Source organism: Candidatus Vagococcus giribetii, from assembly GCF_017316185.1.
GTDB lineage: Bacteria > Bacillota > Bacilli > Lactobacillales > Vagococcaceae > Vagococcus > Vagococcus giribetii.
The window spans coordinates 56,766-114,436 of sequence record NZ_JAFLVX010000015.1 but is presented as its reverse complement, the minus strand read 5'-3'; the positions used below and the strand labels follow the sequence as shown (position 1 = coordinate 114,436).

Annotated in this window: 47 protein-coding genes (1 of these 47 only partly in view); 36 read left to right on the top strand and 11 right to left on the bottom strand. The window is 34.6% G+C overall.

Going from position 1 to position 57,671, the window contains the following annotated elements; translation table 11 throughout:
• Nucleotides 1-446 carry the 5' portion of a chloride channel protein gene (locus DOK76_RS05440; RefSeq protein ID WP_206965551.1) on the bottom strand. 763 nt of this gene lie to the left of the window's left edge, so the window shows 446 of its 1,209 coding nt (coding positions 1-446); its start codon is at nt 444-446; its stop codon lies off the left edge, out of view.
• 27 nt (nt 447-473) lie between these two features.
• Nucleotides 474-785 (bottom strand): ArsR/SmtB family transcription factor, encoded by a 312-nt coding sequence (locus tag DOK76_RS05435; protein WP_206965549.1) that lies wholly within the window; start codon nt 783-785, stop codon nt 474-476.
• Between the two features lie 237 nt (nt 786-1,022).
• Here DOK76_RS05435 and DOK76_RS05430 point away from each other — a divergent pair, with 237 nt between their 5' ends.
• The 7 genes from DOK76_RS05430 (at nt 1,023) to DOK76_RS05400 (ending at nt 10,884) form a co-directional block, all read left to right on the top strand.
• A complete protein-coding gene (locus DOK76_RS05430) occupies nt 1,023-3,242 on the top strand; it encodes a RelA/SpoT family protein (RefSeq protein WP_206965547.1) in 2,220 nt (739 codons plus the stop codon).
• Between the two features lie 14 nt (nt 3,243-3,256).
• The gene (gene dtd, locus DOK76_RS05425) at nt 3,257-3,703 is read left to right on the top strand and encodes a D-aminoacyl-tRNA deacylase (RefSeq protein WP_206965545.1); all 447 of its coding nucleotides are present in this window, start codon (nt 3,257-3,259) and stop codon (nt 3,701-3,703) included.
• 73 nt (nt 3,704-3,776) lie between these two features.
• Nucleotides 3,777-5,078 (top strand): NAD(P)/FAD-dependent oxidoreductase, encoded by a 1,302-nt coding sequence (locus DOK76_RS05420; RefSeq protein WP_206965544.1) that lies wholly within the window; start codon nt 3,777-3,779, stop codon nt 5,076-5,078.
• Nucleotides 5,079-5,082: 4 nt separating this feature from the next.
• Entirely contained in the window at nt 5,083-6,570 is a 1,488-nt protein-coding gene (locus DOK76_RS05415) for an AcpB/EbpR/MafR family transcriptional regulator (RefSeq protein WP_206965542.1), read from the top strand.
• A 236-nt stretch (nt 6,571-6,806) separates the two neighbouring features.
• The gene (glpK, locus tag DOK76_RS05410) at nt 6,807-8,318 is read left to right on the top strand and encodes a glycerol kinase GlpK (RefSeq protein WP_206965540.1); all 1,512 of its coding nucleotides are present in this window, start codon (nt 6,807-6,809) and stop codon (nt 8,316-8,318) included.
• Between the two features lie 25 nt (nt 8,319-8,343).
• The gene (gene glpO, locus DOK76_RS05405; protein WP_206965538.1) at nt 8,344-10,164 is read left to right on the top strand and encodes a type 1 glycerol-3-phosphate oxidase; all 1,821 of its coding nucleotides are present in this window, start codon (nt 8,344-8,346) and stop codon (nt 10,162-10,164) included.
• A 3-nt stretch (nt 10,165-10,167) separates the two neighbouring features.
• Nucleotides 10,168-10,884 carry an MIP/aquaporin family protein gene (locus DOK76_RS05400; protein WP_206965536.1) on the top strand — a complete coding sequence of 239 codons (717 nt, stop codon included), beginning with the start codon at nt 10,168-10,170 and terminating at the stop codon, nt 10,882-10,884.
• 60 nt (nt 10,885-10,944) lie between these two features.
• Here the strand turns inward: DOK76_RS05400 and DOK76_RS05395 are convergent, their stop codons facing one another.
• A complete protein-coding gene (locus DOK76_RS05395) occupies nt 10,945-12,372 on the bottom strand; it encodes an IS1182 family transposase (protein WP_441006653.1) in 1,428 nt (475 codons plus the stop codon).
• Nucleotides 12,373-12,543: 171 nt separating this feature from the next.
• On the bottom strand, nt 12,544-13,848 hold the full coding sequence (locus DOK76_RS05390; protein ID WP_206965534.1) for an N-acetylmuramoyl-L-alanine amidase: 1,305 nt from the start codon (nt 13,846-13,848) through the stop codon (nt 12,544-12,546).
• A gap of 391 nt (nt 13,849-14,239) precedes the next feature.
• Here DOK76_RS05390 and aspS point away from each other — a divergent pair, with 391 nt between their 5' ends.
• Together aspS and DOK76_RS05380 are read left to right on the top strand one after the other, a co-directional pair.
• The gene (aspS, locus tag DOK76_RS05385) at nt 14,240-16,003 is read left to right on the top strand and encodes an aspartate--tRNA ligase (RefSeq protein ID WP_206965532.1); all 1,764 of its coding nucleotides are present in this window, start codon (nt 14,240-14,242) and stop codon (nt 16,001-16,003) included.
• Between the two features lie 56 nt (nt 16,004-16,059).
• On the top strand, nt 16,060-16,938 hold the full coding sequence (locus DOK76_RS05380) for a YitT family protein (protein WP_370590098.1): 879 nt from the start codon (nt 16,060-16,062) through the stop codon (nt 16,936-16,938).
• Between the two features lie 29 nt (nt 16,939-16,967).
• Here the strand turns inward: DOK76_RS05380 and DOK76_RS05375 are convergent, their stop codons facing one another.
• Nucleotides 16,968-17,246: a GIY-YIG nuclease family protein gene (locus DOK76_RS05375; protein ID WP_206965530.1), complete on the bottom strand. Its 279-nt coding sequence runs from the start codon at nt 17,244-17,246 to the stop codon at nt 16,968-16,970.
• Nucleotides 17,233-17,979: a tRNA1(Val) (adenine(37)-N6)-methyltransferase gene (locus DOK76_RS05370; protein ID WP_206965528.1), complete on the bottom strand. Its 747-nt coding sequence runs from the start codon at nt 17,977-17,979 to the stop codon at nt 17,233-17,235. The genes DOK76_RS05375 and DOK76_RS05370 overlap by 14 nt, the downstream gene beginning before the upstream one ends.
• A gap of 130 nt (nt 17,980-18,109) precedes the next feature.
• Between DOK76_RS05370 and DOK76_RS05365 the strand changes: the two genes are divergently transcribed.
• From DOK76_RS05365 to DOK76_RS05320, 10 genes are all read left to right on the top strand, one after another.
• Nucleotides 18,110-18,739 carry a lysophospholipid acyltransferase family protein gene (locus DOK76_RS05365; RefSeq protein ID WP_242542212.1) on the top strand — a complete coding sequence of 210 codons (630 nt, stop codon included), beginning with the start codon at nt 18,110-18,112 and terminating at the stop codon, nt 18,737-18,739.
• Between the two features lie 223 nt (nt 18,740-18,962).
• Nucleotides 18,963-20,399, top strand: coding sequence for a catalase (locus tag DOK76_RS05360; protein ID WP_206965526.1), 1,437 nt, complete (start codon nt 18,963-18,965; stop codon nt 20,397-20,399).
• A 136-nt stretch (nt 20,400-20,535) separates the two neighbouring features.
• Nucleotides 20,536-21,411 (top strand): ABC transporter ATP-binding protein, encoded by an 876-nt coding sequence (locus DOK76_RS05355; RefSeq protein WP_370590096.1) that lies wholly within the window; start codon nt 20,536-20,538, stop codon nt 21,409-21,411.
• Nucleotides 21,412-21,423: 12 nt separating this feature from the next.
• Nucleotides 21,424-22,233 (top strand): ABC transporter permease subunit, encoded by an 810-nt coding sequence (locus DOK76_RS05350; protein WP_206965522.1) that lies wholly within the window; start codon nt 21,424-21,426, stop codon nt 22,231-22,233.
• Nucleotides 22,234-22,851 carry a TetR/AcrR family transcriptional regulator gene (locus tag DOK76_RS05345; RefSeq protein WP_206965520.1) on the top strand — a complete coding sequence of 206 codons (618 nt, stop codon included), beginning with the start codon at nt 22,234-22,236 and terminating at the stop codon, nt 22,849-22,851.
• Nucleotides 22,852-23,146: 295 nt separating this feature from the next.
• Nucleotides 23,147-26,335, top strand: a complete 3,189-nt coding sequence (locus DOK76_RS05340; protein WP_206965518.1) for a hypothetical protein — start codon at nt 23,147-23,149, stop codon at nt 26,333-26,335.
• A gap of 115 nt (nt 26,336-26,450) precedes the next feature.
• Complete coding sequence (locus DOK76_RS05335) at nt 26,451-27,584, top strand: exonuclease SbcCD subunit D (RefSeq protein ID WP_206965516.1); 1,134 nt, start codon at nt 26,451-26,453, stop codon at nt 27,582-27,584.
• A gap of 10 nt (nt 27,585-27,594) precedes the next feature.
• Nucleotides 27,595-30,777, top strand: coding sequence for an AAA family ATPase (locus tag DOK76_RS05330; protein WP_206965514.1), 3,183 nt, complete (start codon nt 27,595-27,597; stop codon nt 30,775-30,777).
• A gap of 629 nt (nt 30,778-31,406) precedes the next feature.
• A complete protein-coding gene (locus DOK76_RS05325) occupies nt 31,407-31,925 on the top strand; it encodes a hypothetical protein (protein WP_206965511.1) in 519 nt (172 codons plus the stop codon).
• Between the two features lie 144 nt (nt 31,926-32,069).
• Nucleotides 32,070-35,282, top strand: coding sequence for a DEAD/DEAH box helicase (locus DOK76_RS05320; protein WP_206965509.1), 3,213 nt, complete (start codon nt 32,070-32,072; stop codon nt 35,280-35,282).
• A gap of 37 nt (nt 35,283-35,319) precedes the next feature.
• Here DOK76_RS05320 and DOK76_RS05315 read toward each other — a convergent pair whose 3' ends face one another.
• On the bottom strand, nt 35,320-36,471 hold the full coding sequence (locus tag DOK76_RS05315; RefSeq protein ID WP_206965507.1) for a WxLIP family cell surface protein: 1,152 nt from the start codon (nt 36,469-36,471) through the stop codon (nt 35,320-35,322).
• A 224-nt stretch (nt 36,472-36,695) separates the two neighbouring features.
• On the opposite strand from DOK76_RS05315, the gene DOK76_RS05310 reads away from it, so the two are divergent.
• The 14 genes from DOK76_RS05310 to DOK76_RS05245 all read left to right on the top strand — a co-directional run bounded on the left by DOK76_RS05310 (nt 36,696) and on the right by DOK76_RS05245 (nt 51,301).
• A complete protein-coding gene (locus DOK76_RS05310; RefSeq protein WP_206965504.1) occupies nt 36,696-37,322 on the top strand; it encodes a WxL domain-containing protein in 627 nt (208 codons plus the stop codon).
• A gap of 349 nt (nt 37,323-37,671) precedes the next feature.
• Nucleotides 37,672-38,334 (top strand): hypothetical protein, encoded by a 663-nt coding sequence (locus DOK76_RS05305; RefSeq protein WP_206965502.1) that lies wholly within the window; start codon nt 37,672-37,674, stop codon nt 38,332-38,334.
• Nucleotides 38,321-39,406 carry a WxL protein host-binding domain-containing protein gene (locus tag DOK76_RS05300; protein WP_206965499.1) on the top strand — a complete coding sequence of 362 codons (1,086 nt, stop codon included), beginning with the start codon at nt 38,321-38,323 and terminating at the stop codon, nt 39,404-39,406. Before DOK76_RS05305 ends, DOK76_RS05300 begins: the two co-directional genes overlap by 14 nt.
• A gap of 10 nt (nt 39,407-39,416) precedes the next feature.
• Nucleotides 39,417-39,752, top strand: a complete 336-nt coding sequence (locus DOK76_RS05295) for a hypothetical protein (protein WP_206965497.1) — start codon at nt 39,417-39,419, stop codon at nt 39,750-39,752.
• Nucleotides 39,753-39,755: 3 nt separating this feature from the next.
• Nucleotides 39,756-39,995 (top strand): hypothetical protein, encoded by a 240-nt coding sequence (locus DOK76_RS05290; protein ID WP_206965496.1) that lies wholly within the window; start codon nt 39,756-39,758, stop codon nt 39,993-39,995.
• Nucleotides 39,996-40,269: 274 nt separating this feature from the next.
• A complete protein-coding gene (locus DOK76_RS05285; protein ID WP_206965495.1) occupies nt 40,270-41,025 on the top strand; it encodes a WxL domain-containing protein in 756 nt (251 codons plus the stop codon).
• A gap of 182 nt (nt 41,026-41,207) precedes the next feature.
• On the top strand, nt 41,208-42,923 hold the full coding sequence (locus DOK76_RS05280; protein ID WP_206965494.1) for an ABC transporter ATP-binding protein: 1,716 nt from the start codon (nt 41,208-41,210) through the stop codon (nt 42,921-42,923).
• A 195-nt stretch (nt 42,924-43,118) separates the two neighbouring features.
• Nucleotides 43,119-43,607: an ECF transporter S component gene (locus DOK76_RS05275; RefSeq protein ID WP_206965493.1), complete on the top strand. Its 489-nt coding sequence runs from the start codon at nt 43,119-43,121 to the stop codon at nt 43,605-43,607.
• 102 nt (nt 43,608-43,709) lie between these two features.
• Entirely contained in the window at nt 43,710-44,777 is a 1,068-nt protein-coding gene (locus tag DOK76_RS05270; protein ID WP_206965492.1) for an aspartate-semialdehyde dehydrogenase, read from the top strand.
• On the top strand, nt 44,774-45,661 hold the full coding sequence (dapA, locus tag DOK76_RS05265; protein WP_206965491.1) for a 4-hydroxy-tetrahydrodipicolinate synthase: 888 nt from the start codon (nt 44,774-44,776) through the stop codon (nt 45,659-45,661). The genes DOK76_RS05270 and dapA overlap by 4 nt, the downstream gene beginning before the upstream one ends.
• Before the next feature lie 17 nt (nt 45,662-45,678).
• Nucleotides 45,679-47,352 carry a ribonuclease J gene (locus tag DOK76_RS05260; protein ID WP_206965490.1) on the top strand — a complete coding sequence of 558 codons (1,674 nt, stop codon included), beginning with the start codon at nt 45,679-45,681 and terminating at the stop codon, nt 47,350-47,352.
• Between the two features lie 68 nt (nt 47,353-47,420).
• Nucleotides 47,421-48,848, top strand: coding sequence for an MFS transporter (locus DOK76_RS05255; protein ID WP_206965489.1), 1,428 nt, complete (start codon nt 47,421-47,423; stop codon nt 48,846-48,848).
• 159 nt (nt 48,849-49,007) lie between these two features.
• Entirely contained in the window at nt 49,008-50,333 is a 1,326-nt protein-coding gene (locus DOK76_RS05250; protein WP_206965487.1) for a DRTGG domain-containing protein, read from the top strand.
• A 14-nt stretch (nt 50,334-50,347) separates the two neighbouring features.
• A complete protein-coding gene (locus tag DOK76_RS05245) occupies nt 50,348-51,301 on the top strand; it encodes a DHH family phosphoesterase (RefSeq protein ID WP_206965485.1) in 954 nt (317 codons plus the stop codon).
• Between the two features lie 22 nt (nt 51,302-51,323).
• Here the strand turns inward: DOK76_RS05245 and DOK76_RS05240 are convergent, their stop codons facing one another.
• From DOK76_RS05240 to adhE, 4 genes are all read right to left on the bottom strand, one after another.
• The gene (locus DOK76_RS05240; protein WP_206965483.1) at nt 51,324-52,256 is read right to left on the bottom strand and encodes a hypothetical protein; all 933 of its coding nucleotides are present in this window, start codon (nt 52,254-52,256) and stop codon (nt 51,324-51,326) included.
• Between the two features lie 105 nt (nt 52,257-52,361).
• Nucleotides 52,362-52,784 carry a GNAT family N-acetyltransferase gene (locus DOK76_RS05235; RefSeq protein WP_206965481.1) on the bottom strand — a complete coding sequence of 141 codons (423 nt, stop codon included), beginning with the start codon at nt 52,782-52,784 and terminating at the stop codon, nt 52,362-52,364.
• A 16-nt stretch (nt 52,785-52,800) separates the two neighbouring features.
• Nucleotides 52,801-53,226, bottom strand: coding sequence for a GNAT family N-acetyltransferase (locus DOK76_RS05230; RefSeq protein ID WP_206965479.1), 426 nt, complete (start codon nt 53,224-53,226; stop codon nt 52,801-52,803).
• A gap of 100 nt (nt 53,227-53,326) precedes the next feature.
• The gene (gene adhE / locus DOK76_RS05225; protein WP_370590095.1) at nt 53,327-55,912 is read right to left on the bottom strand and encodes a bifunctional acetaldehyde-CoA/alcohol dehydrogenase; all 2,586 of its coding nucleotides are present in this window, start codon (nt 55,910-55,912) and stop codon (nt 53,327-53,329) included.
• A 226-nt stretch (nt 55,913-56,138) separates the two neighbouring features.
• On the opposite strand from adhE, the gene DOK76_RS05220 reads away from it, so the two are divergent.
• From DOK76_RS05220 to DOK76_RS05210, 3 genes are all read left to right on the top strand, one after another.
• Nucleotides 56,139-56,909, top strand: coding sequence for a helix-turn-helix transcriptional regulator (locus tag DOK76_RS05220; RefSeq protein WP_206965477.1), 771 nt, complete (start codon nt 56,139-56,141; stop codon nt 56,907-56,909).
• 63 nt (nt 56,910-56,972) lie between these two features.
• Entirely contained in the window at nt 56,973-57,221 is a 249-nt protein-coding gene (locus tag DOK76_RS05215) for a hypothetical protein (protein ID WP_206965476.1), read from the top strand.
• Nucleotides 57,208-57,651: an NUDIX hydrolase gene (locus DOK76_RS05210; protein WP_206965475.1), complete on the top strand. Its 444-nt coding sequence runs from the start codon at nt 57,208-57,210 to the stop codon at nt 57,649-57,651. Before DOK76_RS05215 ends, DOK76_RS05210 begins: the two co-directional genes overlap by 14 nt.
• Nucleotides 57,652-57,671: the final 20 nt, after the last annotated feature.

The following is a 57,671-nucleotide window of genomic DNA, read 5'->3' as shown; positions in this document are numbered from 1 at the left end:
CTATCTATGGGTGATAGTGAAAAGAATTCTTCTTGGTTTCCGTATAGATAACGTAGCTTGTCTGCTTGCCAAACTGAAAGCATGACAATTGAGCTAAGTAGAGCAGCTTCTGGACCAACGCCAGCTCCAAAAATTAAAATAAAGAGAGCTACTGTCAAGTTGTTGAAAACATGTCTGTAATCAACAGTTTGTGTTTCTTTCAACTCAGAAATAGTATGATGAGCCACTTGAGGGTAATCTCCCCATTTTTTTCTTAAAGAGCCCACAATAACACCTCCTAAAAGACAGATAGGTAAAATCAGCCAAGGATAAGGGAGAACGGCATCCCATAAATGATGTGAGAGGTTGCTCTCTAAAAAGATAAAGCCAAACGAAATAACACCAATCAAGGTACTAATAATAAATCCGTATAAAACTAACCGTAAGATAAGTTTGTTTTTTGTCATGTAAAAAATCCTTTCCCTTGTTAAAAATTAGAAATCAAAGCCTGCTTTCATTAAATGCAGTACTTTTGGATGGTGAATGGAATAAAATATTTGTTTTCCTTCACGAGTACTCTCTACTAACTCGTATTTTTTTAATAGTTGTAAGTGGTGAGAGGTGGTAGCGACACTTGCATTAATAAAGTCAGCTAATTCACTGACACACATTTTCTCTTGATGACTTAAAATATAGATTAACTTAAAGCGAATTTCTTCAGACATTAATTTGAAAAGAGTGCTGATATTTTCAGTATTTAGAGTGTTTAACTGATTGTGAATCTCTTCTTTACTAAGTTGCTTCATAACAAGTCTCCTCTTCCCAAAAACGTTGTAACGAGTGTATCATAACATAAAATAAAAGACATTCAAACGAAACTAAGAATGTTTTCAGACAAGATACTGAAACTCTTGTTGCAAATCATTGAAATACTAAAATAAAGTGAGTATAATTAGTTTAATCTTAAAGAGTAAGAATCAGTCAAAGAGGACAGTTTATTGAATCTGCCTCTTTTTTTAATAAGAATAATAAGGAGGGGTCATATGCCAAAAGAAAAGGTATTAACAGATAAAGAAGTCATTAAGATGGTTTCAAGTTATATGAGTCAAGAGCATGTTGATTTTGTGCAAAAAGCATGTGACTACGCGACAAAAGCTCATGCTGAACAGTTTAGACAATCAGGAGAACCCTATATTGTCCATCCCATTCAAGTAGCTGGGATTTTAGCGGAATTAAACATGGACCCACATACAGTAGCGACAGGTTTTTTACATGATGTAGTAGAAGACACTGATGTGACGCTACAGGATTTAGAGGAAGAGTTTGGACCTGACGTTGCTATGTTAGTGGATGGTGTGACTAAATTAGGTAAGATCAAATACAAATCACACGAAGAGCAATTAGCTGAGAATCACCGTAAAATGCTTTTAGCCATGTCTCAAGATTTACGCGTCATTATGGTAAAACTAGCAGACCGTGTGCATAACATGAGAACCTTAAATCATTTAAGAGAAGATAAGCAACGCAGAATTGCTAAAGAAACACTAGAGATTTATGCGCCTTTAGCACATCGCTTAGGGATTAGCTTAATCAAATGGGAATTAGAGGACCGTTCACTTCGCTACCTAAACCCAAGACAATATTACCGAATCGTTCACTTAATGAATTCAAAACGTGGTGAACGTGAGATGTATGTCGAACAAACTGTGGAAGAAATCAAAGAAGCCACAGAAGATTTAGGTATTGAAGCAGTTATTTATGGTCGACCAAAACATATTTATTCTATTTATCGTAAGATGAAAGATAAGAAAAAAGATTTTGGTGAAATCTATGATTTATTAGCTATTCGTGTATTGGTAGATTCAATCAAGGATTGTTACGCTGTTTTAGGGGCGATTCATACTAAATGGAAACCACTACCAGGTCGTTTTAAAGACTATATCGCTGTTCCAAAAAACAACATGTATCAGTCTCTTCATACGACTGTGATTGGACCAAGTGGCAACCCGATTGAAATCCAAATCAGAACCCATGAAATGCATGAAATTGCAGAATTTGGGGTAGCAGCTCACTGGGCTTATAAAGAAGGAAAAACAGAAAAACAAAACGACAAAAATGCTAATCAAATTAGTTTACTTCGTGAAATTATCGAACTTCAAGATGAAAATTATGATGCGTCTGAATTTATGGATAATGTAAAAGGTGAAATTTTTAGTGATAAAGTGTATGTTTTCACACCTAAAGGAGATGTTACAGAGTTACCTAAAGGCTCTGGACCTTTAGATTTTGCCTATAACATTCATACCGAAGTTGGGAATAAAACCACTGGTGCTAAAGTGAATGGTAAGATGGTGCCTCTTGATTACAAGCTTAAAAATGGAGACATTATTGAAATTTTGACTTCTGCGAATTCATTTGGTCCAAGTCGTGACTGGGTCAATTTAGTGGCAACTAGTCGTGCTAGAAACAAAATTAAACGTTTCTTCAAAGATAAAGACCGTGATGAAAACATTGAAAAAGGTCGTACTATGTTGGAGCGCTATTTATTAGATAATGACTTTGCTCCAAAAGACTTTTTAACAAAAGACAAATTAGCAGATGCTCTAGAGCGTTTTAATTATCATACAGCAGAAGATTTATTTGCTTCCATTGGTTTTGGTGAGATTACCACTCAAGTTGTGTTTAATCGCTTAACTGAAAAAGAGCGAAAAGAACTAGGCATTAAAAAGCAACAAGAAGAAGCCGATGAGTTAATGACGCAACCTGTTCAAAAGAAAGACCCAAATAAAATGAAGATCCGTCATGAAGGCGGTATTGTTATTCAGGGAGCAGATAACTTATTAGTTAGAATTAGTCGATGTTGTAACCCAGTACCAGGAGATGAGATTGTTGGCTATATTACTAAGGGGCGTGGGGTGTCTATTCACCGTAAAGATTGTCCAAATATGAATAACAACTCGGAAGAGGTGCAACAGCGTCAAATCGAAGTTGAGTGGGAAGATACAGCTGCAACAAGTAATCAAGATTACAATGCAGATTTAGAAATTTATGGATACAATCGCACAGGATTACTCAATGACATTTTATTAGTAGTTAACTCTCACACTAAGCGTTTAGTTGGTGTGGAAGCTAAACCAGCTAAAAATAAGATGGCTGTGATTCACTTAACCATTGGTATCCAAAACTTAACTCATTTAGAACAAATTGTGGACAAAATAAAAGCTATACCCGAAGTTTATAGTGTTCGACGAACAAAAGGCTAAAAAGGAGAGATACCATGAAAGTCGTTTTGCAAAAAGTGAGTCAAGCTAGTGTTTCAGTTGATTCAGAAGAGCTTGGCAGTATCAAACAAGGCTATGTGTTATTAGTAGGCGTTAAAGAAGGAGATACTGAAAAAGAAGCTGATTATTTAGTAAAAAAAATTAATGGCTTGCGAATTTTTGAGGATGAAGCGGGTAAAATGAATTTAGATATTCATCAAGTTGGAGGAAGCATCTTATCTATTTCCCAATTTACGTTACTAGCAGATACGAAAAAAGGAAATCGTCCAAGTTTTACCAAGTCAGCACATCCTGATGAGGCGTTAAGACTATATCGTTATTTCAATGAGTCTTTGAGAGATGAAGAGTTAGTGGTTAAAGAAGGAGAGTTTGGGGCACATATGGTTGTTGCCATTGAGAATGATGGACCTGTAACTATCGTCTTTGACACAGATAATAAATAAACAAATAAAGAGAGATGACTGAAGCAATTCGTTTTCTCTCTTTTACTTATGGAAAAATGAAAGGGGTTTTATGATGAAGGTTGTGATTATTGGTGCTTCGTTTGCGGGAGTTCATTGTGCGATTAGAACAAAAGAGCTACATCCTTATGATGAAGTCGTCTTGATTGAACAAGAAAAAGAATTAGGCTTTTTACCCAGTGGGCTAACTCTTTTGATGAACGGTGTGATTTCTTCTCTAGATGAAGCCACTTTTACGACAAAAGAGCACTTACTCAAAAAAGGTATTCACCTAGAATTAGGCGTTCGTGGGACAGACTTTGATTTTGTTAATCATTGTGTGGAAACAACTAAGGGGGCTGTCTACTATGACAAACTGGTTTTAGCTATGGGATCGTCTCAACATTCACAAAAATTGATTAGTGATCATCCAGGCTTTTTAACTTATAAAAAAAGAGAACAAGCTCAATTAGCTGTGGAGAGAATCAAATCCAGCCAAAAGGTAGCGATTATTGGGGCTGGTCAAACTGGAATGGAGTTAGCTAGTTCTTTAGTCAAACAACACAAGCACGTTAGCTTAATTGAAAGCATGAGCTATCCCTTGTATAAATCCTTTGACGAAGATTTCTTACAACCATTTTTAGAAAAGATAGCAGAAAATGATTATGTCACTACTTATTTTTCTCAGACAGTAAAAGATATACAAAGTGAAGGGCTAGAAGATAAGGTGACATTAGTGACTCAACAAGAAGAAATAAGGACAGACACCGCCTTTTTAGCTACTAATGTTAGACCGGATTTATCGATTTTTAAAGGAGAATTAGCTTTCCATGCCGATCAAACGATTAAGGTGGATGCATACTTTGAGACGTCTCAACCAGATGTTTTTGCGATTGGAGACTTGGTTCAAGTACCATCTTTACTCCTAGAGCAATCGATTTACCTACCTCTGATTAATAATGCGGTGAGATCAGCTCATGTGTGTGCTGAAAATCTAGAAACAAAAACTACCCCTTATCACGGGGCAATTCGAATCATTGGAACGTGTGTGTTTGATTATTATTTAGCCAGTTGTGGGTTAACAGAAGCAGATTCATTTTTATACCCAGGTTCAGTAGCCACATTGACGCTGAACTTTCCTTTATCCACAGTGGAAAAAGAACCTGTCAAAATTAAATTTACTTACAACAAAAATACTCAGGTACTTTTAGGGGTTCAGATGATAGCTAAAGTGAATATCCTCGAAAAGATTAATACCTATGCGCTAGCTATTGATTTAGAAATGAGCATTCAAGAGTTAGCCCAAAAAGATTACTTTTATCACCCCTTGTTTGCCAATCCAGTAGCCGATATGATCAAGTTAAGTCAAAGAGGATAAAGTCATGAAGTATGATAACTTATTAGAAAAAAAAGAAGCCACTCAACTAAATTTATTAAAGCATTTGATGTTGTCTAGCGGTAAAGGAAGTTTGTCGACACTTGCTAAAGAGCTAGGTGTTTCTAAATCGTCACTAGAATCTTACGTAGAAGACTTACAAATTACTCTAGAAGAATATGATGGTGAAATTACGTTAACCTTTGAAGGTAATTCTCTTGATTTGAGCATGACTAATTCTTTTTCAATGACTCAAGTGGAGACTGATTTCTACTTAGCAAGTATTAAATACAACATATTGCATTATATTTTCCAACATGGTGATTTTTCACCTGTGTTTTTATCTAATGAACTTAAGCTAAGTGAATCAACTCTATTTAGAAAAATCAAAGAAATTAATCAAGTCTTAGAAGAGTTTGACATAAGTATTTGGCAAGGCAAATTAGTAGGTGAAGAAAGTCAGATTCGTTATTTTTATTTTCAATTTTTTTGGTATTTAACAGAATCAAGGAAAGAAGAGATAAAAACCAGTGAGCAAGGTTATATTGCTATGATAGAAAAAGCCTTAGAACTTCATTTATCCGAGGAAAGCCAGAAAAAAGTAAGTCTATGGCTACGTATTACTAAAAAAAGAGTAGCTATGGCTAATCAAGATTTTAGGCAATTGAATCAAAAGGCGATTCTTTATGAGCGTGATCCTCTTTATTTAAAAATTAGAGAAATAACATTTAGGTTATTTGGTAATTATGCGTTTGAAGTTGCTGATGAGGAAAGTTTACTTCAGTTTGTCTTCTTAATTGCTATGGGAATTCTATCAGAAGAAGATTTTGATGATTATGCTTTAGTCAGATCTCGGTTTACGCCGACAGCTTTACTAGATACAGTCATCTTAGAGAGTTTATTGATGTACTATAAGCCCTTAGTTATGCCAAGAAAATTAGAAAAACATATTTATTTCTTGTTGGCTCAAATCCACCCTAAAATTTACTTTTTTAAAGGTGATATTGAAGTGTATGATTTAGATAATATTTGGTCAATGGAAGCATATTTGTCAGGTCATTCAATGAGAGTGTTAACCACGCACTTAACGAAAATCGCTAAAAAGCAACTAAAACTTTCAGAAGAGACACACCATCAATTACTCATTATGACTGAAATTAAGTATCTAAGTATTATGGCAATTTTAGACAATGTCATGAAACGTGATGTAACAGTAGGGATTGCTCTAGAGATGGATCCATTGTTTAAAGAAGCTACGAGCAACATGTGGATGCTACAGCTTAGTAGTATGAATGGCGTTATTTGTGAAGTTTATGAGCCAGGAAAAACTTATGATTTGATTTTAACTAATAAATACCAAGGGAAATGGGACTCAGACTATTATGTTTTCTCAGAGTTAGGAACAACCTATGACTTAAAACGCATTAGAAAAAACATTCGACGAATCTATGCGAGTAAGAATAATCCTAAACTAAACAGGAGTTTATTAGGATAAAATAACTTTTAAAAATACTATTAGAATTATTAATAGTATTTTTTTTGACGCTTAATCTTTGTGAAAAGGTATAGGTGACAAGCTTTCGTCTATTAATAGTATATTTATTTGTCAAACAGTCACTTTTTTTATAAAAATATTAAAAAAATGACTGTTTAAATGGCTCAAAAAACGTTATCATAGATGTACGGAAAAAAGAAAGCGTTATCTTTTTAACTATTGAAGGAGGAAACAAAATGACAGAACAAGAGTACATTATGGCGATCGATCAAGGAACGACAAGTTCAAGAGCAATTATCTTCGACAAAGCAGGTAACAATGTGGGAAGTTCACAAAAAGAGTTTACTCAGATTTTCCCAGAATCTGGTTGGGTTGAACATAATGCAAATGAAATTTGGAATTCTGTTCAATCTGTTATTGCAGGTGCATTGATTGAGTCTGGTGTTCGACCAACTAACATCAAAGGTATTGGTATTACTAACCAACGTGAAACGACTGTTATTTGGGATCGTAAAACTGGAAAACCAATCTACAATGCGATTGTTTGGCAATCACGTCAGTCTGCTCCGATTGCAGATCAGTTAAAAGAAGATGGACACGCTGACATGATTCACAAAAAAACAGGTTTAGTAGTCGATGCTTATTTCTCAGCAACAAAAGTTCGTTGGATTTTAGATAATGTTGAGGGTGCTCAAGAACGTGCTGAAAGAGGCGAATTAGCCTTTGGGACAATCGATACATGGTTATTATGGAAGTTAACAGATGGTAACGTTCATGTAACTGATTACTCAAACGCAGCTCGTACGATGATGTATAACATCATGGACTTAAAATGGGACGATGAAATTTTAGAATTATTAAACATTCCAAAATCTCTATTACCAGAAGTGAAAAGTAACTCAGAAGTTTACGGACATACACAGAGCTTCCACTTCTATGGTAGCGAAGTACCAATCTCTGGTATGGCTGGGGACCAACAAGCTGCATTATTTGGTCAATTAGCTTTTGAACCAGGTATGATTAAAAACACATATGGTACAGGTGCTTTCATCGTGATGAACACAGGTGAAAAACCACAAATTTCAAAAAACAACTTACTAACAACTATTGGTTATGGTATCAATGGAAAAGTTTATTACGCATTAGAAGGTAGTGTATTCGTTGCTGGTTCTGCGATTCAATGGTTACGTGATGGTTTACGTATGATTGATACAGCACCAGAATCAGAAGAAATTGCTAAAGCATCAACTGGTGATAACAGTGTATATGTGGTTCCTGCCTTTACAGGATTAGGAGCTCCTTACTGGGATTCAGATGCACGTGGGGCTATCTTTGGTTTAACTCGTGCAACAACAAAAGAAGACTTTGTTAAAGCGACACTACAATCACTTGCTTATCAATCTAAAGACGTAATCGATGCTATGAAAGAAGATGCAGGCATTGATATCCCACTTCTTAAAGTAGATGGTGGAGCGGCTAAAAATGATACATTAATGCAATTCCAAGCAGATATTTTAGATATTGACGTGACGCGTGCACCTAACTTAGAAACAACTGCTCTAGGCGCTGCATATTTAGCAGGACTTGCTGTTGGTTTCTGGAAAGATTTAGATGAATTAAAAGAGTTCCAAGGTGAAGGTGGTACGTTTACACCTGATATGGCTGCTGAAGAAAGAGACGATTTATATGCAGGCTGGAAAGAAGCAGTAGCAGCAACACAAACATTCAAACGCATTGGTAAAAAATAGTTAATAGAAATGAAGGATAATTGAGATGCATTTTTCCCTTAAAACTCGTGAGAAATCAAAAGAAGTGTTAAAAAAAGAAACAGTGGATTGCTTAATTATTGGTGGTGGGATAACAGGTGCAGGAGTTGCTGTTCAGACAGCAGCTTCTGGCATCACCACTGCGTTAGTAGACATGCAAGATTTTGCAGAAGGTACCTCTTCACGTTCGACTAAGTTGGTCCATGGTGGTATTCGTTATTTAAAAAATTTCGATGTGGAAGTTGTAGCAGATACGGTAAAAGAACGAGCAACAGTTCAACGAATCGCTCCGCATATTCCAAAGCCAAGTCCGATGTTACTACCTATTTATGATGAGCCTGGTTCAACGTTTTCCATGTTCTCAGTAAAAGTAGCTATGGATTTATACGATCAACTAGCTCAAGTAACTGATACAAGATATACCAATCAAGTGTTGAGTCGTGAAGAAGTTATCAAAAGAGTACCAAAAATCAATACGGATAGGCTATTAGGTGGAGGTTTGTACCTAGATTACACCAACAATGATGCGAGGTTAGTGATTGAAAACATCAAACAAGCAGCAAGTGATGGTGCTCATTTATTAAGTCGAACAAAAGTAATAGGCTTTATTTATGATGATATGGGACAAATTTCTGGTGTTAAAGTAGAAGACCAATTAATCAATGACGTTTATGAAATTCATGCCAAAGTAGTGATCAATACAACTGGTCCTTGGTCAGATACCATTCGTCAGCTTGATAAAGAGCAAGAGTTTAAAGCTGTGATGAGACCAACTAAAGGAGTTCACTTAGTAGTTGATCGTAGTAAACTAAGTGTTTCTCAACCTACTTATTTTGATACAGGTCGACATGATGGGCGTATGGTTTTCGTTATTCCAAGAGAAAATAAAACGTATTTTGGTACGACAGATACTGATTACACAGGTGATTTGAAACATCCGAGAGTAACGCAAGAAGATGTGACTTATCTCCTCCAAATTATTAATCATCAGTTTCCAGAAGCTCAGATTAAGCTAAGTGATATTGAAGCGAGTTGGGCTGGTTTACGTCCGTTGATCGCTGAAAATGGTGGATCTGATTACAATGGCGGAGTAACTCATGGTATGACTCAAGAAAGTTTTGATGACATTGTTGCCAGTGTTTCAGCTTACTTAGTTCATGATATGACAAAAGAGCAAGTAGAAAAAGTAATCAAATCAGCTAAAAGCACAGTCCCTGAAACAAGTAATTCATCTATTTCAAGAGGAAGTAGCTTAGAAGTAACGACGAGTGGTTTAATCACCTTAGCAGGTGGTAAGATTACGGATTATCGTTTGATGGCTGAAGGTGCAACTGCGTTAATTGCTCGTCTATTGACAGAAAAAGAAGGCAAACCATTTAGTTTGATTGACTCAAGTCACTATCCTGTTTCAGGTGGTCATTTTGATGGACAACAGGTTGAAGAAGAATTATCTCGATTTGCTCAATTAGGTGTTGAAAAAGGGTTAGACATGGAAGAAGCTCGATTTTTAGCTAATCTGTACGGTTCTAATATGCCTACAGTATTAACTTACGTTGGTGAGAGTATTCCAGGTTTAACGATAGGAGAGAGTGCTAGTTTGCTCTATTCTTTAAATCATGAAATGACATTAACACCTGTTGATTACCTACTAAGACGAACTAACTATTTATTATTTATTAGTGATCAACTGGATCGATTAAAAGAGCCAGTAATCAACACAATGGCAGGGTATTTTAGTTGGAGCGAGAGCGAGAAAAGAACTTATTTATTAGAATTAGAAGAAGTTATAAACGAATCAAAATTAATGAATTTAAAGAAGGAGAATTAAGTTATGAGTGGAGATACATTACAAATTTTTAGTGAGTTTTTAGGAACTCTTATTTTAGTCCTTTTAGGTAATGGTGTAGTAGCTGCTGTATCATTAAACAAAAGTAAAGCACAAGGCGCTGGTTGGGTTGTTATTACATTAGGTTGGGGTGCAGCAGTAACAATCGCTGTTTACTGTTCAAGTTTCATGGGACCAGCTCACTTAAACCCGGCAGTAACATTAGGTATGGCTGTTGCAGGTAACATTGGTTGGAACATGGTAGCACCGTTTATCATTGCTCAAATTTTAGGTGGTATTGTTGGAGCTGCTCTTGTTTGGGTAACTTACATGCCTCATTGGGAAGCGACAAAAGACGAAGCAACTATCCTAGGAACATTCTCAACAGGACCTGCTATTAGAAGTCCATTCTCAAACATGATTACTGAGTTAATCGGAACATTTGTATTAGTATTTGCTTTACTAGCATTTGGTCGTACAACATTTGCTGATGGTATGAATCCATTAATCGTTGGTGTATTGATTCTTTCATTAGGTTTATCTTTAGGTGGACCTACTGGTTACGCAATCAACCCTGCCCGTGACTTGGGACCTCGTATTGCTCATCAATTATTACCAATCGCTAACAAAGGTGACTCTGATTGGGGTTACGCTTGGGTACCAGTTGTTGGACCTATGTTAGGTGGTTTATTAGCAGCATTAGTATGGGGTATGATTCCATAAAAAAACAACAAAAATAGCTAACTCAAAAGAGTTAGCTATTTCAGATTGAAGACAAACTAGTTACTCAATAAGAGTAATTGGTTTGTTTTTTTGTATTCCATCATTAATTTTGAAAATAGGCAAAAAAATAGAGCCCTCCAGGTCTCTTAATTTAAGCATTTTTGCTAATTTTTTGATGTTGAGGCATGCGAAAGTAAGCCCAATTTTCATGTGCATTTTTTCTTTACCAACTAAATTAGTGTAACGTAGTCCATGAAATTCCTTCGCTGTTCCAAACAATCGTTCAATAGTTTGTTTTCGATTGTTGTATATTTCTTTCATTCCAAGAGAATGACGTATATCTTCACAGCGCTCCATGTCTTCTTCCCATAAATGTCGTTGAATTTGTTTTCTCTTTTCTTTTGATTCAGTGCAATCAGCGATTAAAGGGCAACGACTACAGTCAGCAGGGCTACTTTTATATTCCCGATAACCGTCTCTGTTGGTTGTTGTATATTTTAAAACTTTCATATTAGGACAAATATATTGATCAAAGTATTCATCATAAACATAATCATATTTTTTGAAAAAAACCTTTTTGGTCATTGGTCTTTTGTAAGGAAAGACGGGTGTTAAATTATTTTGAAATAATAAATGAGCAATCCCTGGTGTCTTGTATCCGGCATCCATTACTAATTTATATAAAGTAAAATGACTTTGTAGTTTCGTATAAATATCGATAAACGTGCGACTATCATGGTGATTTCCTGGATGAGTCGTGTATCCCAGAACCCAGCCATTTCTATCACATGCCACTTGTGTGGCATAAGCAAATACCTGTTTATGTTCTCCTTTATGAAACCAACCACTTTCGTCATCCGTTTTACTAATCTTTTTGAATTTTGTTTGATTCTCACTTTCCTTTCTTTTTTTTAAGGGCTTTTTTAATCTTTTTTCTCGATCAATTTCAACTTCCTTTTGAAGTGAACTTACATAAAAAAGAGTATCCTCAGTAACTTCTTTACTTTCATATTTCTTATTATTTGCATGTGCTTTGACGTGTGTTCCATCAATAAATACTTCTGTTGTATCGATTAAATGAGCTTCGATACATTGTGCCAAAATGCCATAAAAAATTTGTTCAAAGATATCTGCCCCTTTGAATCTTCTAGAGTAATTTTTTCCAAATGTTGAAAAATGAGGAACTGAATCTTTAATATCTAAACCAAGAAACCATCGATAAGCCATATTAACCTCGACCTCTTTAATGGTTTGTCTCATACTTTTTATTCCATAAAGATATTGAATCAACGGAAGTTTAATTAATAGAACTGGATCTATACTAGGTCGGCCATTTGATTCATCATACTTGTCTTGAACTAACTTATAAATAAAATCAAAATCTACGTATTTATCAATATCTCTTAATAGATGTTCCTTGGGAACCAAATCTTCTAGAGAATAAAAACCAATTTGATCACGTTTGTTCATATCTTGTTTTTTCAGCATTGAAATCAGCTCCTTTTCTCTATTTTACCAAGAAAAAAAGACAAAGTATCAAAAATCTGATACTTTGTCTACATTCTGAAATAGCTAACTCAAAAGAGTTAGCTATTTTTTTGTTCTGTGAATTTTCTTTATTAGTCAGGGTCAAAACTACTTTTGACTCACCCTATTTTTTTACTTTTCTTTTAAGCCATCGATATAAGTATTTAAGCCATTAGTAACAGCTTCTGCCACTTTTTGATGGTATTTTGGACTTTGAGCATAACTAGCATCAAGGTCATTGTTGATATAACCTAGTTCAAGTAAAATAGCTGGGCGCTCATTTTCACGTAAGACTTGATAATCTTGCATAGCGAAGCCTCTATTTTCTAAAGGTAAGATATCAGCGATTTGATCGTTAACTGCTTGTGCTAAAGGTCGTCCCGAATCATGACGGTAAAAACTTGTTGTCCCAGATCCTTCATTTGGGTTTCCAGAAGAATCATAGTGGAAACTGACAAAGGCATCTGCTTTACTTTCATTGCTTTTTTTAGCAATACGAGATAAGGTAACAAAGTCATCGCCTGAACGAGTCATTAAGACGTTGTAGCCGTTATTTTCTAACTCTTTTTTGACTGCTTGAGCTGTTTTTAAGGTTAAGTCTTTTTCTTTAACTTTGCCATCATTTGTCTCTGCACCAGGATCTTCACCACCATGCCCTGGATCAAGCATCACAGTGTATTCAGATTTTGGTTCACTTGGTCGTTTGTCTTTTTTACTTAAGGCATTTGTGGTGACTTCCCAACTGCGAACATAGCCTTTTTTACCATCTTTTGTTGTAACTTGGTACCAAAAGTCATGGTCAGATTCTGTGACAGTTACTTTATCTGCATAAGCAAGAGTTTCTTTAACGTCACTTGTTTCAGACATCGAACTATAAAGATGAGTGTTATCAAGAGTGACTTGCAAAGAGTCGCCTACGTCAAAGTTTGGCTGTTGGCTCTTTCTGATTTCAAGAGAGTCAGAAGGAACCCAACCGTAAGTATCTTCTGCATAAATTCGACTCCAACCATTTAACTCAAGAGTGACAAAGACTTTCTCTCGTTTTTTTAGGGTGGTTAAGGTTTTGCTAGACTCGTTGTGGTTTTCTTTTAATTCTGTTTTTCTTTGAGTAATCACAGCTGGTAAGTACGTATAGGGACTGGATTTCCCATCAAAAATCAACCAACTAGCAACCCAACCTTCAACTTTGTCTGAAGTTTGAATTTTGTACCAATCTTCTTTTTTTTCTTTAATAGTGACTTTGTCCTCTTTATGGACTTGAGTGATAACTGTTGAATTAGGGCTTGGTTTTTGATGTAGATTGATAGCTGTGGTTTGAACCGTTACGATTTGATTGGTTCCTCTCATAAAATAAAAACCAGCAATAACCATTCCGATGATTAATAAGTTGAAAAGAAATAGTCTAATCATATTTTTGCTTGTATTTGAATTTCTCACGATGTTAGCTCCGATAAATTTATTAGTTTTGTACAAACAATTATAGCAAAAAAATCGGAATAAAAGTAGTTAAGAGGATTTCCTTTAAAACCCTTGACAATTCAAGAGATATCTAGTAATTTTTAATTACAATGTCTATGAAAGAGAGAAAGCTTTTTAAGAAAAAGAGAGGACTAGCCTTGGTGAAATTAGTCCATAAAAAGTGAAGACACTCTGGAGATGAATGACTAAAATCATTCCGTTACGAGCGTTAATCGTTAGAGAAAAGAAATGCATTAGATTTCTTAAACATAGGTGGTACCACGTGTGAGTTAATCATTCGTCCTTGCTTTATTTAAGCAAGGGCTTTTTTTATTTTTTATCAGATAACTATTAAAGGAGACAAAGTACAATGGATAAAAGAACAACTTATTGTGGCCTGGTTGGCCTTGAAGAATTAGGACAAGAAGTAACTGTTAAAGGTTGGGTGCAAAAGCGTCGTGACTTAGGCGGCTTAATCTTTATTGATTTAAGAGATAGAGAAGGCATTGTACAGATCGTCTTCAACCCCGAAACATCAGAAGAAGCATTAGCTATTGCGGATAAATGTCGTAGTGAATTTGTTATTGGTGTCAAAGGAACAGTGGTTAAACGTGAAGGCGCCGTTAACCCAAACATGAAGACAGGTGAAATTGAAATCGTTGCTAGCGAAATCGTTATTTATAACGAATCTAAAACACCTCCTTTTGTGATTGGAGACGAAAATGTTAATGAAGATACTCGTATGAAATATCGTTTTATGGATATTCGTCGCCCTGAAATGTTTAACAATTTAAAATTGCGTCATGAAACAAGTATGGTGATTCGTAATTACTTAAATGACCACGGGTTTATTGATGTGGAAACACCTTATTTAAACAAATCAACGCCAGAGGGAGCTCGTGATTATTTGGTGCCTTCTCGTGTTCATGAAGGTCATTTTTACGCATTACCACAATCTCCTCAAACAACAAAACAATTATTAATGGGTGCAGGGGTTGATAAATACTATCAAATCGTGCGTTGTTTTAGAGATGAAGATTTACGTGGAGACCGTCAGCCAGAATTTACTCAAGTCGATATTGAAACAAGTTTCTTAACAGCAGAAGAAATCCAAACTTATACAGAAAACATGTTAGCTAAAGTGATGAAAGAAGTAATGGGACAAGAAATTACTTTGCCTTTCCCACGTATGACTTATGATGATGCTATGGCTCGTTTTGGTGTGGATAAGCCAGACACTCGTTTTGATATGGAATTAATTGACTTAAATGAAGCAGTTGCTAACGTTGAATTTAAAGTCTTCAAATCAGCTCTTGAGTCAGGTGGTGCAGTGAAAGCAATCAACGCTAAAGGTGCAGCGGCTAATTATTCAAGAAAAGACATGGATAAATTAGGTGAGTGGTTAGCTCAATTTGGTGCTAAAGGTCTTGCTTGGGTGAAAGTCGAAGAAGATGGCCTAAAAGGACCTATCGCTAAATTCTTAACAGAGCACTCAGATAGTATTATTGCTGCGACACAAGCTGAAGTGGGAGATTTATTGATGTTTGTTGCAGATAAAAAAGACGTTGTTGCAGCTTCCTTAGGAGCTTTAAGAAACCGTTTAGGAAAAGAATTAGACTTAATTGATGAAGATACATTTAATTTCCTATGGGTAGTAGACTGGCCATTATTAGAGTATGACGAAGAAGCAGGTCGCTACTCAGCAGCTCACCATCCATTCACGATGCCAAAAGCAAGTGACATTGAATTATTAAAAACAGCTCCTGAAAAAGTATATGCAGAAGCTTATGACGTGGTATTAAATGGATATGAATTAGGTGGAGGCTCACTTAGAATCTATCAAAGAGATGTTCAAGAGGATATGTTTAGTGCCTTAGGATTTACAAAAGAATCAGCACAAGAGCAATTTGGTTTCTTAATGGATGCTTTAGAGTATGGTTTCCCACCACATGGAGGAATTGCTTTAGGCTTAGATAGATTAATCATGTTATTAGCTAAAAAAGATAATATTCGTGAAGTAATTGCTTTTCCAAAAAATAATCGTGCCGTTGATTTAATGACAGATGCTCCTGGTACCGTGTCTAACGACCAATTAGAAGAATTACATTTAGCAGTTAAACTGGAAGAAAAATAGAAGTCACTGTTATCCGTTGTTTTGTATAAAGGAGTTAGAAAGAAAAAATGGAAAAGATAGAAGACCTCAGAGATAAGTTTTTCCATAGACAATACATGGAAAAAGTCTCGATGGCAATCATTAATGGGATACTACAAGCAGTAGCGTTGAATATGTTCTGGCGACCAGGACATATTTACGCCAGTGGTGTGACTGGTTTAGGTCAAATTGTTGTGACTTTAACTGAAAATATGACAGGGATTGAATTACCCATGTCTGTTGTGTTATACGCCTTAAATATTCCTTTATTTATATTAGCTTGGTACAAAATCAGTCGGAAATTTACGATATTCACCATGATTTCCGTTTTTATGACGTCACTATTCATTCAGATAATCCCTGTCACAGAGTTATCAAAAGACCCAATTATTTGTGCGATTTTTGGTGGGGCAGTTTGTGGATTAGGTGTCGGACTTGCTTTAAGAAGTGGGTTGTCATCTGGTGGACTAGATATTGTGAGTGTGACAATTCGCAAGATGACTGGTAAAAATGTCGGCTCACTAAACATCATCATTAATGCCTGTATCATCATGACATCAGGATTTTTATTTGGTTGGCCTTATGCATTCTACAGTGCTTTCTCAATTTTTGTGAATGGAAAAGTAGTGGATGTTGTTTTTACGAAACAGAAAAAAATGCAAATCATGATTGTTACAACAAAACCTGATGCAGTGATTGAGCAAGTTCAACGACGAATTCGTCGCGGGATTACTATTGTAAATGATGCAGAAGGTGCATTTAATCATAATAAGCAAACCATTTTAATTACGATTATTACTCGTGATCAGATTCCGTTACTTCAAATTGCTATGAGGGATTCAGATCCAAAAGCATTTGTTAGTATTTCAGAGAATGTCACAATTATGGGTAATTTCTATGAAGCTTTAGATGAGTAAACAAAAAGAACAGCTAGCCTTATGAAGGGTTAGCTGTTCTTTTTGTTGTAGTGGGCTAAGTAGTTGTCTTTTTGTTTTCTTGTCAGTTGTTTAAAGGCGTATTCAGCCTTCGTTGCTTCACTACGGGTTGAAAAAGATTCGTGATGAATCATTTTTAAAGGTCTGCGTTTTTCAAGTCGCGTGTATTTGGCACCTCGTCCACTATTGTGCTCTTCTAAGCGTCTGGCTAAATCTGTTGTGTAGCCAGCATAATAGGTATTGTCCTTACAATGAAGGACATAAAAATAGTGAGGTTTATGCTGTTCCATGTAGAATGTCCTTAATAGCAGGTAGGTAGGTATTATCACTACCATAGACATAAAGAGGTGGTAGTATTTTTAACCCGTCTGTCTTACCATCTTTGATACCTTCAATCAAAATGGTATTCGCTTCTTTTTCTTCTTTAGGATAAATAAATTGAATCCTTTTTGGTGCAATTCGATGAGCTCTCATACTATCAATAATGTCCATCAATCGATCTGGACGATGAACCATAGCGATTTTTCCATTCATTTTTAAAATTTTGGATGCTGAAGAAAAGACATCATCAAGTTGTAAATGGATTTCATGACGAGCAATAGCGTAATAAGGATTCGGGTTTTTTTTACTATTGGGTTGTTCCTTGAAATAAGGAGGGTTGCAAGTAATAAAATCAACTGAATCACTTTTAATTTCAGTTAATATGTCTTTGATATCTAATTGTTTCATGGTTAGCTGTTCTTCAAAATGATTTAACAGAATACTTCTTTTTCCCATATTAGCCAAACGTTCTTGAAGCTCAATACCAGTTATCTGAGCATTGGTTCTAGGAGCCATAAAAAGAGCGACGGCACCGTTTCCAGAGCAAAAGTCGACAATCTGTCCTCTCTTAGGAATAGAAGCAAAATGGGCCAGTAAAACGGCATCTAGTGAAAATGAAAAAACGTCAGGACTTTGGATAATTTGAACGCCTTGAGAGACTAATTGATCAATTCTCTCGCCTTCATGTAATAATTCGTTCATTGAAAACTTCCTTTCAAATCAGTGTGTTTATTATAGCATGATAGGTCATCATTTAAATAAGAAAAACTTGCAAGTTTGACAAAATTTCGGCATACTGTGAGAAGGAATTTAAAGGAGAGGACAAAAAATCATGTATCGATTTTTATTATATGTTGTGCGTTTTTTGACATTTTTTATCAATACAAATGCCCGTTATGTTGGTCGAGAGAATTTACCTAAGGAAGAAAATTATGTGTTAGTTGGTCCCCATAGAACATGGTATGAACCATTGTATTTTGCCATGGGAGCTTGGCCAAAAAAATTCTCGTTTATGGCTAAAAAAGAATTATTTGAAAATCCAATTTTAGGTTATATTTTGAAGAAATGTCACGTGTTTCCAGTAGATAGAGATAATCCGGGACCTAGTGCCATTAAAACACCTGTCAGAGCCTTAAAAAATACAGATTTAAGTGTGATGGTCTTTCCCAGTGGTAGTCGCTACTCAGATGATTTAAAAGGTGGAGCAGCTGTTATTGCTAAGATGGCTAAAGTGAAAATTGTTCCTGCAGTGTATCAAGGGCCAGTTAAATTTAGCTCGTTATGGACTAAGAAAAGAGTCACTCTAGCTTTTGGAGAACCTATTGATATTTCTGATATTAAGAAATTAGATAAAGCAGGTTTAGAAGAAGTTGAACGTAGAATGCAAGAAGCATTTGATCAATTAGACAACCAGATAAACCCAGATTTTGTCTATCACAAACCAGTTAAAAAAGAAAAATAGTTGTTGAGAATAATTCACTAAAAAAGGTTGAAACCGTTATTGATAATGGTTTTGACCTTTTTTTACTTTAAAAAACAAAGTAAAAATCTTATTTATAAATTACGTTCAGTTTACCTAGTTAAATAGATTAAATTTTGAAATATGAGCATAAGTTTTTTGTTTATAATTATTCTAATGTAGCATATAAGTGTACCAAAAATAAATTAAAGCGGAGGAATATTGAATGACAGATTATTTAACAACGAATCAAGGCTCACCTGTTAAAGATGATCAAAATTCATTAACAGCAGGAGTAAGAGGTCCAATCTTAATACAGGATACTCATCTATTAGAAAAGTTAGCTCACTTTAACCGTGAACGTGTCCCAGAACGAGTGGTTCACGCAAAAGGTGCTGGAGCTTACGGTGAATTTGTCGTGACGAATGATGTGTCAGATTATACGAAAGCAGCATTTTTATCAACTGTTGGTAAGAAGACAGAAATGTTTGCTAGATTCTCTACGGTAGCAGGTGAGTTAGGGTCAGCTGATACACTAAGAGATCCTCGAGGGTTTGCTCTTAAATTCTACACAGAAGAAGGTAATTTTGACTTCGTAGGAAATAATACACCCGTCTTTTTTGTAAGGGATCCATTAAAGTTCCCAGATTTTATTCACACACAAAAAAGAAACCCACAAACCCATTTAAAAGACCCAAATGCTGTTTGGGATTTTTGGTCACTAAGTCCAGAATCATTGCATCAAGTAACTATCTTGATGAGTGATCGTGGTATTCCAGCAACATTCAGACACATGCATGGTTATGGTAGTCATACTTACATGTGGACAAATGAAGCAGGTGTCCCACACTTTATTAAGTACCACTTCAAAACAAATCAAGGTATTAAATGCCTACATGCAGATGTGGCTGAGGAGTTAGCTGGATCTAATCCAGACTGTCACACAGAGGATTTATTTAATGCCATTGAAGCAGGAGATTACCCATCTTGGACTCTTTCAGTTCAGGTGATTCCGTATGAAGATGGTATTAACTATGCTAGTGATATTTTTGATGTGACAAAAACAGTATCACAAAAAGATTATCCATTGATTGAAGTAGGTGTCTTTACCCTTAATCGTAATCCAGACAATTACTTTAATGAAGTTGAGCAAGCAACATTTTCACCAGGTAACTTTGTTCCTGGGATTGAAGCGTCTCCAGATAAACTACTTCAAGGACGTTTATTTGCTTATGGAGACGCTCATCGTTACCGTGTAGGTGCCAATAGCCATCATCTACCAGTTAATGCACCGAAGAACAACTTACGTAACCATCAACAAGATGGCAGTATGAGCTACATAAAAGCTAGTGCATCAGTGAATTACAGTCCAAATAGATTTGACCGTCCAGTTGAAGCACCTGAACATAAAGATTACCGAGCTGAACTACAAGGAACAGTCGGCAACTTTGATTACAATGATGACTTCTACTCACAGGCAGGTATTCTTTATAATATCTTTACTGAGGAAGAAAAAGAGCGTTTGGCAGATAATATTGTATCAGGCTTAAAACAAGTCACTTATCCTGATATTATTCATCGTCAATTGAAACATTTTTACGCAGCAGATGAAGATTATGGATATCGAATTGAAATGAAATTAAAACAATTAAAAGTTATTTAATAGATTAGGAAAGAATAGGTTGTGATGAGTTTATTCACAACCTATTTTTTATGTTTTTTTAAAATTGACTTTCCGGTCAATTAGGAATAAACTGATGTTGACTTGAAAGTCAATGAAAGAAAGTAGGTGCTTCGGCGTGTCAGCTATTATTGAAATGAATCAATTAACAAAGACGTATAAAGGAGTAAATGCTGTAGAAAAAGTGTCTTTAAACATTGAAGAAGGCGAGATTTTTGGTTTTATCGGACCAAATGGTGCAGGAAAATCAACAACGATTAAAATGTTACTTAACTTTATCTTTCCAACTTCAGGGAGTGCTTCTATTTTTGGCTTAGATTGCGTAACAGATAGTTTAGCCATAAAAAAAGAAGTGGGATATGTGTCCAGTGATGTGAGGTACTATCAGGATATGACGTCACGAGATATTTTTAAATACACAGCAGATTTTCATGGTATTAGAAATAAAGAGCAAGTCATTGATGAGTATGTGTCATACTTTGAAATTGACCCAGATAAAAAAATAGCTAAGTTGTCATTAGGGAATAAAAAGAAAGTCGCTATTGTATCAGCTTTATTACAAAATCCTAAATTACTTATTTTAGATGAGCCAACGAATGGGTTAGATCCCATGATTCAACATCGTTTATTTGAAGTCCTTGAAGCAAAACGAAAAGAAGGCATGACTATCTTTTTATCTAGCCATGATTTACATGAGATTCAGGCTCATTGTGATAGGGCGGCTTTTATAAAGAATGGCCAAATTATTTCAGTGGAGTCCCTTCAAAAAGGACAAGACTTAGAGAAAAAAGTCATGATAAAAGCAAGTAACTTAAATAAAGAGCAACTTGTGGCCTTAGGTGGCAGCAATATTCAACAAATAGACAATCAATGGAGCTTTATCTTCCAAGGAGATATGAATCAGTTAATGAGTCAATTAACACAACTAGAGATTCAGGATTTAGTGATTCAACCTCTTGATTTAGAAGATAAGTTTCTATCGATGTATGAGTAAGGAGAATGAATCATGACAATAACTAAGATTGAATGGCAAATGAATAAAAAATCCCTGTTGATTTGGACACTTAGCTTAAGCATCATAGTCGTTTTATTTATGAGTATTTTCCCTTCTATGAGCAATTCAGCTATGGCAGATATGATGACAACAAAATTATCTTCCTTACCTGAAAATATGCTAAAAGCATTTCATTTGAATAGTGGACCAAGCTTAATTGAACCAACTGGCTATTTTGCTTATGTATTTCAATATATCTTTATCGCAGCGAGCATTTACGCTGTAATGTTAGGCAGTAAAATGCTAGTGAAAGAAGAAACAGAAGGAACTATTGAATTTCTCTACGCTCAACCGGTTAGTCGCAGTCGAATTATTGGTGAAAAAATGGTGGCAAGTATTGCGATGATAGGCTTATTTTGGTTAGTCATTTATGGGTTTAGTCTAGGAGCGACTGTTTTTTTCAATAACACAAAATTTGCAACAAAAGACATAGTTATTGGACTTAGTAAGATTTTTGCAACGGAATGGTTTGTTCTCTTATTTTTCTTATGTCTAGGATTTCTTTTATCTAGTTTGTTGAAACAAGCCAATCTTGGTATCAGTATGGGCTTAGTTTTTATCTTTTACTTAGGTGGTATTATGGGAGATTTGGAAGAAAAATTGAGTTTTCTAAAAGATATCTCACCAATGGCTCAAGCAGGTCCAGCAGCGGTTCTTGAAAAAGATTTTTCGTGGGGATTTGCAGGTATTTTATTTGGTATCAGCATTCTTCTCTTTATTTTGGCAAGACTGACTTATCAAAGAAAGGATTTAAACGTCTAAATGGAAGAAAAAGCAGAAAAAATTTTAAAAGTAGCTACTCAGGAATTTGCAACAAGTGGTTACCATCGTACAAAAATGGAAACAATAGCAGAAAAAGCAGAAGTTTCAAAAGGGTTAGTATTTCACTACTTTAAGTCTAAGAAAAAACTATACACAACGGCTATCACCGTAGCTATAGAGACCTTACAGGCTCTGTTTGATTATGACAAATTCCCAAAAGACAGTTTACTTTCATTGTTTGAGTATTCATTGGCGTTAAAATTTTCAATCGCCAAAAGCCATGAGTTTGAGATGGGGTTGATGATTGAAGTTTACAGTCATTTAGAAACGTTGCCACCTGACTTGCAGAAAGATATTATGGCTTATATTGAAGATACAACTCAAACAAGCTATCGCATTATTGCCTCAATTATTAGGCAAATGCCGATTAAAGAAGAATTTACAGAAGAAGAAGTAGTTAAGTTGGTTTTGATGGTCTTTAATCAAATTGAGTTAGAAGCTAAAGCTAAAATGCAACATGAGCCGATCTCTGATTTGTCTCAATTTGATGAACTAATCAAAGAAACCAGTCAACAGATGAAGATATTAGAACAAGGATTTTTGAAGAAAAGCAATTAAGGGAAAGAAAGAGATAATCGTTGTGATTATTTCTTTCTTTTTTATAACCAAGGTTTATTAGTTAATATAGTGAAAAATATATTTTATTTATCACCTTCATTTTTATGTTATTTTGGAATAAATAAAAGCCTGAAATTCTATTTTAGTGGTGAATATTAACTTTAATAACTGTTATGTATGGTAAAATATACAATAATGTTCAAAAAACATGCGTAAAATGTGTTATAATAAGTATGAGACGTATTTTAAAATAAAAGCTCAACAAAATATATAGATGAAATAAGAGGAGAAGACTATGAAAAAGACATTATTTATTATAATTAGTTTGTTTTTCGCATTAATGATACCGATTAATACTTTAGCAGAAGTGACATCGTTTTCTGATAGTTCTTCTATTGAATATGTTACTGAATTTTCTGAAGAAGGAACAACATTCAGTAGTGTAGATGAATCCACAACAAGCTCAACCGTAAAGGAAGAAATCAATCAAACAGCTGGGGGAATGGCTTTACAAGCCCTAGGATCAAAATACTATACCGTTGATTATGGCCCATTAGCACCCAAAGAGTCAGGATTGGAATTACTTCCAGTTGTAGAGATGAAAACTACTACTTATAAAGAGTTTAAAGATTTATTACAGAGTGATTCTTTAATCAGAATAAAATTGATTGGAGATATAATGTTTCCTAATGATGAAGCAAATGCCCGTATTGTGATTCCTGAGGGAGGCAATAAGGAACTTGATTTAAACGGAAATAAATTAATAGCAGGCACAAAGGGGCAAATAGAAGTCCAAAGTGACTATTTTAATATGAAGAATGGAAGTGTTAGAGGTGGTTACTGGAATGAGTCTTGCTGGATTCCGAGTATAGTATGGGGAGAAAACCACGCTTATGCACGTGGAGGTTTTATTTACTCACCAACTACTTCTAAAACAGCTAGTCTTGTATTTGAAAATATTACTCATGAGAGTGAATATCGCGAAAAAGATGATAAAGCCCGTGGTGGATTTGTTGTAGGTATAAATGATGACATTTTTTTCAGTGGAGTTAATAAATTAACCAACGGAAACTTTAATGCCAAAGGGGGAAATGTCACATTCATTAATGGTGATTTTACAGGAGAAGTAACCTATAACGGTGGTTGGTATAATGCAGGGCCGTTCTCCCGAGAAAGAGGGGCTGTGAATCTATCTTTTCCGGGATATGATGATCAAAAAAGACGACCGGCAAATGCCTTTGATGGTACGAGAAGAGTTACTGTAAAAGAGGAGGCAAGCGTCAACCTTACAAATCACAACACGAATCATAGTGAATACAATAATAATATTGGTAATTTTTCGACGATTACCGTTGATGGAGAAATGAGAATGACATGTAAAAGCCCAGCTATGAGAACAATTGCCTCAGAAAGAGATACTCAATCGGCTGGTAACTATGAGAGTGATGCTCAAACATGGAATGGAATGGCTAATATTAATATTAATGAAGGTGCCATTTTTTATGCCGAATCGACTCATCCAAGTGGGAATTCAGGAGTGATTTATACATACAGACTTAATGTCAATGTAGATAATCCTTATCTTCTAGACTTAAGATATTTTGGTAATTGGAATTTCTTTAGAGCGTACTATAGAGGATTTGGTCCTGCAGATATTAGAAATAGTAATTTTAATGTCTATAATTCAGATCTTGGTGTTTGGAATCGGGATAAATTGGGCGTTAAAAACCCGGATGAATATTGGCAGAATATGGATTATTTAAAAGTTTCTCAGTTTTATGAAGGAAATAGAGGAAGTGTGACTGCTGAACCTAAAAAAAATAAAATAGAGGCCTTTGATATTAATAAATATGGGCGAGTTTCAAATGATATAACAGTTCCTGTCGTTATACCTGGAGAGGAGTTTGAGATAGGTTCTAGAAAATACCAAGTAGGAAATGGCTCAGACAAATTTTATGGAACGACAGCGTATCGTAATTTAGAAGATGGTTCTATTGTCAATAAACCAGCAGTTGGAGCAAAAATAGAAATACGTGATGCTACTAATAAAGTTGTTACAGAAACACTTGTAAAAGAAGATGGCTCATGGGAATTTGATGCATTTTTTAAAAAGAGGATTAAAGCAGGGAATCATACTCTTCGATTAGAAGATAAGGGGCAACGTGAAGACAGTGTTCCTATACTTATCAAAGATACACTCCCTCCAATAGGTGAGTCGAAGCTATATATTTTCGAAGAAAAATTAGCCAATGCTCTTAATAGTCCTCAGACAAAATCATTAAAAAGTTATGAAGATGAAACAACTACTGATAAGAACAAATTAAAATTTGCTTATCGAGTGAGTGATGAGGATAAAGCTAGAGGGATCGATTTAGAGCATATCAGGACAACTCCAGGTTTTTATGAAGTGTATGTGGATATAACAGATGAGGCTGGTAATACTGGTCCTGTTTTAGCACCTATCATGGTGCATGAAAAAGGAAAACCTGTCTTTGATAGCTTTGTGTCGGGACGAGATTTCAACATAGACTTTCACAAGTGGGACATGTCATCTGACTCTGAAAAACAACAATTCGTAAAGGATCCTAATTATGGTTATGGTCGAGCTTTTAAAATAGATAAGGTAACAAATACATACACTGAAGTAACAGATACAACTGATTTTATTATTGATATTCCTACTAAACCCTCAGGAGGGTGGCAACCAGATACATCTCATAGTATCAAATTGAGTTTAGGGACATATAGTAGAACCATTGAAGCACACCTTGAAAAAAAATCAGTTAACATGACAGTTATTCAAGTATATGAGGATCAAAACGGTAAAAAAATATATAAAGATATAAGTGATCAACCCAAAGAAGTTGATGAATTTAAGTACACAGTTGATTCAGGCGCTGATTTAATGAGTGAATTAGAAAAATACCCATTAGCAGATTCTAATTTCAAACTTACTTACGATTGGTATAATAGCCCTAAGAAAAATGAGTATAAAATAATGATTGATGGACAGGAATCACCGCCATTACAAAAAGTACCTACGAAGGATTTTACTATTCTTTATGAGTATGGTGGGAAAATGACTGTAGAAGCATCAAACCTTCATTTTGGACAAGAAGAAGTTACAGGTGTTGATGGTAAAATAGGTTTGCCTAAGGGTGGTAATGCAACTCAAAATAAAGACATTGAAATAATAAACACTACGTTGAGTCCTGAATGGAAGCTAAACGTTTCTGTCCCTAAAGGGATTAAAACGATACCAGATAATGTCAAATCAGAAGTTTTCTTAGGGCATTTAATGTTTGAGAGAAACGGTAATCCTGTTACGATTGGCTCAACAGGAACAAAATTCACAGATCATGTAACAACAGGTGACAAAATGACAACTGTCATTCCAATGGATATTAAACTAATACAAAATGTAGGAAATAAAAAGAGTCATTACAAAGGTGAAATGCTTTGGTCATTAGAAGATAGTCCTTAGTAAGAAAGATAAAAGACTGTGACATGAGTTTATACTTGTGCCACAGTCTTTTTTTGTCATTATCTTTTTAAAACTTTGATATAATAGGAATACGAGCTTTATTAGGAGGGGTATAATGAAATTTTTACATACAGCTGATTGGCATATTGGTAGAAAATTAAATGGTTTTTCTTTATTAGAAGAACAAGAAGATGTGTTTCATAAAATGATGGCTATTGCTAAGGAAGAAGATGTCGATGCCATTGTGATTGCTGGAGATATATATGATCGCTCAATTCCATCAATAGAAGCGGTAGCTTTGTTTAATGAGATGATGATAGAGATGAATATCAAAGAAAAGTATCTGGTATTAGCTATTTCAGGAAATCATGATAGTTCTACACGACTTGAAACAGGGAGTTATTGGTTAAAGACCCAAGGATTCCATTTGCATACTCGTTTGGAAGAAGCCTTTATACCTGTTGTTTTAGAGGACACTCAATTTTTCTTATTGCCTTATTTTGAACCGTTCCATGCGAGACAATTTTTTGGTGATGATAGGATTAAAGATATAAAAACAGCTATGATTCGAGTGGTTGAAAAAATGACAGAGATGTTTGATCAAGATATGAATCATGTCTTAGTAAGTCATTTTTTTGCAGCAGGATCATCGCGTAGTGATTCAGAGACATCTATTGAAGTAGGGGGACTAGACAGTGTTCCAATGGACGTTCTTGAGGTGTTTGACTATGTTGCTTTAGGTCATCTTCATGACAGTAGAGCTATCACAAGTCACGAAAGTATTCAATATAGTGGGGCATTATTAAAGTATTCATTGTCAGAAGAAAAACAAGAAAAAGGAATTCGAATTGTTGAGTTGAAGAAGCAAAGTGTTAACAATACCTTTATTCCTTTAAGCCCTTTAAGAGATGTGGCTCATATAACAGCGTCGCATAAAGAATTGACGACACCAAGTTACTATAATCAGATAAATCGAGAGGACTATTTAGGAATTTCTCTAACAGATACTACAGTGATTACTAATCTATTAGTAGAATTGAGACAGATTTATCCACGTATTATTAGTTTAGATCGAGTAACTCATGAAAGTAAAAAAGTGGAGATAGCTCAAAAAGAAAAAGCATTAGTCAAGTTAAGTCCAGATGTTTTGTTAAAAAAATATTTTGAAGAAATCACCGAAGAAGAGTTAACCGAACATCAATTGACCTGGATTGAAGAAGCCATTATTCAGAATAGAAAAGAAAAGTAGGGGGATAAGTATGCAACCAGTACAGTTAATTTTAAAAAACTTTGGACCTTATGAAGATAGCATCATTGATTTTTCTGCCTACTACGCGCGGTCGTTATTTCTAATTACTGGTAAAACGGGAGCGGGAAAAACGACACTGTTTGATGGCATGAGTTATGCTTTATATGGAAGTACGTCAGGTGGATTAAGACAAGGAAAAGAAATGAGATCCAATTTTGCTGCAGTAGGCGCTAAAACCAAAGTAGTTTTTGAGTTTAAACAAAATGGGAAAGTCTACAAAGTCGAAAGAGAACCGGAACAACTTGTAAAAAAACAACGAGGTGAAGGGTTTAGAGAGCAACCATCAAATGTGAGATTGACGATTTATGATGAGATGGGTCAAGAAATTAATCAAATGACTAAGCAAAAAGATGTGGGTCCTTTTCTAAGTGATTTATTGCAATTGAATGAGCAACAATTCTCACAAATAGTGATGCTCCCTCAAGGAGAATTTAGACGATTTTTGATTGCGGATAGTAACAGTAAAGAAAAAGTTTTACGAAAATTATTTAATACCTATTTTTATCAAGATGTTGCAGAATATTTAAAAGACCAAAAAAAACACCAAGAAAAAACCTTAGACGGTATTCAGCAAGAACTTCGTGTACTGGTCAATCAGTTGGAATGGCCTGCAGATATTAAGGAAAATAATGATATTAAGGAAAATAATGATATTAAAGAAATGCATTACAAAGATGTATTAGACTTGTATAAAGAAGCAAGTAGTCTGTTTTATCAACGAGAAAAAGAGTTAGAGTCATCTTTAAAAGAAGCTAAATTAAAGGAAAAAGAACATCAAGGTTTATTACAAGAAGAAAAAAAGTGGCAAGAAAAATTTGAAGAGTATCGAGATGTTTTAAAACAACTTGAATCCCTTAATGAAGAAGGATTAAGGAATCAGGAAATAAAAGAAAAATTGGATTGTCTTATCATAGTCAAGGAAAACGTGTCTGTTTTTCATCGATTGATAGAGTTAACAGAAGAAAAAGAGACAGTTCAAAAAGAGCTAGCAGAAGCAAAAGAGCAGGAAAAACAACTGAAAGAAAGCTTAGTGTTAACCTCAAATAGCTTGGGATTAATACTTAAGGAAGAAACTGAGGTACTGGTCAAAAAAGAAACATTAAAAGAGATGGAAAAAAGCATTCCTCTTTTAGAGAAAAAGAAAATGCTAGAGGAGCAAGTAAGGCAAATAGAAAAAGAGTTAGTTGAAACGAATCAACAACAAATGAGTCTGGAAGAAACAGTATCCAAATTAAAAAAACAACAGAATGAATTGACTAACTTATTAAAAAGCAAACCAGCATTATTAGAAAATAAATACCTAGAAGAAAAACAATTAGTGGAGAAGAAACAACAGGAAAAGCAATTAAAAGAATACCAACTAATGCAGCAACAACTATTGGTAAAAGAATCATTATTACTTGAAAAAGAAGAGCAACTATCGAAGTCAACGACAGAGTGGGAAGCGGCAGATAAGCATTATAAAGAAATGAAAAGTGAATGGGCAAAAGCGCAAATCGCTAAATTAAGTTTGGATTTAGTACCTGGAGAAGAATGCCCCGTGTGTGGAGCTACTGAGCATCCTAAACCAACTCATGGAGAGTTGTTAACAAAAGAAGATATGAAGATTCTAGAAGAAAAACTTGAAAAAGCTGAAATAAAAAGTATAGAAAAAAAAGAAACTTTAGTGACTATCATGAATCAAAAAGATTATGCAAAAAAAGAGTTGGTCTCATTAAAAGATGAGCTACATCTAAAAAATAAAGAGCTTAGGAACTATTTGCAAATAGATATACCTGAAGATGAGTGGTTGAGTCAAGTGATAGTGGAAAAAGAAAAACTTGAGGAGAGCATTCAACAAAAAGCAGATAGATTATCAGAGATGTTAGAACAAGAAGAAGCTTTAGAAGTTCAAGGTGTAGAACTAGTGAGCAGTGAAGGTGAATTAACAATCGTGGCTGAGAAGAAGAAAGCACTTGAAACACGGCTACTTATTAATAAGACAACTTTGACTGATTTATTAGGTGATTTATCAACAGAGTGGGGAAATTTGAAGGAATTGGTTGATAAGCAAAAAGTTCTTCAAGAAGAAGTCGCTCAATGGTTAAGTTTAAAAGAGAAGCTTAGTATCGAAAAGGAAGAGCAAGCTAAAGCGTTATTAATTAGTCAAACGACGTTAAAAACAAGTAAAGAAAAGGCACGAGAAATTAATAAAAAATGGGAAGCTAAGCAAGAAGAGTGGGATTACTTTTTAAATCAAGAAAAGCTAACGGAAGAAGAAGGACGATTATTAATAAATGACTTACCAAAACTTGAAGTGTATCGAAGCCAATTAGTGGAGTTTAGTAAAAAAGAATATGCATTGAATGAATCAAGAGAAACTTTAGAAAACCAACTTGGTGATAGACAAGAACCGAATTTAGCTCCTTTAATTGAGTTAGCACACCGTTTAAAAGAAAAAGTAGATATTCTTCAACAACAGTGGACAGAACTCACTATTTTGTTAAAGAATAATCAAAAATTGATTGACACAGTGATGGATAAAGAGGCATCGAAAGAAGATATGCTGCGATCTTTTGAAGAGATAGCCCAGTTGGCGGATGTAATGTCAGGAGATGGTCCTCATAAACTGAGTGTGGAACGCTTTGTTTTACAGACGTATCTGAAAAAAATATTAGAGCGTGGTAATGAAAAATTGATTGTTCTCACAAATGGCCGTTATCGCTTTGAACTAAAAGAAGAGCAAGGGGCGTTTAAAAATAAAACCGGCCTTGAAATAAATATTTTTGATGACAACGTTGGAGCTATTAGAAGCGTCAACACCTTATCAGGTGGAGAAAGTTTTATCGCAGCACTTTCCTTAGCATTATCTCTGTCTGAAGTTATTCAAGAAGAGTCTGGGGGAATCAAAATAGACGCTATGTTTATTGATGAAGGGTTTGGATCTCTAGATGAAGATGCTTTAGAAATGGCTATACGCTCTCTAGAAAGTATTGAGGGAGAAGGTCGATTGATAGGTATCATCTCTCATGTGAGAGAGTTAAAGGAAAGAATTCCTCAACAACTTCAAGTTAAATCAACAGTTGATGGAAAAAGTTATGTGGAAACATGGATTGATTTTGAAAAAATTCCTATGTCGTCATTAGTTGAATAATCTCTCTGAAGATAGACACATTTTCGGAGAGCTTTTATGATGCAAGCTCTATCAGATAGATTTGAAAAATGATTGTTTAATTATATAATATGGTGATTAAGGTACAATATTTGTTGGTACGTGTTACAATTGTATTCTAAAAAACTTTAGTTTGAACAGGATAGAAAGTATTTTTTGAAAAAAATAACAATATTACTTTTAAGGTTAATCATATTAACCCAAAATACGATGGAAAATGTATATAGTCAAGAAGTAACTGAAGCTGATATTGTGTCTGAAATAACAGAATTTTCAGAAGATGAGTTACTTGTAAAAGTTTAATAACTAATGATCTACTAGAAACTGAACAAGTAAATGAATTAGAAAAACTATCGCAATATAAAACTGAAACAACATTGGATAATCAGCTAGATTATCCATATAAAATAGACTATGGTAAATTAAAATCTAGTGAACCTAATTTTGCTAATCCAAGTAAGCCAGTTGAGGGTGTTTTGATATGAAGAATTGAAAGGTTATCTGGAAGAAAAAAATCTACAAGAGTTAAGGTCATGAATAATCTCGATTTTTAACAAAGTATTAAGTTAGAACAATCAGGTTATACTCGCGCGTCTGTGGATACTTATCAATTGATAGTTAAAGATCAAGTTGGCTCAGGAGAGATGATTCCTATGTTTGATGGTCATATATTTGTAGAGTATGAGCCTAAAAATACTTTTGCTAGTGTTCCAGATTTGAGGTATAGAGAGATTAAACCAACGTCAAATAATCAAAGAACCCATGAGTTACTCACCGGAAGTGCAGCAGGTTCAAATAAAGTAACGGTTTTTAACACTGAAGAAAAAGATAAGTGGAGTTTAAATCTGGCACTCTTAGATAATGAGATAAAAAATGAAGATAAAGAAGGCGATTTATTTCTAGGAGGTCTCGTGTATTACAAACAAGGTCAAGAAATTGCGATTACAGGAAATGCGTTAACGCTTGAGTCTTACGAGAAGTCTCCAAGTGATGAAGTTGACTTGATTAAAGATATTAATCTTCACTCTTCAAAGGAAGATGAGGGTATTAGATTGAAACAAAGGATGGGGAATTCAGTCGGTCATTACAAAGGAACGTTAGTCTGGACTTTGTCTGACACGCCTAAATAATAAGTTTAAACTTTTGGGAGTAGAGAAATCTGCTCCTTTTTTTAATTAAAAGAGATATTATTCTTATAAATTTGATATAATAGTTGGAAGACCTTTTTTAACTAGCAGATAAGGTGATTAGAATGTGGATAGGGTGTGGATAAAATGAAATGGTCAATTCCTGAAAAGGTTGTAGAAGAAGGACGAGAATATGCTAAAGAAGGTCGAGTTGTTTCCATTAGTAAAAATGAGGAACAACAAGTTTGGTATGCAGATGTTGTGGGTTCGGAAGTATTTCACATTGAACTAGATGGCACAGCCAAAGAAGAAGATGTGTGTCAATGCCAATACTGGCAACAACATGGTTTTTGTAAGCATACCGTGGCCACAGAGCTAGCTTTAAGAGGTAAGGGCTTAAATCGTTACATTAAAAAGCAAGCAAATACTCAAAAAATTTATCAACCACCAACACATGCAGATATTTTCTCTAAAAGTTTTGAACGATTACAAGAATCAGAGACGGAAAAAACACTTATATCAAGTGATCCACTAAAAGCTGAATTTACTATAGATGTAGTAGAAACGTTATCTTTCCAACCAGAGCAGTCAGTTTTAGGGTTATCGTTGAAGTTAGGAAGTCGTTTCCCAGGTAGTAAAACTTATGTAGTAAAAAACATTCAAGAATTTTTAGAAGCTTATGAGAAGAAAAAAAATTATAAGCTAAATGAACATGTTTATAAAATTGGTGAGAATTCTTTTACCAATCGGGACAGTATGTTATTAGATAAACTATTAGAAATAAAGTTAGCACAAGAATTATTGGATCAAATTAATGTCCAACAAAAAGGGAAACTTAATCGTCGCTATTTAATCCTAAACAATCCAGATGCTCAATTTTTTGTGGAGGAATTAAGCAAGACTGAGCGCTTGCTTTTTAATACCCCTAGTGATAAGAAACAGACTATCCGATTTAAAAAAGGGAAGTTACCTATTGAGATTAGAGTAGTACCTGTTGGCACAAGTGATTACAAAGTAATGATTAAGGACCGAGTGGAAATCTATCTAGAAAAATATCAATGGGCTATTGGTAACCATTCTATATATGAAATGACAACAGAACAGACAGAACGTTATGAGTTATTGTTGCAGTTATTAAAGAGAGTGGATAAACCAGAAATTTTATTTACTAAAGACAATGTAGGAGATTTATTCTCTTATATTTTACCGAATTTAGATACTGTTGCAGATGTTTTCGTGTCAGATGATTTACAAAGTGAAATGATTCGTGTGCCATTACGTTCTAAAATTCGAATTGAAGAAGCTAATAGTAGATTAGAGGCACGTGTGGATTATGTATACGGTGATGTGATTTTCTCTAGTGATGCTAAATTTACGACAAACACAGGGAAAGAATCACATGTTATTCGTAATCAAGTACAAGAAAAACGGATTGAAAAACTATTAAAGCATTTTAATTTCGCAAAACGTCAACATGTTTTCATGAAGCAACTACCAAAGGAACAAGAACTTTATGCTTTTATTAGAGAGGAAGTTCCGACTATACGAAAGTATGCTGAAGTAGAAATTGCGCCTAATGTGGCACAGCTATTTCTCAACTCAACAGATTATCAACCGAAAGTTAGTGTGAAAGAAGATGGCTCATGGTTAGATATTCAATTTGATATCTCCAATATCGAAGAAGAGGAAATTAATGATGTTTTAGTTAGTTTAATGAAACAACAAGATTATCATCAACTGAAAAGTGGACAGTTGCTCTTCTTAGATGAGTTCGGCTTTAAAGAGACGAGCTCAGTGTTACAACAATTAAGAGGTGATATTAAAGTTCGTAAAGGGAAGTTGGAGGTCCCAAGATACAGAGGACTTTTGGTTAACCAAGCTTTATCAGAGATGAAAGATGTAGAAACCAGTGACTTGTTTACAAAAATGGTGGAGGATTTGACTCATCCAAAAGAATTTGAAGTAAGCCTACCTAAACAGTTAAATGCTAAATTGCGAGGTTACCAAAAAACAGGTTTCAAGTGGTTAAAAATGCTTAGTCATTATCATTTTGGTGGTATCTTAGCTGATGATATGGGGTTAGGGAAAACAATCCAAACTATTACATATCTTTTGTCTGAAAAAGAGGAAGGAAAATTAAACGCTCCTTCATTGATTGTAGCACCGGCTAGTTTATTATATAACTGGCAAATTGAAATTGAAAAATTTGCTCCGACCTTAAAAGCAGCAGTTATTATAGGGAGTAAAACAGAGCGACATGAGCTATTAAAAGCACACCATGATGCAGATGTTTTAGTAACTTCTTACTCTACTTTAAGACAGGATTATGAACTCTATAAGGAAATGAATTTCCATAGTTTAATCCTGGATGAAGCACAAATGATAAAAAATGCAGCAACCAAAACATTCCAAACAATTGAAACATTAAAAGCAGATCATTTCTTTGCTTTGAGTGGGACACCAATTGAAAATAAATTGGAAGAGCTTTGGGCGTTATTTAGAATCTTAATGCCTGGTTTTTTCCCACCATTGAGACGATTTAAACAACTACCAACAGAAAGTATCGCTATGATGATTCAACCATTTGTTTTAAGACGTGAGAAAAAACATGTGCTAAATGATTTACCAGATAAAGTAGAAACTGATTTATATAGTCAGTTAACCGAAGAGCAAAAAACTGTCTACATAGCTCACTTACGACAAATGCAAAAGAGTTTTTCTGGTATGAGCAAAGAAAAATTAAATCAAAATCGTATTTCGATTTTAGCTGGACTCACTCGTCTAAGACAGATTTGTTGTCACCCTAAATTATTTATTGAAGATTATGAAGGAGATTCAGGCAAGTTAATTCAAGCGCTTGACTTGATTCAGACAGCTAAGGCGAATGGTAGACGTATTTTACTTTTCTCTCAATTTACTGGTATGCTTAGTATATTAGAAGAAGAATTAGCTAACCTGGGTGTTGAGACATTTTATCTTAGAGGCAGTACACCAATCAGCAAACGTCAAGAAATGGTAGAAAGATTTAATCGAGGAGAGAAAGATGTCTTTCTCATATCCTTAAAAGCAGGAGGAACTGGGCTGAATTTGACAGGCGCAGACACCGTTATTCTATATGATCTATGGTGGAATCCAGCTGTTGAAGCACAAGCAACAGGTAGGGCACATCGTATGGGCCAAAAGAAAAAAGTTGAAGTTTGGCGACTTATTTCAGAAGGAACAGTGGAAGAGAAAATGAATCGTCTTCAATTAGAGAAAAAAGAACTCTTCCAACAAGTGCTAAATTCAGAAGATGTGAAAGCTTTAAATAAAATGACTATAGAAGACATCCAAGATATATTAGATGTTGGCATAGAATAAAAAAACAGTTAAAACCAATTTCGGTTTTAACTGTTTTTTATTTTTTCTTACTTTTAACCTTTACTTTATTTTTTTTCGAAGGCCGTGTTTTTTTACGCTTTTTTTTGTTTCTTTTTTTTCTATCTATTATGATGAAAAGAACTAAGAAGATAATAACTAAAATGAATAGGCCAGAGATAATTAACCACATTAAATTATCCTTAGTCTCATTTTCTAGATTAACGGCATTTTGGTTAAGATCTTCACTTTGATTCTTAGAGATCTTAAACTCTTCAGTGAACTTGAATTCTTGTTTGTTGGCAATCACAGTAATATTAATTATGTAGTCTCCTGGATCTAAAGGATCATTATCCCACATAATTGGAAAATCAAAATTTGAGTTTGGAGCAAACTCAATGTTTCGTCTGTCTTCTGATTTTAAGGTGATATCAGATCCCTTTTTTGAAATATCTGCCTTAACATTGACATTACTTAAAAGCATGGGAGACTTATTTTGAAGATTTGCAGTCACGGCCGTTCGATATGAATAGAGCGCAGGTTTGACTTCGTGAAGAACAAAATCGGGTTCTACAACTTGTTCATTTCCATGAATGACAACTGCTTTTACAAGTTGGAATTTATTAACAAAACTGATGTTTTCATTTTGAGATGTTTCTTCTTTAGTATCAACTAAATCAGCAACGAAACCTCCTAGGATAATGCCTTCGAATCCTTGCTTAGGAGGGGTAAAATCAAACAGAAGTGTCTCAGTTTTTCCAGGATTAACGTTTACAGATTGAGCATCACCAACTAAAGTTGTGAAAGGGATGGTTAAAGAATCATCATAACGATAATTTTTTTCTTGAATGGAGTAATCAATAATGCCATTTGGGTTGGTAATGGAGTTAGTTGGAGTGACTCGTATTTTCTTTTTTTCTTTACCTGTATTAGTAACAGTTACTTCTAGTTTTTGAGATTTACCAGGTGTAGGCTTAAAATCCAAATAAGTGACCTCTTTATTAACCTGATTATTAGGTGGTGTTACCCCCATAGAAAAATTCATATTTTCTGAGTCTGATGCTAGACTGGTTAAGTTAAAAAAAGAAAGAGAACTAAACAGTAAAAATATAGTTATTAGTAATGTATTCGATTTTTTCATAATAAAAATCCTTTCTATTTGGTAGAATAAGTTATTTTGTTCAATTAACATTCTTTTATTTAATAATAACGGAGAATTCAAGTGATAGCAATAGAGTGTCACCTAATTTTCACTAATTAAAACTGAAAAAAAGTAAATCTAGTTAATATAATCACCTGTTTTTTTACAAAAAATAAGGTAAACGTTAAAAAAATATGCTTCGCGACCTTTCAAATAACGTATGTTAATGATATAATAAAGGAGAGGACTAAGATTGGAAGAGAAGGAGGGTAACGATGAAAAAAACAGTATTCTTTTTTTTTAGTTTAAGTTTGTTTATGGTTGGTTTTATAAACGTCGGTGCTATTGAAAAAGATTCAAAGGAAAAAGAAGTTACATTTGAGTTAACAGAGAATAAGAATGGTTTGACTGTTGACGCAGGTGTATTGAGATTTGGAGAACATGATGCTAATTTTAATGAAATCATTGCAGTAGCAACTAACCCGATGACTGTTTCTGTCACAGAATTCAGTGGGAATAGAACGGGCTGGACACTAAAAGTTAGCTTAGACAAATTTTCAAATGTCTTAAAACCAACAGAGACAATAAATGGTGCACAATTATTTTTTCCGCAAGTAACTCCAGAAGCTGGGACTCCTGACTTACCAACTGGAATTGAGCCAGTTACCTTGGGACCTGATAAAGGATTCAAAGAAGGAGATACAACAGATGGTGTTAGAGTTAATGATAATGATAGTTTAATACCTATTGGAAAAGCTGAAGTTGAAAAAGGTTATGGTAAGTGGAATCTCCCGTATAAAACTGCAGATGATAAAGGGCTTATTCAATTGAGAATTCCGGCAAATCAAAAAAATGGAAGTTATAAATCTACTGTGACGTATTCAGTAGAGGATGTACCATAATAAGAAGCTCAAGCAAAAGAGAGACGGAACTCTTTTGCTTGAATTTAAAATATGTTCAGTAAGTTATTAAAATAACATAACAATTTGATTGAACGGTTGAAAAAAACGTACAATAATAATATTATTAAGATAACACAAAATATGATTTTGATAATTTAGTATGATTATGGAAGCTGTATGAGATATATTAATCCGTGATATGTTGGATTGTGTTTATAGTTAAATAACGAGTAAGTTTGTTGCGAGTGTTAGGAAGAGACTAGTTTAAAAACGAGAAAAAATTGTAGATAGGTTTGTTTAATCTCGATACAGTTTTTTTATCAATTAAGAGAGGATGGAGTGAAGTCGTTTGAATTTAAGAAAAGACAGGCAAACGCTAAAACTATTTTTAGGAGTACTTGGAATCTTGATACTATGGCTAGTGTATAATTTACAAGCTCAAAAACTATATACTGAAATTCAAGATTTTGTAACAGAGGGAGCGTCATATGTTGTTCGCGTGCTAGAGTTTACTCATTTTAGAGGAGAAGCCTTACTATGGATGTTAATTTTATATTTCGTGTTAGTTTCAATGACTAATATTTTTTTATTCTATATTTTCAAAAAAAGTACATATAATAAAAAAATATTACTGAGTTACATTATTTTATTCGATGTTGTCTTGGTTAGTATTACGTGTGTCATAGCTAACTTATTTTGGCCAGTATATTTGTTATTGACTTTGTTATCTATTTTAATTATTGCAGCTGCTGTTCATGTATCAAGCATCATATGGGGGAAAACAGTTACTTACAATAAAGGAGATGTTGTTTTCTGTAGTGAGGGATTTGAAACAGAAGATATTGCTAAAAATAATTTAAATAAAAAGATAAAAGATATTGATAAAAATGGCATTTCAAAGTTATCAGGTAACATTTTTGAAGATGATGATATGTATTATTTTGAAATATATGTCAATGATAAAACAATTCTAGATAATAAAGGGGAATTTATCGTTAATGAAAAAATCTAATGTTTTATTTAAATTATTTTTTGTAATATGTCTAAGCCTAGTGTTAGGCAATGTAAAAACAATTGCTGCTGAAGATGGGATTGGGTTTTCGGTTAGGCCGATATATTCAGATACTCAAATAGATGCTGAAAAAGGTTACTATTATGTTCAAACAGAACCAGGCAAAAAGCAAGAACTAGAGTTATCCATTTTAAGCACCACAGATGATAGAGATATTACTGTTGAATTTATTGTGGAAAATGCGATGTCATCCACATATGGTGATATTGCTTATTCCAATGACCCTGAAAACATAGCTAAGGTATTAAAGCATCCAATCACAGAAATAGTAAAACCAAGGACCGAAAAAGTAGTGATTAAACCACGTCAAGAAGAGATTATGATTTTTGATTTGACACCGCCAAAAGAGCATTATGAAGGTGTTAAAATGGGAAGAATTGTCATAGCAGAATCTTCAGATGATAAAAAAACTGGTGTGGGCGAAAGTTACCAATATGCTCTAGGTGTTATTACTTCAGAAGAAGGTCTGGCATATAATGATGGAAATAAATTAGACTTAGAAGAAGTTCGAGCAAATGTTGTTTCAGGGACAAAAGTTGTGGAAGGATTTATTCTTAATCCAGATCCTAAAACAATTGAAAATTTAGAAGTCAGATCGTATGTAACAGAAAAAGGTAAGGCTCAAAAATTAAAAGAAAATAATATTGATAATTTTACATTTGCACCAAGCTCGCTCTTAAAATTTGAAATTCCCTGGGGATTAACAGATTTTAAAGGTGGAGAGTATACGTTTCATTTTGAAGCCAAAAATCAATATGAAAGTTTTAACTTGATTAAAGATTTTACTATTAAAAAAGAAGATGCTAATCGATTAAATAAAGAAGCAGCTTTTTCAGTAGAGACAAAGACAATAGTAAAAATTATTATTATAGCCCTTAATGTCGTTTTAGTTAGTTTAATTATAACTATCTTAATGCGTGATAGAAAATGGATAGATGAATTAAAAAATAGAAAAAGAAGAAAAAACAAAAAAAACGGAAGTCGAGGAAAAGGGAAAAAAGGAATCAACTAGGAGGTTTCTTATGATGAAGTTTTTTAGGAAGAATAATTTAGTTGTGTTGTTAGGTTTATTAGTATCACTGGCATGTTTTTCTCCTATTAGCTTAGCGAATGACACTTATTTTGGTGAAGAAAAAGAAACAGAAGTAGGTGTTATTCTAGAAAAAGATACCATTGATAGTAAAGAAAAAGATACAATATATACGCCAACACCTGCTGTGCCAGTCAGAAGATTGCCTGATACAGGTGAAATAATAACATCTTTTGTTTATATTATTATTGGTTTATCATTGATTTTGTTTATCTTTTCCTTAGCAGTTGTCAAGTTATTAAAAAATGATATGAGATGGGAGTATTGATAGATGAAAGATTATTTATGGATTATAGTGGCAGGAACATGTGCTATTTTAGCATTTCTATTTTTTATTTTAACTATTACTAATAGCACATCTTTAATCCAACGATTAAAGAAAAGTAAGTTACACATCATCACTAATATTGCAGTATTGCTAATTGGTCTAGGAAATATAGGGATGGTTATTTATTTATTATTAGATCTTAGAGAACAAATTAACTTTTTTAGTATGATACACTATCTTTAGTAAATGTATTTTTGTTTTTATAATTAGTGTTTTTATTTGTTATAAATCTGTTTTTAGTTTTTTTAATGTTGTTAATAGGTTGTTAAAAGGCTTTAAATGGGTGGAAAATCATCATTAACTGAAGTTATTTTTCATAAAAAGGTGTATAAATAAACTAATATATGTTACAATTAAGTTGTAAAGATGATTTGATAATTATATATTTTCAAAAAAGGTGTTATAAATATATAAATTATTAAACTCAAACACAATAAAAAGAAGGGGAGAATTTATTATGAAGAAGTCAATTTTTTCTACAGTATTGTTATCAGGATTAGTTTTATCAATCGCAGCACCAACAGCATTAGCTAATGTAGATATGTATGGACCATCTGAAGAAACAGATGTATACGTTAATCTAACAAAAGATGATGGAACTAAGCCAGGAAAAGGGCCATTTGTTGATAGATTAGCCATTGCACATGTACCAACATCATTTAAATTCGAAGAACTAATTTCAGATGCTGGGATTCACATGGATAACAAACATGATTATAAAGATGCACAGTATTTAGCAGTCAATGATGACCGTAGAACAGCTGGAGATCGTAAAGTATGGACTACAGCACCATGGAAGTTAACTGCTCAGTTATCAGACTTAACAAAAATTGGAGATGTCAACACTAAATTACCAGGTATTCTTGAATTAAATCCAACAGAATTGAAAGAATATAACATTGGTCCTATTGGAGAAAAAATTGTTAATGGTAAGCCTGTACAGGATTACCTACCTGCTCCAATTGATCCGAGTACTACAAAAGCCAGTGATAAGTATGAGGCAAAACCTGTTCAATTAGAAGCTGGTAAACAAGAACAAACAATTATGACTTACTCAGGTAAAGCTGCAGATGCTATTCAAGGAGAAAATGGAACTCGTGGAGTTCACACATCAGTAGGTAGCGATGCTAAATTAGTCTTAGCTCCAGGAGCAGCTAGTAATGAAGGTAGCTTTAAAGGTAAAGTTACTTGGACAGTTGCTTCAAACCCATAAATATAACTTAAATGAAGAGAGGCTATTAGCCTCTTTTTCATTTAACGTCACTTAATTAAACACGATGATACTGGGATAAAATTCAGTGTTATCGTATTTTTTTATGTGTTCAGTTAAAAGAATAAGACAAAAAATAAGACCTTTGCTATAGTGTAACTTAAAGATTAGTTGGAGGGATTAGGTTGTTAAAACGTTTTTTTGCTTATTATAAGCCTTACAAGGCTTTATTTATATTGGATTTTACCTGTGCCATTATTGCGGCACTATTAGAATTAAGTTTTCCAGTGATTGTCAATCAAGTGATTGATAAAATCATGCCTCTTGAAAATTTAAGGTTAATTGTCATGGTAAGCACATTGCTATTGTTTTTTTATATGATTAATACAGTGTTTCAGTATGTGGTGGTTTATTTTGGTCATAAGTTAGGGGTTAACATTGAAACAGATATGCGAAATGAACTATTTGCTCATTTTCAAAAACAACCCTTTGAATTTTATGACAATCAAAAAACAGGGAAGTTAATGAGTCGACTAACAAGTGATTTATTTGAAATTTCAGAAGTCGCCCATCATGGTCCAGAAGATGTGTTTATCACGATTATGACGTTAGTAGGTTCATTCCTGTTGATGTTTAATATTCACCCGCAATTAGCAGTGGCGACTGCGATTATGGTGCCGTTTATTACGATTGCTTTGGCTTACTTCAATAAACGAATGACAAAAGTGAACACACAAATCTATGAAAATTTGGGAGAGTTCAATGCTGGGATTGAAGCCAGTGTTAGTGGGATTAGAGTAACTCAAGCCTTTGCAAATGAAGAAGTTGAAAAGACTAGATTTGGTATGCTAAACAATTTGTATCGTCAATCGAAGTTAGCTTTTTACAAAACTATGGCGTTAAGCTCTTCTTATAATTACTTTTTGATTCGTTTGATTAGTTTATTTGCTTTGTTATTTGGTTCTTATTACACGATTAAAGGTGACATTACTAGTGGAAATTTTGTTGGGTTCATTCTATTATCTAATGTATTTGCTAGACCCATTGAAAAAATTAATGTGATGCTAGAAAGTTATCCTAAAGGTTTTGCTGGTTTTAAGCGATTTATTACGGAGTTAGATAAAGAGCCAAGTATTCAAGATCAAGAAAATGCCATTGAAGTAGATTCTTTAAAAGGAGATATCATCTATGATAAAGTTGATTTTTCTTATAGCGATGGTACGTCAGTGTTGAATCAATTGTCTTTAACCATTAATCAAGGAGAAACAGTGGCGTTTGTAGGCCCTAGTGGTGCTGGAAAAACGACGCTATGTCATTTGCTACCTCGTTTTTATGAGATTGATTCAGGAAATATCTCAGTAGATGGATACAATATCCAAGAACTTAGTATGGCTTCTTTGAGAAAGCAAATCGGGATTGTTCAACAGGATGTCTTTTTATTCCCAGGCACATTAAGAGAAAATATTGCTTATGGTAAATTAGAAGCAAATGAAGAGGAGATTTTAGAAGCAGTTGCTTTAGCTCATTTGAGTCATGTGATTGAAGAGCTCCCAGAAGGATTAGATACAGTCATTGGTGAGCGTGGTGTTAAATTGTCTGGTGGACAAAAACAACGTGTGGCTATTGCTAGAATGTTTCTGAAGAATCCACCTATTTTGATTTTAGATGAGGCGACATCAGCTCTTGATACAGAAACAGAAAATGTGATCCAAGAATCACTCATGTCTTTATCAAAAGGGCGAACAACTTTGATTATTGCCCATCGTTTAGCAACTATCAAACAAGCCACTCGCATTATTGTTGTGAATGAACAGGGTATTGCAGAAGATGGTACTCATGATGAGTTGATGGATAAGAACGGTGCTTATCGTCGGTTGTACGAGGCTCAATTTAGAGATTAATAAACAGCAGAGTCTAAAAAGCTCTGCTGTTTATTTTTTATGTATCTTAGTGGGATTGTTAATGTCGTAATAAATGTCAATTGAATCTCTTAACCTATCACTCATATTAGTGGGTCTTTTTTTGTATAGACTCTGTTTATTTTTTTATTTTTGAGTTATGATAAATTACAACTAAAAGAGTGTGGAGGATTGTTGATGAAGATTGTTAAAGATAAGTTTGCCTTACTAGCCATGTTAACGGCCTTAACAGTGGTATTAGCTCTAACTTTTATTTTTCCAGTCCCTTTAACAAAAGGGTATGTCAATTTATTAGAAGTAGGGATTTATACATCGGCCATGCTACTAGGTGGTCCTGCTGGATTAATCGTGGGTGGTATTAGCGGTGGTATGCTAGATTTATTATTAGGTTATCCACAATGGCTACTTTTTTCTGTGGTTATTCATGGAGGGCAAGGATTTATTGCTGGACGTTGGTCAGGTAATAAGCAATTAACAACGAGAATTTTATTTTTATTACTGGCTTCTGTTTTTATGATTATTGGTTACTTCTTTGCCACTTGGTTTTTATACGGAAGTGTCGCTGGGGTAGCGTCAATAGTTGGTAATGTGATTCAAAATGGATTTGGTATTATTGTTTCCATGATTATTATTAAGATTTTAGATCGCATTAACTTAATTAAATAGTGTCTTAAAAGAGAAAGATTCCTTAAAGAATTTTTCTCTTTTTTATGCTAAAATGAAACGTAAGTAACATCGGGAAATTACGGGAAAATGGAGGAAGGTTATATGTCGGGATATAATGTTGCAATTGTCGGCGCGTCGGGAGCAGTCGGCACAAAAATGAGAGAAATGCTTGAAGAGAGTTCACTACCAATTAAAGGGATTAAATTTTTAGCGTCTAAGCGCTCAGCAGGAAATAAGGTAACCTTCAAAGGTGAGACGTACATCATTGAAGAATTGACGGCAGAGGCATTTTTAGGTATGGATATGGCGTTGTTTAGTGCTGGAGGGAGTATTTCCCAAAGGTTCGCTCAAGAGGCTGTAGATAGAGGTTGTGTCGTTATTGACAACACAAGTGCTTTTCGAATGACTCAGGGAGTTCCTTTAGTTGTGCCAGAGGTTAATCCTCAAGCACTAACAGCTCATCAAGGAATTATTGCCAATCCAAATTGTTCTACCATTCAAATGATGGTTGCCTTAGAACCAATCAGACAAGCATATGGTTTAGAACGTATTATTGTGTCAACGTATCAAGCTGTTAGTGGTGCAGGTGTGTTGGCTATTAATGAGTTGAAAGACCAAGCTAGAGAGATGCTTCAAGGTGAGGAAGAAGTAGAAGCTTCTATTTTACCTTGTGCTGGAGACAAAAAGCATTACCCATTAGCTTTTAATGCCTTAGCTCAGATTGATGTCTTTGGTGCAGAAGGTTACACAGAAGAAGAGTGGAAAATGATTAATGAAACCAAAAAAATCATGTCTGATGACACGCTCAAAGTCAGTGCAACTTGTGTCAGAGTTCCAGTTTTATCAGGACATTCAGAATCTGTATACATTGACATCAAAGAAGATAATGTGTCTGTTCAAGACTTGAAAGACTTGCTAGAAAAAGCACCGGGAGTTGTATTAGAAGATAATCCAGAAGAACAGCTTTATCCACAGCCTTTAACAGCTGTCGGGGAAAAAGAAGTATTTGTTGGACGCATTCGTCGAGATGTGGATAAGTCTAATGGTTTCCATTTATGGGTGGTATCTGACAATTTATTAAAGGGTGCGGCGTGGAACAGTGTTCAAATAGCTGAGAGTTTACATGAGATGAATTTAGTGAGAGTTCCCCAAGTAGGTGAACAATCATGAAAAATACATTAAAAAATGCCTCGATTTTAACGGCAATGGTCACTCCTTTTGATGAAAAAGGTTCTTTAGCTATGGAAAAGGTACGTGATGTGGTAAATTATTTATTGGAGCATCACACAGAAGGTATCGTCGTAGGTGGCACAACAGGTGAATCTCCTACGTTGTCTGAAGATGAAAAATTAGCATTATACAAAGAAACACTCAAAGTTGTAGCAGGTCGTGTGCCAGTTATATGTGGAGCGTCAAGCAATGACACCAGAGCCTCTATTGCTTTTATTAAAAAGATAGCGGCTTTAGAAGGCGTTGCGGCAGGGCTTTGTGTGGTTCCTTATTATAATAAACCCAGTCAAGAAGGTTTGTATCAACACTTTAAAGCACTCGCAGAAGCAAGTGATTTACCTCTTATTTTGTACAACGTACCAGGTCGTACTGGGGTAAATTTAGAAGTAGCGACAACTCTTAGACTGGCAAAATTACCAAACATTATTGGAACAAAAGAGTGTCAAGGATTAGTTGCTTTTACAGAGATTGTCAAAGAGACAGATGATGATTTCTTAGTCTACTCTGGGGAAGATCATCTAGCATTACCAACCAAACTGATTGGTGGCTCAGGTGTAATTTCAGTGTCTTCTCACGTTATAGGAGACAAAATGCATGACATGTATGAAGCTCTCAAGTCTCAAGACTTAACAAAAGCAGCAAGCATTCATCAAGAGATTCATCCGGTGATTGATGCCGTCTTTTCAGTGCCGTCTCCTGCGCCAATCAAAGCTATCTACAATGAGTGGGGCTTAGAAGTAGGAGAACCAAGACTACCTCTTGTTTCCTGTAATTCAAACGAAAAAGAAAAAATAATGACGATAATTAATCAAGTCATAAAATAATAACGAGGTGAAAGAGAGTGAGTCAAATAAAAATAGTCCCTCTAGGTGGCGTTAGAGAAAATGGAAAAAGTATCTACGTTGTTGAACTAGAGAATGAAATCTTTGTTCTGGATTGTGGTTTGAAATACCCAGAAAATGAGCAGTTAGGAATCGATATGGTTATTCCTGATTTTACTTATTTACTTGAAAACAAAGAAAAGATAGCAGGAGTCTTCTTAAGTCATGGTCATGCCGATGCAATTGGGGCATTACCATACTTGTTAGAAAATGTATCAGTACCTGTTTTTGGGACTGAATTAACAACAGAGTTAGCAAAAATTAATGTTAAAAATTACGCTAACACAAAAGATTTTAATGAGTTTCATGTAGTCGATGAATTTACAGAAATTGATTTCGGGAATGCAGTGGTTAGTTTCTTTAGAACAACTCATACGATTCCAGATTCAATTGGTATTTCTATCAAGACAAGTGAAGGTAACATTGTCTACACGGGAGATTTCAAGTTTGATCAAAGTGCGTCAGCTCCTTATGCAACAGACTTTGCTCGTTTAGCAGAGATTGGTAAAGAAGGCGTGTTTGCTTTATTAAGTGATTCAAGTAATGCTGAAAATTCAGCTCTTATTGCGTCAGAAAATCAAACAGCTGAAGAAGTATATGACACGATTCGTTACTGGGAAGGTCGCATTATTGTGGCAAGTGTGGCAAGTAACATTCAACGTGTGCAACAAATTTTTGATGCAGCGGATAAAGCGGAACGTTTTGTTGTTCTTACTGGAAAAGATGTAGAACAAATTGTTAAAACAGCTATTCGTTTAGGCAAATTAACTTTACCAAATAAAGACTTGATCATTACTGAAAAAGAAATGAAAAATAAACGACCAGATCAATTATTGATTTTAGAAACAGGTCGTATGGGTGAGCCATTACAATCATTACAAAAAATGGCAAGTCGTCGTCATAAAAACATTAATATTGAAGAAGGAGATTTAATTTACATTACTACAACTCCTTCAATCTCGATTGAAACAACGATGGCTAAAACAGAAGACATGATTTACCGCGCAGGTGGGACAGTCAAAACAATTTCTGATAATCTATATGTCTCAGGACATGGTAACCAAAATGACCTGAAATTAATGCTTAACTTAATGAAACCAAAATACTTTATTCCTGTTCAAGGAGAATATCGTTTACTAGCAGCTCACGCTGACTTAGCTCATGAAGTAGGCATGTCTTATCAAGACATCTTTATTACAGGTCGTGGAGATATTTTAGAATTTGAGAAGGGCCGTTTACGTATGACAGGCTCAACAGATGCTGAAAATATTTTAATTGATGGGTTAGGTGTAGGTGATATTGGTAATATCGTCCTACGTGATCGTAAAATCTTATCTCAGGACGGAATTTTTATTGCAGTTGTGACGATTAATCGTCGAGCTAAGAAGATTATTTCTAAACCAAGAATTACATCAAAAGGCTTTGTTTATATGAAGACAAGTACTGATTTAATGACTGAAAGTGCCAAAATTGTTGAAACAGTTGTGTTAGAAAATCTTGAAAAACAAGATTTCGATTGGGGCGTTTTAAAACAAGAAATTAGAGATCAACTAAGTCGTTATCTGTATGAACAAACAAAAAGAAGACCTGTGATTCTACCAGTTATTATGGAATCTAGTCAAAAGAGAAAATAAGATAAAATGTAGGTTGAAGACATCTATTCAACCTACATTTATTTTGTTGTTAAAGAGGGGAAAACAAAATGAATCAAGAAAAAGTACAAAAATACAGATGGTTTAGTTTAGTAGCTGTGGGCTTATTTACCTTTATGTCTACTTTAGATGGGAGTATTGTCAATATTGCTTTACCTGTTATCGCCAAAGACTTAGGTGTGGCAATGAATTTATCTGAGTGGATTGTGTCGATTTATTTAATGGCTATTTGTGTGTTCTTACTATTCTTTGGAAAAGTGGGAGATAGTATTGGCAAAATAAAAGTGTTTAAGATTGGGACAATCGTGTTTATAATCGGTTCTTTTCTGTGTGGTATACCAGGCAGCTTACCGCTACTACTTGTATCTCGTGTGATTCAAGCGCTAGGTGCTAGTATGACAATGGCCACAAGTAACGGAATTATCACCGAAATTTTTCCAAAAGAAGAACGTGGACGAGCGCTTGGAATGATTGGTTCATTTGTTTCTTTAGGTGCTATTGCAGGTCCTGGAATAGGCGGCGTGATTTTATCACATTTTGAATGGTCTTATATTTTCTGGATTAATGTACCAGTAGGTATCATAACCTTAATGTTTGGTTGGTATTTCTTACCTAAAGAAGAAGTTAAAACAGGGGAGAAAATTGACTATATCGGGGTTATCTTATTTGCTTTATTTATTCTATTATTCTTTGGTGGTATTTTTATTGGTCAAGAAATAGGCTTCCTTCATCCTCTTATCATCGGTATGATTCTGGTGTCACTAATTTCACTTTATGGTTTTTACCGTTTTGAGAAAAATCATGAGAAACCTCTTGTGCAATTTGGTTTATTCAGCAATAAGATGTTTACAGTTAGTTTACTAACAGCAGTCATGATTTTTACAACGAACTTTTTTGCTAATGTCGTTAATCCTTTTTACTTACAAAATGTTCTTGGTTTAGAAGCCAATATCGCAGGGCTTTTAATGATGATTTTTCCTTTAGTAATGGTAGTCGGCGCTCCTTTAAGTGGCTTTTTAACAGATAAAAAAGGACCACAATTTATTACGTTAATTGGTTTAGTCTTATTAACCATTGGACAAATTGGTTATTTATTATTAGGTGAAACGTCACCGGTTGGATTGTTTATTGCCATTATGTCTTTAGTTGGAGCAGGGAATGCCATGTTCCAAGCGCCAAATAATACAATCATTATGTCTAGTGTGAAAAAAGAAGAATATGGTATTGCAGGTAGTTTAAATGCTTTAGCGAGAAACTTAGGAATGGTGATGGGGATTTCTTTATCCACAACGATTCTATTCCAATCTATGAGCTATGAAGCGGGAGAAAAAGTAGTTGGTTTTGTTGAAGGTAGACCGGATATTTTTGTGTACGGTATGCACATCACTTATATGTTATCTTTCAGTATTTGTTTGTTAGCTACAGGGATGACGGCATGGAGATTTTACAAAGGAAATATGAAACAAGAAACTAAGTAACATATTTCTTGTTAATGTGTATTGTTAGTATCTGTTATAATGCTTGTGATTTGTTTTCACGAGAAATCGTGATAGAATGTTAATTAGTTGATGGTTCTTGGATTGAAACAGACTATTCAAACTATAACAAGATAAAGCAGAAAGAATTAGGTGAATAACATGGCAGTAACAAAACATGATCAAATTCTTGAATACATCGAAACCTTACCTGTGGGTGAGAAAATTTCTGTTCGAGGGATAGCAAAAGCACTTTCCGTTAGTGAAGGAACGGCTTACCGAGCGATTAAAGAGGCAGAAAATGTTGGTCTAGTCTCAACCATTCAACGGGTGGGAACGATCAGAATCGAAAAAAAAGTAAAAGAAAATATTGAGCGACTCACTTATGGCGAAGTCTCTAAAATTATTGAAGGAGATATTTTAGCTGGAAGAAAAGGATTAGATAAAGTTCTGAAAAAATATATTATTGGCGCTATGACAGAAGAAAATATGTTGCGCTATATTACGTCAGGCTCATTAATGATTGTCGGAGATAGGACAGGTGTACAGCGTCTAGCTTTAGAAAATGGGGCAGCTGTGTTAATAACTGGGGGATTTGATGTAGCAGAAGAAATTTTGTCATTAGCTGATGAAGTGGAAATGCCTATTATTAGAACCACCTATGATACCTTTACAGTAGCGACAACGATTAACCGAGCTATGAGTGATCAAATGATTAAAAAAGATATTATGACTGTTAAGGACATTCAAACAGATTTTGATCGAACAGTCTTCTTAAATGTCAAAAGTACAGTAGAAGATTATCAAAAATTATCAGAAGAAAGTGGCTTTACACGTTTTCCTGTAGTGAATAAATCAAACCGTTTAGTGGGGATTATTACGTCAAAAGACGTGGTTAATAAACCATTAACTCAACCGATTGAAAAAATCATGACAAAAGACCCAAGAAAAGCGAAGGAACATATGAGTGTCGCAAGTATTGGGCATCAAATGATTTGGGACGGTTTAGAGGTGATACCTGTTGTAGAAGACGATTTGACACTTACAGGGATCGTGTCTAGACGAGATGTGATGAAAGCTATGCAATTAGCTCAAAGACAACCACAAGTGTCTAATACTCTGTCAGATTTAATTACAGATGAAGTTGTGGAAAAAGAAGCAAAAGATGAGATGTCTTTACCAGAATTTTCATTTGTTGTGACGCCTCAAATGGTAAACAATATGGGAACTTTATCTTTTGGTGTCTTAAATCAAATTATTTCAAAAGTAGCTCAACGCACGTTGTCAGTGAAATATCACTATAATTCCGTGATTGAGCAAATGAGTTTGTATTATTTTAAATTGATTCAGATTGATAGTGAAATTGAGTTCAAGTCTCGAATCATTGAAGTTGGTCGACGTTCTGCTAAAATAGACATTGAAGTCTTTATTGATAATGTGGTTGTGGCAAAAGCAATGACTGTGTGTCAATTGATGGAGCAAGCATAGAGAGGAAGTCAAACATGAGTGTTACTCAGACAATATTAGAAACAATCAAAGCATATCCTAAAATCATGATTCATCGCCATCAAAGCCCAGATATGGATGCCTTAGGTTCTCAAGGAGGCTTAGCTAACATTTTACGTGCTTCTTTTCCTGAAAAAGAAATCTACATGGTTGGAGGACCTGTGGATAAATTAAATTACCTTGTGGAAATGGACACGGTAACAGATGAGATGTATGAAGGAGCTTTAGTAATAGCGACAGACACAGCTAATGAACCACGCATCAGTGGGGAACAATATAAATTAGGTGAGTTGTTAATTAAGATGGATCACCATCCAGATGATGAGCCTTTTGGGGATATTTCTTTTGTTAATACCAAAGCAAGTAGTGCCAGTGAGTTGATTTATGATTTTTACACAGAATTTCAAGATGAGCTTGTTTTAACAAAAGAAGCAGCGAGATTACTCTATGCAGGTATTATTGGAGACACAGGTCGATTCAAGTACCCAGCAACAACGAGCCATACTCTTTTTGTAGCAAGTAAGTTAAGAGAGTTTGATTTTGATGTGGCTGAGTTAAATCGTGAGATGACAGAGATGCCAGAAAATGTATTGCGTTTATCTGGTTATGTGATGGAAAATGTCATTGTGGATGAAAATGGTGCTGGTATGGTATTACTTTCTCAAGAAGTATTAGACCGTTTCGGAGTAGTAGACTCAGAAACACCAGCGATTATTCCGATTCCTGGTAAGGTAAAAGGAATGAAATCATGGGGGATTTTTGTGGCTCAACCAGAAGGATTTTACCGCGTACGCTTACGTTCAAAAGGTCCAGTGATTAACACCATTGCTAAACGTCATCATGGTGGAGGACATCCATTAGCAAGTGGTGCCAATGCAGCGGACTTAGAAGAAGTAGAAGCAATCTACCAAGAAATTAAAAAGTTAGTAGCAGATTACGTAAAAAAATAGGTCAGACTCAGAGGAGTCTAACCTATTTTTTTTTCTTTTTATTGTTCTTTTTTGATTTTTCTTTTGGTTGATTGGTCTCGTTAGATTCCTTTGTTATAGTTTGTTGTAAATCAGCTTGAAGGTCAATTATTTTACTCATCAACACTTGTTGTTCTTCTAAAAGTTGAGTGAGTTGTGTTTCTGAGACTTGATTGTGAGAAGTGAAAAGTTTGTTCTTAGGTTTCAATTGTTTTAAAGAAGTTAGAATTAAACGGTATTCAAAGATTTGCGCAACCATTAATGTCCCAAATCCAGCACACATCAATAAGAAATAATGAAGTTTTAACTCACTTAGACGATTGATGTATTGACTCAACACATTAGGAATATCAGCAACTTCTTGAACGTTACTCATGATTTGTTTAAATTGATCAATCACAATCGAAATATCACGAGGTAAATAGCCTAAAGAGAATTGATAATTGTAAATGAAATCTTTCCATCTTGTCGCTAATTTATCTAGTTGTTTAGGACTTAGATGATTGAGAGCAGATGTGACAGTTTGATACGTTTCTAAAGACGTAGTCCCTAAAATATAAGCATAATAAAAACTACCCATAAGTAAAATAAGCAAACCAACTAGTAAGACAAAATCATATTTTTTAAGCTTTTCTTGTTGATGAATACGCCATAGTTTGAATAAAAATAAGAGAATCAGTAAAATAAAGAGAATGATTTCAACGAATAAGAATCCACCTGTTAAAATAGCCCCGTTAGTGGCACGCTTAGTTAAAACATCAAGTGGGGCATCACTGGTAACGATGCCTAATACATCAGGAACAGTAAAAGATAGCTGAGAATTAAACAGTCCTGTTAAAATCCTTTTCTGGAAATAAATCAAAATAAAATAGATGATGGTAAAGAACAAAACACTGCGGTAAAGATGACCTCGTGTGACTTTTTTTCTAAAAAACATAACCAACCCTCCTAGTGAATACGTACGAATAGTTTATCATATGATAGGTAATTTACTTGTTTATTTGAATCAAAAAACCCCACAAAATAATGTGAGGCTATAGGGTTAAATATTTTTTTTATGAGAGACAAAACCAACTGTTTCTAAAAACGGTAATGTGGTTAAATCTTGATTGATTTCCATTGAAGTAATCCCAGTTTCTTGAGCTGTTTTTTCAAGAGCTAAGTAGAGTGTTTCTGATAGAGTACTATCTAATAAGTCTTCTCTAATGAAGAATTCATTAATAAAAGCACTTTGTTTAATTGGGTAATCTTCAATAACATCGATAATTCCAACAAGAGTCGTTTCATCAAAAATGCCATATAAATATTTTTCATCTGTTGATAACCCTTGTGGAATAAACTCGAAAACTTCTGTAGCTTGTAAGGGTGAATTTGCTAAAAGTGTTTCTAAAAGTGTGATATCTGTTTCAGGTGATAATAATTTAATATGGATTGTTGGAAATTTTGGATGTGTAAAATCTTTCATGTGTAAAAACTCCTTCTCATTTTCTCCAAAGAGCAATTATGTTGGCTTCAGCGACAGGGACTAAACCTTGTTGACGATACCACTCAATGGTGCGTTGGTTGTCTGAACTATTGTCAGTAATTAGTAAAAATTGGCGAACTTGGGTTGATAGTTCTTTGACTCTACTTAATAGAGTTGTACCAATTCCTTGGTGTTGATAGGTTGGGTGAACGAGCAAATCTTGAACATACTCAATGGAAACACCGTCTCCAATGGTTCTAATCAAGCCGACTAATTCGTTATCAGCCCAAGCACTAATGACTAGATGACTACCACTTAATAACAAGCTTAAATCCTCAAGTTGGTCCGTATAGGATATCCAGCCAACTGACTCATAAAGAGGGCGTAATTGACCATCACTTATGTCTTTATTTACTTGATAGTGAATAATAGGTGTCGTCAAAACAGTATCCTCCTTAAGCATGCTCTTTAAGATACCTCTAGAATACCTTATATGACGCAAAAAAAACAGTCTAAAAGAAGACTGTTTTTTTGTTTTTTATTTAAACACCTTTATAAGCATCAATAATGATTTGTTTTAACTCACTAATAAGAGGCTCTTTTGGATTAGCCGTTGTACATTGGTCTTCATAAGCTAGTTCTGCCATGCGGTCCACAGTGTTATCTAGGACTTCTTGTGTTACGCCTTGAGCTTTCAAACTCATATCAATACCAACGCTTTTACCAAGTGCGATAATCTCTGTCACAAGACTTTCAACGAGTTCTTCCGTTGTATTGCCTTTAAATCCAAGTTCTCGAGCAATTTGCGCATAGTCTTCATGAGCTCTGAAGTAGTCGTATTTAGGGAAAATCGCATGTTTTTGTGGATCCTTAGCATTGTATCGAATAATATGTGGTAACAAAATAGCATTAGTTCTGCCATGTGGAATATTGTACTCACCACCAATTTTGTGAGCCACTGAGTGACAAATACCTAAGAAAGCATTAGCAAAAGCCATACCAGCAATGGCTGAGGCGTTATGCATTTTTTCTCGAGCAATCGGATCTTGCTCATTAACTGATTTGTTTAGGTTAGCAAAGACTAATTTAATGGCTTCTAAGCTTAATCCACGAGTGTAATCACTAGCCATAACAGATACATAAGACTCAAGAGCATGAGTTAATACGTCCATTCCTGTGTCAGCTGAGATTGATTTTGGCACAGATAAGACAAATTGTGGGTCAATGATGGCCACGTCAGGTGTCAAAGCATAATCAGCTAATGGGTATTTTACATGTGTTTCGCTATCTGTGATAACCGCAAAAGGTGTCACTTCAGCTCCTGTACCTGATGTGGTTGGCACACAAACCAAACGTGATTTTTCAGCTTTAGGGAATTTGTAAATACGTTTTCTAATATCTAAGAATTTTTGTTTCGCCCCAAAGAATTCAGTTTCTGGGTGTTCATAGAATAACCACATACCTTTAGCTGCATCAATGGCAGAACCACCACCAAGAGCGATAATCGTGTCAGGTTTAAAGTTAACAATTTGTTCTGTTCCTTTATAAACTGTATTTGTTGATGGATTTGGCTCGACTTCTGAGAAAATTTCAAAGTGAACTTTATTGTTTCGTTTTCTCAACTCTTCAATAATAATATCTGCATAACCTAACTGTACCATACCAGGGTCACAAACGATAAAGGCACGTTCGATATCTTCCATCACTTGTAAGTATTGAATCGAATTTTTTTCAAAGAAAATGCGATTTGGTAGTCTGAACCATTGCATATTTGTTCTCCTTTTCGCTAGTGTTTTGTAGTTCAATAGGTTAACTGTAGATACATTTTGAGAGGTTGAGTTTTTACCGTATGACCCACAACCTAATGTTAATGATGGAATCATCTCGTTGTAAATATCACCAATCCCACCTTGAGAAGTTGGCGTGTTAACTAAAATACGACATGCTTTCATGCGTAGTGCGTAGTTTACTTGTAAGTCCTCATCTTCAGTGTGAATACAAGCTGTATGGCCAAGACCAGTTTCAAGCATTTGTTCTGCTAGTTTGAAGGCTTCTTCATGACTAGTTGCTTTTACCATAGCTAAAACAGGTGATAATTTTTCAAGAGAAAGAGGATGCTCTTTTCCAGTTCCTTTTAACTCAGCAATTAACATTTTTGTTCCTTGTGGTACAGTGATACCAGATTTTTCTGCAATGTCAGTAGCAGGTTTTCCAACTACTTCAGGATTAACAGCTGTTTTTGCTTCATTCATTAAATAGTTTTCAAGTAAGTCTTTTTCTTTTGCATTACATACGTAGACTTGATGGGCTTGGAATTCTTTTTTAACTTCATCGTAAATTTCTTGATCAACAATAATACCTTGTTCAGAGGCACAAATCATACCGTTATCAAAGGTTTTAGAAACAATTAAATCATTAACAGCTCGTTTGATTTTAGCTGTTTTCTCGATATAGGCAGGTGTATTACCAGGACCTACACCAATAGCAGGTTTACCAGTTGAATAAGCGGCTTTGACCATCGCAGAGCCACCAGTTGCTAATACGGAAGCAATGTCTGGGTGATTCATTAAGGCATTAGTTGCTTCTAAAGAAGGGACTTCAATCCACTGAACACAATCCTCAGGTGCGCCAGCTTTAATAGCAGCATCGCGAACAACTCGAGCAGCTGCTGCTGAAGACTTTTGAGCAGCCGGGTGAAAAGCAAAGACAATGGGATTTCTTGTTTTTAAGGAAATCATCGCTTTAAAAATAGTAGTTGATGTGGGGTTAGTTGTTGGTGTAACGCCACAAAGAACACCAATAGGAGCGGCAATTTGTTTGATGCCAGTTTGTTTGTCTTCGTGAATGACTCCAACCGTTTTATTGTGTTTAATGTTATTCCAAATACTTTCAGAGGCAAACATGTTTTTTATGGCTTTATCTTCATACACACCACGACCTGTTTCTTCTACAGCTAATTTAGCTAGGGGCATGTGTTGATCAATAGCGGCTAAACTCATTTCATAAACGATGGCATCTACTTGTTCTTGAGTAAGGGTTTTCATTTTTCTTAAAGCGACAAGTCCTTTTTCCACTAATAGATTAATCGACTCTTCTACATTGACTACTTGCTTGTTTTCTTTACTCATCATAATCCTCCTATAATTTAGTTGGTTACTTTTGTTCTTAACTAAATGGTAACATTTTTCACAAAAAGCGAGTTAGGACAAAATGTAGATTTTATTGGATTAATTTTAGAGAAAATGCCTCATTTGCCTAAAAAGTAAAGATATTCATGGTATAATAAAAACACGTTAAGTAAACAAGTTGAAATGAATTGTTTTTGTTTGTGAAAAATAAGAAAGTAGGGATTCTATGTGTTATGTATTGAAAATAGTACAAGATGAAGAGCTTCTTTTAGGATTAGACAGGTTGTTTCATCATTATTTTGTTAATGTTATTATGCTACCCAATGCTTCTAGTTTGGCGGAAGCTTTAGCCAGACCTTTAAAACATGAGCCAGAGATTTTATTGATTGAGATGAATCAAGAAGAGACAACATTTGAAAAAACAGCATTACTAAAAGAAAGATATCCCAATGTGCGCTTTATTATGATTGATCAAGAGGAGAGTTTTGAGAATATTCAACAAGCTATGCGCATGGGAGCTATTGATTATTTAGTCACACCTTTAGTAGAAGAAGAAGCCTTAACAAGTATCCATCGAGCCATTATTTCGTTGAATCAAGTATCACTCTTGCATCACCGAAATGAAGCCATTGATATGACTCATAATGAAACCATTCTTCCAATGATTGAGTACATTCATGAACATTTTTCTAGGGACTTAAATTTAGATGAGTTAGCTAATTACATACATCTTAATCCAAGTTATTTATGCCAGTTATTCAAAAAAGAAGTGGGGATGACTTACATTGCTTATCTGACTCAGTACCGAGTGGAACAAGCTAAAAAACGTTTAAGAGAAACACCTTGCTCTTTAGCAGATATCAGTGAAGAGGTAGGATACGGAGATCCAGCTTACTTCAGTCGTATTTTTAAAAAATTAGCAGGAATAAGTCCCAATCAGTATCGCCAACGCTTTAAAGGTGACTATGTTGGAACAACTTATCTTGTTCATTCTTAAAGAAGCTTTAAACAATTTTTTTGTGCTACACTAGAAAAAAACGTTGAAGAGGAGGCTTCTTAGATGAAATGGTATAACGAGTACTTAGAAACAAGACAAGTGAGAGAAAGTTTTGTGAGATGGTTGCTTATTAGGAAAATGACGTTCAAACAACAAAGTGTGGTAATTGGCTTACTCATCCTCGCATGGCTTTGTGTTGCTCCTTATTTGGTTTTTTGGGTCTATTTTTTTAAAGGAGCTTTGATTATTGGATTAGTCGTGTTTATTAGCCAAGTGATAAAAGAAGTGGGACTAAAAAATGACAGATATTAGAATGACCATTGAGGGTAGCAGGTTTGATGTTAGAGCTTGTGGTATCCTGAGAAAAGAAGGAAAAGTTCTTGTTTCATTTGAAAGTGACGGGGTTCAAACCTTAACTGGTGGTGCAGTGAAGATGGGGGAAACATCTGAAGAAGCCGTGATTCGAGAATTCAAAGAAGAAACAAATTTAGATGTTGAGGTCAAAGAGTTATCAGCTATCATTGAAAATTTTTTTGATTATGATGACAGGCCGTATCAACAACTTATTTTTGTTTATGATTTAGTTTTAAGTCAAAAGAATCAAGAGTTGATTTGCCGAGAAAAAGTCAATGTGACCTGGGCAGAAGAAAATCAACTGACTAACTTAAAACCCTCTGCCTTAAATGAGCTTATCTCATCAAAAAGTCAAGGAATAGCTCATTGTATTAATGTAGGGGAATAAACAAGAGGCTGACAGTTAAG

Excerpts from the sequence above, each read along its gene's own strand:
- DOK76_RS05435 (WP_206965549.1), bottom strand. The coding sequence starts at position 785 with ATGAAGCAACTTAGTAAAGAAGAGATTCACAATCAGTTAAACACTCTA.
- DOK76_RS05430 (WP_206965547.1), top strand. The coding sequence starts at position 1,023 with ATGCCAAAAGAAAAGGTATTAACAGATAAAGAAGTCATTAAGATGGTT.
- dtd (WP_206965545.1), top strand. The coding sequence starts at position 3,257 with ATGAAAGTCGTTTTGCAAAAAGTGAGTCAAGCTAGTGTTTCAGTTGAT.
- DOK76_RS05420 (WP_206965544.1), top strand. The coding sequence starts at position 3,777 with ATGAAGGTTGTGATTATTGGTGCTTCGTTTGCGGGAGTTCATTGTGCG.
- DOK76_RS05415 (WP_206965542.1), top strand. The coding sequence starts at position 5,083 with ATGAAGTATGATAACTTATTAGAAAAAAAAGAAGCCACTCAACTAAAT.
- glpK (WP_206965540.1), top strand. The coding sequence starts at position 6,807 with ATGACAGAACAAGAGTACATTATGGCGATCGATCAAGGAACGACAAGT.
- glpO (WP_206965538.1), top strand. The coding sequence starts at position 8,344 with ATGCATTTTTCCCTTAAAACTCGTGAGAAATCAAAAGAAGTGTTAAAA.
- DOK76_RS05400 (WP_206965536.1), top strand. The coding sequence starts at position 10,168 with ATGAGTGGAGATACATTACAAATTTTTAGTGAGTTTTTAGGAACTCTT.
- DOK76_RS05395 (WP_441006653.1), bottom strand. The coding sequence starts at position 12,372 with ATGCTGAAAAAACAAGATATGAACAAACGTGATCAAATTGGTTTTTAT.
- aspS (WP_206965532.1), top strand. The coding sequence starts at position 14,240 with ATGGATAAAAGAACAACTTATTGTGGCCTGGTTGGCCTTGAAGAATTA.
- DOK76_RS05375 (WP_206965530.1), bottom strand. The coding sequence starts at position 17,246 with ATGGAACAGCATAAACCTCACTATTTTTATGTCCTTCATTGTAAGGAC.
- DOK76_RS05370 (WP_206965528.1), bottom strand. The coding sequence starts at position 17,979 with ATGAACGAATTATTACATGAAGGCGAGAGAATTGATCAATTAGTCTCT.
- DOK76_RS05365 (WP_242542212.1), top strand. The coding sequence starts at position 18,110 with ATGTATCGATTTTTATTATATGTTGTGCGTTTTTTGACATTTTTTATC.
- DOK76_RS05360 (WP_206965526.1), top strand. The coding sequence starts at position 18,963 with ATGACAGATTATTTAACAACGAATCAAGGCTCACCTGTTAAAGATGAT.
- DOK76_RS05350 (WP_206965522.1), top strand. The coding sequence starts at position 21,424 with ATGACAATAACTAAGATTGAATGGCAAATGAATAAAAAATCCCTGTTG.
- DOK76_RS05345 (WP_206965520.1), top strand. The coding sequence starts at position 22,234 with ATGGAAGAAAAAGCAGAAAAAATTTTAAAAGTAGCTACTCAGGAATTT.
- DOK76_RS05340 (WP_206965518.1), top strand. The coding sequence starts at position 23,147 with ATGAAAAAGACATTATTTATTATAATTAGTTTGTTTTTCGCATTAATG.
- DOK76_RS05335 (WP_206965516.1), top strand. The coding sequence starts at position 26,451 with ATGAAATTTTTACATACAGCTGATTGGCATATTGGTAGAAAATTAAAT.
- DOK76_RS05330 (WP_206965514.1), top strand. The coding sequence starts at position 27,595 with ATGCAACCAGTACAGTTAATTTTAAAAAACTTTGGACCTTATGAAGAT.
- DOK76_RS05320 (WP_206965509.1), top strand. The coding sequence starts at position 32,070 with ATGAAATGGTCAATTCCTGAAAAGGTTGTAGAAGAAGGACGAGAATAT.
- DOK76_RS05315 (WP_206965507.1), bottom strand. The coding sequence starts at position 36,471 with ATGTTAATTGAACAAAATAACTTATTCTACCAAATAGAAAGGATTTTT.
- DOK76_RS05310 (WP_206965504.1), top strand. The coding sequence starts at position 36,696 with ATGAAAAAAACAGTATTCTTTTTTTTTAGTTTAAGTTTGTTTATGGTT.
- DOK76_RS05300 (WP_206965499.1), top strand. The coding sequence starts at position 38,321 with ATGAAAAAATCTAATGTTTTATTTAAATTATTTTTTGTAATATGTCTA.
- DOK76_RS05295 (WP_206965497.1), top strand. The coding sequence starts at position 39,417 with ATGATGAAGTTTTTTAGGAAGAATAATTTAGTTGTGTTGTTAGGTTTA.
- DOK76_RS05290 (WP_206965496.1), top strand. The coding sequence starts at position 39,756 with ATGAAAGATTATTTATGGATTATAGTGGCAGGAACATGTGCTATTTTA.
- DOK76_RS05285 (WP_206965495.1), top strand. The coding sequence starts at position 40,270 with ATGAAGAAGTCAATTTTTTCTACAGTATTGTTATCAGGATTAGTTTTA.
- DOK76_RS05275 (WP_206965493.1), top strand. The coding sequence starts at position 43,119 with ATGAAGATTGTTAAAGATAAGTTTGCCTTACTAGCCATGTTAACGGCC.
- DOK76_RS05270 (WP_206965492.1), top strand. The coding sequence starts at position 43,710 with ATGTCGGGATATAATGTTGCAATTGTCGGCGCGTCGGGAGCAGTCGGC.
- dapA (WP_206965491.1), top strand. The coding sequence starts at position 44,774 with ATGAAAAATACATTAAAAAATGCCTCGATTTTAACGGCAATGGTCACT.
- DOK76_RS05255 (WP_206965489.1), top strand. The coding sequence starts at position 47,421 with ATGAATCAAGAAAAAGTACAAAAATACAGATGGTTTAGTTTAGTAGCT.
- DOK76_RS05250 (WP_206965487.1), top strand. The coding sequence starts at position 49,008 with ATGGCAGTAACAAAACATGATCAAATTCTTGAATACATCGAAACCTTA.
- DOK76_RS05245 (WP_206965485.1), top strand. The coding sequence starts at position 50,348 with ATGAGTGTTACTCAGACAATATTAGAAACAATCAAAGCATATCCTAAA.
- DOK76_RS05240 (WP_206965483.1), bottom strand. The coding sequence starts at position 52,256 with ATGTTTTTTAGAAAAAAAGTCACACGAGGTCATCTTTACCGCAGTGTT.
- DOK76_RS05235 (WP_206965481.1), bottom strand. The coding sequence starts at position 52,784 with ATGAAAGATTTTACACATCCAAAATTTCCAACAATCCATATTAAATTA.
- adhE (WP_370590095.1), bottom strand. The coding sequence starts at position 55,912 with ATGAGTAAAGAAAACAAGCAAGTAGTCAATGTAGAAGAGTCGATTAAT.
- DOK76_RS05220 (WP_206965477.1), top strand. The coding sequence starts at position 56,139 with ATGTGTTATGTATTGAAAATAGTACAAGATGAAGAGCTTCTTTTAGGA.
- DOK76_RS05215 (WP_206965476.1), top strand. The coding sequence starts at position 56,973 with ATGAAATGGTATAACGAGTACTTAGAAACAAGACAAGTGAGAGAAAGT.
- DOK76_RS05210 (WP_206965475.1), top strand. The coding sequence starts at position 57,208 with ATGACAGATATTAGAATGACCATTGAGGGTAGCAGGTTTGATGTTAGA.